Origin of the sequence: Wenzhouxiangella sp. AB-CW3 (assembly GCF_014725735.1) — a bacterium.
Classification (GTDB): domain Bacteria; phylum Pseudomonadota; class Gammaproteobacteria; order Xanthomonadales; family Wenzhouxiangellaceae; genus Wenzhouxiangella.
Genome location: NZ_CP061368.1, coordinates 1353794 through 1411464, shown reverse-complemented (window position 1 = coordinate 1411464; position 57671 = coordinate 1353794). Strand labels below are relative to the sequence as shown.

51 protein-coding genes, 1 other RNA gene and 2 pseudogenes (3 of these 54 only partly in view) are annotated in these 57671 nt (G+C 62.3%); 24 read left to right on the top strand and 30 right to left on the bottom strand.

Going from position 1 to position 57671, the window contains the following annotated elements; translation table 11 throughout:
- Nucleotides 1-7: a transfer-messenger RNA gene (gene ssrA, locus IC757_RS06125) on the top strand (it extends 350 nt beyond the left edge of the window).
- Nucleotides 1-422 (top strand): annotated as a pseudogene (locus IC757_RS16985) (Arm DNA-binding domain-containing protein); its annotated part reaches 34 nt to the left of the window's first position; the annotation flags it as partial. The gene ssrA and the pseudogene IC757_RS16985, both read left to right, overlap by 41 nt.
- 33 nt (nucleotides 423-455) lie before the next feature.
- A complete protein-coding gene (locus IC757_RS06120; protein ID WP_223846279.1) occupies nucleotides 456-1388 on the top strand; it encodes a tyrosine-type recombinase/integrase in 933 nt (310 codons plus the stop codon).
- 788 nt (nucleotides 1389-2176) lie between these two features.
- On the opposite strand, the gene IC757_RS06115 is transcribed toward IC757_RS06120, so the two are convergent.
- The 7 genes from IC757_RS06115 to IC757_RS06085 are packed head-to-tail and all read right to left on the bottom strand — an operon-like array spanning nucleotide 2177 to nucleotide 13746.
- Nucleotides 2177-3184, bottom strand: coding sequence for an Abi family protein (locus IC757_RS06115; protein WP_190976475.1), 1008 nt, complete (start codon nucleotides 3182-3184; stop codon nucleotides 2177-2179).
- A 12-nt stretch (nucleotides 3185-3196) separates the two neighbouring features.
- On the bottom strand, nucleotides 3197-5959 hold the full coding sequence (locus IC757_RS06110; RefSeq protein ID WP_190976474.1) for a DEAD/DEAH box helicase: 2763 nt from the start codon (nucleotides 5957-5959) through the stop codon (nucleotides 3197-3199).
- 13 nt (nucleotides 5960-5972) lie between these two features.
- Complete coding sequence (locus tag IC757_RS06105) at nucleotides 5973-6494, bottom strand: hypothetical protein (RefSeq protein WP_190976473.1); 522 nt, start codon at nucleotides 6492-6494, stop codon at nucleotides 5973-5975.
- Nucleotides 6494-9784, bottom strand: a complete 3291-nt coding sequence (locus tag IC757_RS06100) for a hypothetical protein (protein ID WP_223846278.1) — start codon at nucleotides 9782-9784, stop codon at nucleotides 6494-6496. The genes IC757_RS06105 and IC757_RS06100 overlap by 1 nt, the downstream gene beginning before the upstream one ends.
- 1 nt (nucleotide 9785) lies before the next feature.
- Nucleotides 9786-10781 (bottom strand): hypothetical protein, encoded by a 996-nt coding sequence (locus IC757_RS06095; protein WP_190976472.1) that lies wholly within the window; start codon nucleotides 10779-10781, stop codon nucleotides 9786-9788.
- The gene (locus IC757_RS06090) at nucleotides 10778-13552 is read right to left on the bottom strand and encodes a DUF499 domain-containing protein (RefSeq protein ID WP_223846277.1); all 2775 of its coding nucleotides are present in this window, start codon (nucleotides 13550-13552) and stop codon (nucleotides 10778-10780) included. The genes IC757_RS06095 and IC757_RS06090 overlap by 4 nt, the downstream gene beginning before the upstream one ends.
- Complete coding sequence (locus IC757_RS06085) at nucleotides 13549-13746, bottom strand: hypothetical protein (RefSeq protein ID WP_190976471.1); 198 nt, start codon at nucleotides 13744-13746, stop codon at nucleotides 13549-13551. Before IC757_RS06085 ends, IC757_RS06090 begins: the two co-directional genes overlap by 4 nt.
- Before the next feature lie 98 nt (nucleotides 13747-13844).
- Between IC757_RS06085 and IC757_RS06080 the strand changes: the two genes are divergently transcribed.
- From IC757_RS06080 to IC757_RS06050, 7 genes are all read left to right on the top strand, one after another.
- Nucleotides 13845-15065, top strand: a complete 1221-nt coding sequence (locus IC757_RS06080; RefSeq protein ID WP_190976470.1) for a hypothetical protein — start codon at nucleotides 13845-13847, stop codon at nucleotides 15063-15065.
- Nucleotides 15062-15829 carry a hypothetical protein gene (locus IC757_RS06075; protein WP_190976469.1) on the top strand — a complete coding sequence of 256 codons (768 nt, stop codon included), beginning with the start codon at nucleotides 15062-15064 and terminating at the stop codon, nucleotides 15827-15829. The genes IC757_RS06080 and IC757_RS06075 overlap by 4 nt, the downstream gene beginning before the upstream one ends.
- 145 nt (nucleotides 15830-15974) lie before the next feature.
- Nucleotides 15975-16172, top strand: a complete 198-nt coding sequence (locus IC757_RS06070; RefSeq protein WP_026321097.1) for a helix-turn-helix transcriptional regulator — start codon at nucleotides 15975-15977, stop codon at nucleotides 16170-16172.
- 195 nt (nucleotides 16173-16367) lie between these two features.
- Complete coding sequence (locus IC757_RS06065) at nucleotides 16368-17255, top strand: toprim domain-containing protein (protein WP_190976468.1); 888 nt, start codon at nucleotides 16368-16370, stop codon at nucleotides 17253-17255.
- The gene (locus IC757_RS06060; protein ID WP_190976467.1) at nucleotides 17252-18775 is read left to right on the top strand and encodes a YfjI family protein; all 1524 of its coding nucleotides are present in this window, start codon (nucleotides 17252-17254) and stop codon (nucleotides 18773-18775) included. The genes IC757_RS06065 and IC757_RS06060 overlap by 4 nt, the downstream gene beginning before the upstream one ends.
- Nucleotides 18772-19422: a hypothetical protein gene (locus IC757_RS06055; RefSeq protein ID WP_190976466.1), complete on the top strand. Its 651-nt coding sequence runs from the start codon at nucleotides 18772-18774 to the stop codon at nucleotides 19420-19422. Before IC757_RS06060 ends, IC757_RS06055 begins: the two co-directional genes overlap by 4 nt.
- 46 nt (nucleotides 19423-19468) lie before the next feature.
- On the top strand, nucleotides 19469-20062 hold the full coding sequence (locus IC757_RS06050) for a hypothetical protein (protein WP_223846276.1): 594 nt from the start codon (nucleotides 19469-19471) through the stop codon (nucleotides 20060-20062).
- Nucleotides 20063-20246: 184 nt separating this feature from the next.
- Here the strand turns inward: IC757_RS06050 and IC757_RS06045 are convergent, their stop codons facing one another.
- Nucleotides 20247-21191, bottom strand: a complete 945-nt coding sequence (locus IC757_RS06045) for a GGDEF domain-containing protein (protein ID WP_190976465.1) — start codon at nucleotides 21189-21191, stop codon at nucleotides 20247-20249.
- A 159-nt stretch (nucleotides 21192-21350) separates the two neighbouring features.
- On the opposite strand from IC757_RS06045, the gene IC757_RS06040 reads away from it, so the two are divergent.
- Both IC757_RS06040 and IC757_RS06035 read left to right on the top strand, forming a co-directional pair.
- Entirely contained in the window at nucleotides 21351-21869 is a 519-nt protein-coding gene (locus IC757_RS06040) for an acyloxyacyl hydrolase (protein WP_190976464.1), read from the top strand.
- A 10-nt stretch (nucleotides 21870-21879) separates the two neighbouring features.
- Nucleotides 21880-22527: a class I SAM-dependent methyltransferase gene (locus IC757_RS06035; RefSeq protein ID WP_223846275.1), complete on the top strand. Its 648-nt coding sequence runs from the start codon at nucleotides 21880-21882 to the stop codon at nucleotides 22525-22527.
- Nucleotides 22528-22682: 155 nt separating this feature from the next.
- Here IC757_RS06035 and IC757_RS06030 read toward each other — a convergent pair whose 3' ends face one another.
- From IC757_RS06030 to IC757_RS06015, 4 genes are all read right to left on the bottom strand, one after another.
- Nucleotides 22683-24299, bottom strand: coding sequence for a BCCT family transporter (locus IC757_RS06030; RefSeq protein WP_190976462.1), 1617 nt, complete (start codon nucleotides 24297-24299; stop codon nucleotides 22683-22685).
- A 47-nt stretch (nucleotides 24300-24346) separates the two neighbouring features.
- Nucleotides 24347-24688, bottom strand: coding sequence for a YhcB family protein (locus tag IC757_RS06025; RefSeq protein ID WP_190976461.1), 342 nt, complete (start codon nucleotides 24686-24688; stop codon nucleotides 24347-24349).
- 390 nt (nucleotides 24689-25078) lie between these two features.
- Nucleotides 25079-26617, bottom strand: coding sequence for a bifunctional GNAT family N-acetyltransferase/carbon-nitrogen hydrolase family protein (locus IC757_RS06020; protein WP_190976460.1), 1539 nt, complete (start codon nucleotides 26615-26617; stop codon nucleotides 25079-25081).
- Between the two features lie 101 nt (nucleotides 26618-26718).
- Nucleotides 26719-28371 carry an amidohydrolase gene (locus IC757_RS06015; RefSeq protein ID WP_190976459.1) on the bottom strand — a complete coding sequence of 551 codons (1653 nt, stop codon included), beginning with the start codon at nucleotides 28369-28371 and terminating at the stop codon, nucleotides 26719-26721.
- A 140-nt stretch (nucleotides 28372-28511) separates the two neighbouring features.
- Here IC757_RS06015 and IC757_RS06010 point away from each other — a divergent pair, with 140 nt between their 5' ends.
- The 6 genes and pseudogenes from IC757_RS06010 (at nucleotide 28512) to IC757_RS05985 (ending at nucleotide 34422) form a co-directional block, all read left to right on the top strand.
- Nucleotides 28512-29318 carry a UDP-2,3-diacylglucosamine diphosphatase gene (locus tag IC757_RS06010; protein ID WP_223846274.1) on the top strand — a complete coding sequence of 269 codons (807 nt, stop codon included), beginning with the start codon at nucleotides 28512-28514 and terminating at the stop codon, nucleotides 29316-29318.
- A pseudogene (locus IC757_RS06005) lies at nucleotides 29315-30172 on the top strand (glycosyltransferase family 4 protein); the annotation flags it as partial. The gene IC757_RS06010 and the pseudogene IC757_RS06005, both read left to right, overlap by 4 nt.
- 202 nt (nucleotides 30173-30374) lie before the next feature.
- Complete coding sequence (gene xseA, locus IC757_RS06000) at nucleotides 30375-31742, top strand: exodeoxyribonuclease VII large subunit (protein WP_190976457.1); 1368 nt, start codon at nucleotides 30375-30377, stop codon at nucleotides 31740-31742.
- Nucleotides 31739-32323 carry an IMPACT family protein gene (locus IC757_RS05995; RefSeq protein WP_190976456.1) on the top strand — a complete coding sequence of 195 codons (585 nt, stop codon included), beginning with the start codon at nucleotides 31739-31741 and terminating at the stop codon, nucleotides 32321-32323. The genes xseA and IC757_RS05995 overlap by 4 nt, the downstream gene beginning before the upstream one ends.
- A 144-nt stretch (nucleotides 32324-32467) precedes the next feature.
- Entirely contained in the window at nucleotides 32468-32932 is a 465-nt protein-coding gene (locus IC757_RS05990) for a DUF2489 domain-containing protein (protein ID WP_190976455.1), read from the top strand.
- Nucleotides 32933-32940: 8 nt separating this feature from the next.
- A complete protein-coding gene (locus IC757_RS05985; RefSeq protein ID WP_190976454.1) occupies nucleotides 32941-34422 on the top strand; it encodes a flavin-containing monooxygenase in 1482 nt (493 codons plus the stop codon).
- 20 nt (nucleotides 34423-34442) lie between these two features.
- Here the strand turns inward: IC757_RS05985 and IC757_RS05980 are convergent, their stop codons facing one another.
- The 6 genes from IC757_RS05980 to IC757_RS05955 all read right to left on the bottom strand — a co-directional run bounded on the left by IC757_RS05980 (nucleotide 34443) and on the right by IC757_RS05955 (nucleotide 41347).
- Nucleotides 34443-35471, bottom strand: a complete 1029-nt coding sequence (locus IC757_RS05980) for a GGDEF domain-containing protein (RefSeq protein WP_190976453.1) — start codon at nucleotides 35469-35471, stop codon at nucleotides 34443-34445.
- A gap of 52 nt (nucleotides 35472-35523) precedes the next feature.
- Nucleotides 35524-36471: an isopenicillin N synthase family dioxygenase gene (locus IC757_RS05975; protein WP_190976452.1), complete on the bottom strand. Its 948-nt coding sequence runs from the start codon at nucleotides 36469-36471 to the stop codon at nucleotides 35524-35526.
- On the bottom strand, nucleotides 36468-37820 hold the full coding sequence (gene glmM, locus IC757_RS05970) for a phosphoglucosamine mutase (RefSeq protein WP_190976451.1): 1353 nt from the start codon (nucleotides 37818-37820) through the stop codon (nucleotides 36468-36470). The genes IC757_RS05975 and glmM overlap by 4 nt, the downstream gene beginning before the upstream one ends.
- 43 nt (nucleotides 37821-37863) lie before the next feature.
- Nucleotides 37864-38709, bottom strand: a complete 846-nt coding sequence (folP, locus tag IC757_RS05965) for a dihydropteroate synthase (RefSeq protein ID WP_190976450.1) — start codon at nucleotides 38707-38709, stop codon at nucleotides 37864-37866.
- Nucleotides 38710-38757: 48 nt separating this feature from the next.
- Nucleotides 38758-40674 carry an ATP-dependent zinc metalloprotease FtsH gene (gene ftsH, locus IC757_RS05960; RefSeq protein WP_317977054.1) on the bottom strand — a complete coding sequence of 639 codons (1917 nt, stop codon included), beginning with the start codon at nucleotides 40672-40674 and terminating at the stop codon, nucleotides 38758-38760.
- A gap of 70 nt (nucleotides 40675-40744) precedes the next feature.
- Nucleotides 40745-41347: an RlmE family RNA methyltransferase gene (locus tag IC757_RS05955; RefSeq protein WP_190976449.1), complete on the bottom strand. Its 603-nt coding sequence runs from the start codon at nucleotides 41345-41347 to the stop codon at nucleotides 40745-40747.
- A gap of 707 nt (nucleotides 41348-42054) precedes the next feature.
- Here IC757_RS05955 and yhbY point away from each other — a divergent pair.
- Together yhbY and IC757_RS05945 are read left to right on the top strand one after the other, a co-directional pair.
- Complete coding sequence (gene yhbY, locus IC757_RS05950; RefSeq protein WP_190976448.1) at nucleotides 42055-42348, top strand: ribosome assembly RNA-binding protein YhbY; 294 nt, start codon at nucleotides 42055-42057, stop codon at nucleotides 42346-42348.
- Nucleotides 42349-42351: 3 nt separating this feature from the next.
- Complete coding sequence (locus IC757_RS05945; RefSeq protein WP_190976447.1) at nucleotides 42352-42723, top strand: Mth938-like domain-containing protein; 372 nt, start codon at nucleotides 42352-42354, stop codon at nucleotides 42721-42723.
- A 30-nt stretch (nucleotides 42724-42753) separates the two neighbouring features.
- Here IC757_RS05945 and IC757_RS05940 read toward each other — a convergent pair whose 3' ends face one another.
- The 4 genes from IC757_RS05940 to surE are packed head-to-tail and all read right to left on the bottom strand — an operon-like array spanning nucleotide 42754 to nucleotide 45614.
- On the bottom strand, nucleotides 42754-43587 hold the full coding sequence (locus tag IC757_RS05940; RefSeq protein WP_223846273.1) for a peptidoglycan DD-metalloendopeptidase family protein: 834 nt from the start codon (nucleotides 43585-43587) through the stop codon (nucleotides 42754-42756).
- A complete protein-coding gene (locus tag IC757_RS05935) occupies nucleotides 43584-44129 on the bottom strand; it encodes a YqaA family protein (protein WP_190976954.1) in 546 nt (181 codons plus the stop codon). Before IC757_RS05935 ends, IC757_RS05940 begins: the two co-directional genes overlap by 4 nt.
- A gap of 52 nt (nucleotides 44130-44181) precedes the next feature.
- Nucleotides 44182-44835 carry a protein-L-isoaspartate(D-aspartate) O-methyltransferase gene (locus IC757_RS05930; RefSeq protein ID WP_411913471.1) on the bottom strand — a complete coding sequence of 218 codons (654 nt, stop codon included), beginning with the start codon at nucleotides 44833-44835 and terminating at the stop codon, nucleotides 44182-44184.
- Complete coding sequence (surE, locus tag IC757_RS05925) at nucleotides 44835-45614, bottom strand: 5'/3'-nucleotidase SurE (protein WP_190976445.1); 780 nt, start codon at nucleotides 45612-45614, stop codon at nucleotides 44835-44837. The genes IC757_RS05930 and surE overlap by 1 nt, the downstream gene beginning before the upstream one ends.
- Nucleotides 45615-45687: 73 nt before the next feature.
- On the opposite strand from surE, the gene IC757_RS05920 reads away from it, so the two are divergent.
- Together IC757_RS05920 and IC757_RS05915 are read left to right on the top strand one after the other, a co-directional pair.
- A complete protein-coding gene (locus tag IC757_RS05920) occupies nucleotides 45688-46221 on the top strand; it encodes a Smr/MutS family protein (RefSeq protein WP_190976444.1) in 534 nt (177 codons plus the stop codon).
- A complete protein-coding gene (locus IC757_RS05915; protein WP_190976443.1) occupies nucleotides 46218-46565 on the top strand; it encodes a DUF3301 domain-containing protein in 348 nt (115 codons plus the stop codon). The genes IC757_RS05920 and IC757_RS05915 overlap by 4 nt, the downstream gene beginning before the upstream one ends.
- 6 nt (nucleotides 46566-46571) lie before the next feature.
- Here the strand turns inward: IC757_RS05915 and IC757_RS05910 are convergent, their stop codons facing one another.
- The 5 genes from IC757_RS05910 to petA are packed head-to-tail and all read right to left on the bottom strand — an operon-like array spanning nucleotide 46572 to nucleotide 50261.
- Nucleotides 46572-46985 (bottom strand): ClpXP protease specificity-enhancing factor, encoded by a 414-nt coding sequence (locus IC757_RS05910; protein WP_190976442.1) that lies wholly within the window; start codon nucleotides 46983-46985, stop codon nucleotides 46572-46574.
- Nucleotides 46986-46989: 4 nt separating this feature from the next.
- Nucleotides 46990-47613, bottom strand: coding sequence for a glutathione S-transferase N-terminal domain-containing protein (locus tag IC757_RS05905; protein ID WP_223846272.1), 624 nt, complete (start codon nucleotides 47611-47613; stop codon nucleotides 46990-46992).
- A 46-nt stretch (nucleotides 47614-47659) separates the two neighbouring features.
- Nucleotides 47660-48397 (bottom strand): cytochrome c1, encoded by a 738-nt coding sequence (locus tag IC757_RS05900; protein ID WP_223846271.1) that lies wholly within the window; start codon nucleotides 48395-48397, stop codon nucleotides 47660-47662.
- Nucleotides 48398-49636: a cytochrome b gene (locus IC757_RS05895; protein ID WP_190976441.1), complete on the bottom strand. Its 1239-nt coding sequence runs from the start codon at nucleotides 49634-49636 to the stop codon at nucleotides 48398-48400.
- Between the two features lies 1 nt (nucleotide 49637).
- Nucleotides 49638-50261, bottom strand: a complete 624-nt coding sequence (petA, locus tag IC757_RS05890) for a ubiquinol-cytochrome c reductase iron-sulfur subunit (RefSeq protein WP_190976440.1) — start codon at nucleotides 50259-50261, stop codon at nucleotides 49638-49640.
- 304 nt (nucleotides 50262-50565) lie between these two features.
- Here petA and IC757_RS05885 point away from each other — a divergent pair, with 304 nt between their 5' ends.
- Complete coding sequence (locus IC757_RS05885) at nucleotides 50566-51660, top strand: S1C family serine protease (RefSeq protein WP_190976439.1); 1095 nt, start codon at nucleotides 50566-50568, stop codon at nucleotides 51658-51660.
- Between the two features lie 50 nt (nucleotides 51661-51710).
- Nucleotides 51711-52280: a dCTP deaminase gene (dcd, locus tag IC757_RS05880; RefSeq protein WP_190976438.1), complete on the top strand. Its 570-nt coding sequence runs from the start codon at nucleotides 51711-51713 to the stop codon at nucleotides 52278-52280.
- A gap of 12 nt (nucleotides 52281-52292) precedes the next feature.
- Here the strand turns inward: dcd and aceK are convergent, their stop codons facing one another.
- The 3 genes from aceK to IC757_RS05865 all read right to left on the bottom strand — a co-directional run.
- A complete protein-coding gene (aceK, locus tag IC757_RS05875; RefSeq protein ID WP_190976437.1) occupies nucleotides 52293-54023 on the bottom strand; it encodes a bifunctional isocitrate dehydrogenase kinase/phosphatase in 1731 nt (576 codons plus the stop codon).
- Nucleotides 54024-54185: 162 nt separating this feature from the next.
- Complete coding sequence (locus tag IC757_RS05870; RefSeq protein ID WP_190976436.1) at nucleotides 54186-55661, bottom strand: hypothetical protein; 1476 nt, start codon at nucleotides 55659-55661, stop codon at nucleotides 54186-54188.
- A 211-nt stretch (nucleotides 55662-55872) separates the two neighbouring features.
- On the bottom strand, nucleotides 55873-57671 hold the 3' portion of the coding sequence (locus tag IC757_RS05865; RefSeq protein WP_190976435.1) for a hypothetical protein. 1420 nt of this gene lie beyond the right edge of the window; the window shows 1799 of its 3219 coding nt (coding positions 1421-3219); its start codon lies off the right edge, out of view; the stop codon is at nucleotides 55873-55875.

Genomic DNA, 57671 nt, shown 5'->3' with positions numbered 1-57671 from the left:
TCCACCAATTCAACATCCAGCACCATCCAACGAAGTCCTCAAGCCCGCGTAACAGCGGGCTTTTTCTTTGCCCTGTCGTCCAGCAAGGGGCAACGGGATTCGTTGACATCCGGGGGCAACTGGGGGCAACATTCGGGGCAAGTGAGTTGCCCCCGCAGGGAGTTGCCCCCATGCCGCTGACCGACACCGCCATCCGTAACGCCAAACCCGCCGAGAAGGCCCGCAAGCTGTTCGACGGTGGCGGGCTGTATCTGGAAGTCTCCCCGTCCGGGGGCAAGTGGTGGCGGCTGAAGTACCGCTACGGGGGCAAGGAGAAGCGGCTGTCGCTTGGCGTCTAACCCGATGTTTCCCTGAAGGACGCCCGCGAGCGCCGCGACGAGGCGCGCAAGCTGCTGGCCAATGACATCGACCCCAGCGAACACCGCCAGGCGCAGAAGGCCGCGAAGGAAGACCGGGTGGCGAACAGCTTCGAAGTGGTGGCACGGGAGTGGCACGCCAAGCACCTGCCCTCCTGGACCGACAAGCACGCCGAGACCATCATCCGCCGGCTGGAGCTGAATGTGTTCCCCTGGCTCGGCGGCAAGCCCATCGCCGACATCACCGCCCCGCAGCTCCTGCAAGTCATCCGGCGGATTGAGGAACGGGGCGCGCTGGAAACCGCCCATCGCGTGCTCGGCTGCTGCGGCCAGGTTTTCCGCTACGCGGTCGCCACCGTTCGCGCGGAGCGCGACCCCTCCGGCGATCTGCGCGGCGCCCTGCCGCCGGTCAAGAGCCGGCACTTCGCCGCCGTCACCGAACCGGACCAAATCGCCGCCGTGCTGCGGGCCATCGACGGCTACGAAGGCACCCTCCCGGTACGCTGCGCCCTGCGCCTCGCGCCGCTGGTGTTCGTGCGCCCCGGCGAGCTGCGCAAGGCGGAGTGGGCGGATATCGACCTGGACGCCGCCGAATGGCGCTACACCGTCACCAAGACCAACACCCCGCATATCGTGCCCCTGTCGCGCCAAGCCGTGGCCATCCTGCGCGAGCTGCAACCGCTGACCGGACGCGGACGCTACGTTTTCCCAAGCGCCCGGAGCGCAAGCCGCCCGATGAGCGACAACGCCGTGCTGGCCGCCATGCGGCGCATGGGCATCGGCAAGGACGAAATGAGCGGCCACGGCTTCCGGGCCATGGCACGCACCATCCTGGATGAAGTGCTGGGCTTCCGGCCCGACTACATCGAGCACCAGCTTGCCCACACCGTGCGCGACCCGAACGGACGCGCCTATAACCGCACCGCGCATCTGCCCGAGCGCCGCAAGATGATGCAGGCATGGGCGGACTACCTGGACAAGCTGAAGGCCGGCGCGAAGGTGATCCCCCTCCACGAGAACCGCAGCGCCTGACCGCTTTCAGGGAGCCCCTCCGGGGCGGATGGGCAGCGGGGCGCGAGCATGGGGAGCGGAAGCCGCGCAGCGGCTGAAGCCCCACGCGCAGCGACCCGCTGGGCGGGCGGGGGAAGAACAAGCGGAGGCAATTGATACATAATGCAACATGCGGGCGCAAGCCGGACTGCACGGAGCGAAGCGGAGTGCTGCGCATAATTTCGAGCATTATGTTCCATTGCCGACCACCGACCCTGGCTGGGTAGGCCGCACCGGACCTTTACCGAAGCCGCAGGCAATTGGGGGCGGGAAAGCGCAGCGCCGTGCGGGGGCGCGGCAGGCTGGGCGCAAGCCGAGCCTGCCAGTGGCCCCGCGCAAGCGGCAACGAAGGGGACCCAGGCCGGCCGAAGCCGCCGAGCCGGTTGCGAAGCATCCGGCGGCGCTTGAGCCCGGCACGGCGTAGCCCGCTGCGGAGCCGCAAGCCCTTGGCCCCGTCTTCCGGGGCGAAGGGCGCCGTGGCGGAGCGCGGGCGGTAACGAAGGGGCCAGAGCTCGAACGAAGCCACGGAGCCAGTCTGCCGGAGCTTGCGGAGGCAGTCTGGCGGCCCTGACGCTGGCACGGCGCAGCCCGGCGCGGCGCTTGCCGGCGAAGCATGCAAGCGGCGTGACGGGCGGTCCAGACAGGTTCTGCCGACGGGATCGAACTTGATTTTGCGACGCAACGGGCCTAGTATTGACTCAACACGGCCCCTTTCGGTTGAACCGCTCCGGCGGGGATACTGCTAAGGGGTTTTTTATTGGCTGGCGAAGCTACCAATCGTGCTCCCAGCCATCGGGCGCGCCCATCCCCGCCAGGTTCAAGCTCAGGTGATCCAGATCGGGAAAGGTCTGCAGGTGCGCCTTCACGCGCTCAGGCCAGCTCGAGCTCGGGTTCACCACCTGCAGCAAATGCCGCGCAATGCGCAGCAGCAGGTAGCATCGGGCGCGGAGGTGGGAATCATCCTCGAACGGCCCCACCCAGGTGACCTCCCCCATCGACGGCAGTTTCGGCTGATCCACGATATTCCGGTTCCACAGCCGACTGTGGTGCGCACAAACATTGCGCAGGTAGTTCAGGCTTCGCAGCCAGGTCGCGAACGTGCGGCCATTATGGACGCCATACTTCGCCGAGATCGCATCCTGCTCCGCTTCCCGCATCCCGGCGTAGAGACGCGACATTGTTCCGAAGTCCCAAACCTCGCACGCCACCCAGATAATCAGCGGCAAACCGTACTTGGTCTTGTTGTGGCGAACGAACTCTTCCTTGGATTCATTGATCAGGCGAGCATGCCTGCCAAGCCATTCGTGATGCCGGGTCACGCCTTTGCCGTTATTCAGGTCCCGGCTGAAACTGTCATGGAACAGCTCCGGGCGCAGGTAAGCAACAGGATCGATCTCGCCAAGGGTGTGGGAAATATCGACCCTCAGAGCAATCTCGATCCGCTCCAGCGCATCCATGGCCAGAAGCCGTAGCTTCTTGTCGAAGACATAGAGCTTGACGGCGTCTTCAAAACGGGCTCCCGGCCGAAACTGGTCCAGGGCGAGGGTCACGACTTTCCGCTGCTTCTTGGCTGGCTTCCGGCCCTGCTGATCCAGGTACATGAAAGGACCGGACCGCTCCCGGAAGGGATACCAGTAGCCGCTGAGCCGGTAGTAGCCAATTCGCTGCAAATAATCCAGCGCCCTGGACCGATCCGTAACGGCCAACCCACGCGAAATCAGCAGGTCCAGTTGCTCCTCGTAGCTTTTCCAGGGCTTGGCGAATTCCTCCCGAGACATTCCGCGGCCACCTCAGTCCATTTCAATCCAGGCCAGCATTTCCGTCGCGTAGCCTTTGTCCGGATTCGCGATCCCACGATGACCCAGCTCACGCTGCAACATGGGCTCGATGTGCTCATGAAGCAGGGCGGCTCGTTCGGCAGGCTGAAACTGCGGTCGTCCAGCCGGCGCCTGGAAATAATCACGGTACTGTTTTTCAACGCTCGGAACGCGCTTACCCGATCGGTCAACCGCGATAGGAACCAGGTGGGAGCCCGCATCTTGCCGGCCTCCGAAGGAATGCACCAACCAGAGGCTGAGCGCAATCGGCTGCTCGGCACCAACCGCAGCAGCAGCGCCCAGCGACAGTGGTTTTGCTGAGCGCCAACGACTCAGAAGCCGATCAACGAGCGGGTGGTCAATGCCGATGAGCTCCAACTGCTCTTGCTGCTGCGCAAGATCACGGTCCAGCGTGCAGACCCTCGGCGCCGAATTCGCATGCTCTGTGATTTCGAAGCGAAGCTCGTCGATCGTTCGAAAGCTTCCCCCACTGTATTCCACAGCCGATCGCACGAATTCCATGATCCGCGCTTTGCTCTCATCAATGTTCGCCAGCGGCTTGTAGTCTTCGAGACTGAATCGATCCAGGTCTTGGAAAAGCTCGAACACTACCTTGCGTGCCTCCCTGGCATTGCTCATCGCCGCTTCCAGCTCCTGGCGCGTGCGTTTTAGTTCGGGATCGGAGAGCGCTTCACGGTAAAGCTGGTCATAGCTCAAGCGATCGGAAAGCTGGCCAAGAATCTGGCCGCGCAAATCCTCGGCAACATTGCCTTGTTCATCTACCTTGCCCAGGGTGCGTGCAATCTCCTGTAGCTTGTCGGTCAGCATGAGGAAGATGCGACCCTCGATGGTGTCAGAGAGCACCAGGTTATAGACCTGAGCGGTATCCTTCTGTCCGTAGCGATGGATGCGCCCGATTCGCTGCTCGACATCCATCGGATTCCAGGGCAGGTCAAAATTGAACAGCACGCGGCTGAATTGCAGATTGATGCCCTCGCGGCCCGCCGCGGTACAAATTAACACCCGCGGACCATCGGGCTTACGGAAACGTCTTTCTGCGGCCAGTTTCGTGCCGTGGTCGCCGCCACGCAGCACCACCACGCCTTGCCCTGGATAAGCGGCGTCAATCTCTCTTCCCAACAGGTCCACTGTCGCCAGGTAGGTCGCGAATATGACCACCTTCTCGCCAGGATTCTGTTCCCACAAGGCACCAAGCCCGCGCAGCAGCTTGTCGACTTTGGTCTCCCGTTCCTGCGGGAATACCTTGAGCAAGTCAGCGATACGCAGCCTTTCTTCTGGCAGCGACAGTTCCACCGCCTCCGTCGCGGCCTCCTCACCTTCCGCAGTCACCGTTTCTGAGGACTCGGACGATGCCACCGCCGCCAAGCGATCCTCATCCAGCTTGCGAATCAAGCGGAGCTTGAGGTCAGCGAGAACACGATCCACCTCACCACGGCCTACGGCATCATCAGCCAGGCCGGTATTCTGATGGATCAACTGACGCGCTTCCTCCATGAGCGCCTGGTGGCCGTCGATGTCCAGCGCCTCATTCTTCAGGATGGCCTCGTGAATGGTCAGCGCCAACTGGCGGCGCAGCAAGGTGCTGCGAACAGCGGCGAAGCTGGAAGCCGCAATCTTCTGGAAAATGGTCATCACGAACCCCAGGGCGCGGCCTTGGTTGCCCTGCTGCTTCGCGAGATCAAACCCGTCGATCAGGTATTCGCGCAGCTTGGCGTAAAAGAGCTTCTCCGCTGCATTCATGGTGAAGGATTCGGTGTGGACCCAGCGCCGCGTGAATAGCGGCGAACCGTCCGCTGTACAGGCATCGGCTTTGGTGCGCCGATAGACCACCTCGTTGAGGCGGTGGCGCTCGGCCACCATCTCCTCAGGGCTCTTGAATAGTGTCGGATTGAGCAACTGGATCAGCATCCAGAAACGGAAATGATCCCCTTGGTGCGGTGTAGCCGAGAGCAAGATCAGATCTCGGGCATGATCGCGCAGCGCTTCAGCCAGTTTGTAGTTTTCGGTCTTTCGCACCTTGCGGCCATTCCGGTAGGCCGACAGGTGGTGAGCCTCATCGAACACCACCAGGTCCCAGGGCGGTGCCTCCTTCAATCGGTTGATCCGCGCCCGGCGCTTCAAGGTGTCCACACTGGCGATCAGGCGATTGTGCTTGGCGAAGGCATTGCTGCGACGATCGGTGACATCGCCCTCCGAGCCGAACACCTCGAAATCCAGGTTGAAGACCTCGTTCAGCTCCCGATGCCAGTTGTTGACCAGCCCTGCCGGCACCACCATCAAGGCCCGCTCCAGTTCTCCGCGACTGGCCAGCTCGCGCAGAATCAGGGCGGTTTCGATGGTCTTGCCCAGGCCCACCTCATCGGCGACCAGAAAACGCCGGGGCGCAGCCGTTGCGACCTGATGCGTCAACACCACCTGGTGCGGCAGCAGGTCGATGCGGGCCGATGTCAGCGCCGCTGCGTTCTCCATCAGCGGCAATGCATGCGCCTCCACATGCAGCCAGGCATCGCGCAGGCGCTGCGCTCCGCCATCCACATGAGCAATGATCTGCTCGGCCCGACTGGTAACAGGACGCAGCGATTCACCGAAGACCTGCCGCTCACCGCTCGGGAAGAAGGCGCGCACATAGCCGTTGGCGGTGAGCTGCACCACCACCCCTTCGCCAAACTCGGCATGCAGGACCCGCTGGCCCGGTTGGAAGCTGGGCTCGGTCATGGCTCGCACCTCCCTAACTGATCCGCGGGTGGTGCAGGCCCGCCCAGTGCTTGCCATCGTAATCGGCGTTCGGATCGTCCGTATTGAGCAGACGCTCGACCTCATTTTCGGCACCGGAGAAGAGCAACCGGCCGATGGGCAGGCCCTCCGGTCCCGAATGCCGATGGCGCCAGTAATAAGCCTCGCTCGCCCCTTTCATGCTGATGCGGTTACGACCGCTCGGCATCCAGAAAATCAAGCCGGCCTGCCCCTGATAATAATCCTGGAACGACAGCAAGCCCTCTTTCAGGTCGGTTTCGAGCCAGCCCCTGGCATCCTCGCCAGCCAGCACATCCAGGCAACCCTCCAGGCCCGCCACCACCAGCGCGTCACCGTCCGCGGCAGGTAGATCATCCGGCCAGGCATCGGCCATGGCGAAGAACTGACGCAGTGACACCACCTCGTCAGGCGCATTCAGTCCCGCGAGCACCTCGGCGTCCCACAGCAGCGCGATACCGCGACGCGGCCAGCCTTGATTGAAGCGTGTCCTAACCATCAGTCCTCCTCCTCGCCCAGGCGTTCAAACAGGTTGAGCTGCTTCACCTTGTCCTGATTGCGCGACGCCCAGGCCTGATAGAGCGATGCGGCGGTGGTGGCCGCGTTGCGGGTAGGCGAATCAGCGCCGCGGGTCTTGAACCAGGTCAGGATCGCACCCAGGGCCGGATGGGGCTTGAAATTGTCGTTGTTCAAGGTCTCGCTGGCGTTGATGCCGCTGCCCTCGAAACAGGCGCCGATCAGGAACATGGCCTGCTCGTAATCGCTCTGCATCCCCCGTCGATGCCGGCCAACCCAGCTCTGGGCCAACTCCAGCGGAGGGGTCAGATGAAAGATCTTTTTCTCCTCATAAACCCAGCCCCGGCTCGCAAAATCCGAAGGCCCAATGCCCGTTCCACGCAGGAATTTCTGCAACTGGTCTCGCGGTAGTTGATTGATGCCATCGAACAGACGCAGCAACATACGCGTGAAGGGCTCGGCGTTATGGGGCGGCGGCTCCTTGATGCCGCCGGCTTCCTCGTCCAGTAACTGGTTGATGCCCAGCAAGGCCTCCAGCACCGTCATCGGCGTGTCCTGGTCCTTGTAGACCTGGCCGTAGTGGCGGGAGAAATACTCCAGCGCCTTGCCGCGCCGAATCACCTGTACATCGGCTTCCGGCAGCCCTTCTTCCTGGTGGTGCTCCAGCAGGTCTTGCAGATCACGCACATCGCGCAGCACCTGCCGGCGCAGCTTGGCCCAGGAAATCGGCTTGGGATTCTCGATCCGCTTTCGGCAGACATGAATGATGTCGTATTCGATCTTGCGGGAGCCGAACTCGCCCGAGCCCTTGGTTTCATCGCTGCGGATGGGATAGGTAGCCTCCAGGTAGAACCCGGCATCGAACAGCGATTCGAGCACGGACACCCAGGGTGCATCTTCACTGTGATGGAAGGTAAAGCTCAGCAGCCCGCCCGGCTTGAGAACCCGACCCGCCTCACGCCAGCATTCGGTGAGCAGGCGCTGGTAAAAACGATCGGCGTTCTCCAGGCCCGTTTCTTCATCCCGCCCCGGGTGCCTAGCACGATTCGCTACTGCTTCCAGCGTCTTGGGGGTGTACTCCGGCTCAAAATATTCAGGGTAGCGATCCTTCAGCGCCAGGCGCAGCCAGACATAGAAGAAGTCAGAAAGCTCCGAATAATGCAGCAGACCACCGAAGGGCGGGTCAGTCACAACCAAGTCGTGACTACCTGTTTCTAGCATGCTGAGCTCAGTGGACGAGGCGCAGAAAACCTCTACGCCTTGTACCGGGTCGCCACACTCCACCTTCTCACTGTTACCGGTAACGTAATCCGATAGCTTCTCCTGGTGTGTTGAAAGCCTGTAATTGTGCACAAGCTCCCAAGGCTCAACACGCCACTTATGAGCTTTGCGGAGCACTTCAATTGTGGAGGACCACGGGCCATATCCCATCGGCGGGAATACCCCAACTTCTACAACATTATTCTTGGGATGAAAATTGCTGTTGGAAAGGGCAGGGGCCAGCTTATCTAGCTTCTTATGCCAGAACGAGAACATATTTTGGTTGCGTAGAAAATTCTGAAACGCACCCATAACAAAGTCTCGAACGGCATCCGAATGCTCGCCGCCTGTGTTGATCGCCTTCAGGAGCTGACATAGAACCAGCAACTGTCTGGGGTTGAACATTTTCCACCAATGGGTATAACCATAGTTTTTGCGCAGATCACTATTGGCAATGACAGTCATAAACCCATAGGGAACCTCACTACGCGGCCAATAGTCCGACAAGTCTGAATCTTTCCGTCCCTCCCACTCCTTGTAAGCCGTATCAAAGGCTTTCGAGTCACAACCATCAATAAAGAAACGGCCACCGTAGACCTGACTTTCTGCATCGCAATTTGGGCAATAACCTTGATGGCCATAGAAGGCGACAGGCGCAGTTTTCTCTGTAGCTTTAACTGTTCTCAGCACATCCTGAACCGTGCCGCAGGCACCGCAGGCATAGTTGCTGCGCTTGGGAACCGTGCCCCCTTCGTTTCCGGTCAGGATGACGGTGCCGGTATCCGGGCAGGTGATGGATTCGGGCAGCTTGCCGCGCACCTCGATCAGCTTGCAGGTCTGCGCCCGGGCCTCATTCCAGCGCACGGTCGCGTCCACCGGGTCCTCAACGCTGCCACCGTACAGCCGCCCCTGCTCGTCCCGGGAGGCCTCGCCCTCCAGCCACTGGGGATGCACCAGCAGTGACAGCTCCACCTTCTTGCGCTTGCCCTTACCCAGCTTACCGAATGTCTCGGTCTTGCCGCAGCAAGGGCAGTCGGCACGTTCCGGCTCGCCGCTGTATTGGTTGAGGCTGGCGACAGCGAAGGGACGTTCCGTATCCACGACCACGAGCGAAACGGCGGGCGCCATGCGCGCATCCCGTTCTTCCAGATCGTACTGTTCACCGCAATGGGAGCAGGTGCGGGACCAAGCCTTCACAGACAGGGTTTTCACCGCCATGACAGGGCTGGTCATGATCGGCGTGCGGTGACCGCACCCCGTCACCTGGCAGGGGCCGTGCTTGGCCCAGAAACTGTAGATGATCTCCGGGCCGTGGTAGCGGTAATCCTTGCGCGCCTGCGGCGACAATGTCAGGGGATCGAAGTCCTCGCCCATGATCTCGCCGGTGCTGACGCGGGTCCACTGCCCCTTGTGGCCGCGCGGGCATTCGCAGGCGTAGAAGGGCATGATCTGGGGTTTGACTTCGGCCTCGATCTCCGCCAGCAAAGCTTCGACCTCGCCCTTGTCCACCCGGGCCAGCTCGTTCTTGACCACGAACCATGCCACCGGGTTGAGCTCGTTGCCCACCATCTGCATGCCGAGCCGGGAACCTTCCACGACGGTGGTGCCACCGCCCATGAAGATGTCGGCCACCTTCAATTGCTCGAAGGCGCCTTTTCTCTGGTGGTTACCGTAATAGCAGTCCCAGACCAGCTTGGCGGCTTCGGCCGGGTCATCCGGCGCCTTGATGGCGGAGGCCAGCAACATGGAGCGAAACACGCTGCTACGGCGGCGTGCCCACCACTTGGACATCTGGTAGATGGGCTTGCCGGCGTTCCCCTCAATGGCGGCGATCTGATTGATCGGGATAATCGGGAAATCGACTTCGATGCAGGTGGGCGGCCGGTCGGGATCCGAGAAGTCGACGGTCTCACACTCCCAGGTCTTGCCTGCGCCGACCGCCTTGGACACTTCTTCGGCCAGCCAGTCCGCCTTGTTCATACCTCTGGCTTTCCAGGGCTTGTCGTCCGCCATATTATTTCTTCCTGCTGAGTTCGATAAACGGCACGACGACCTCCAGTACACTCAGTCCGCCGTGGGTGAGGGTGGGATAGCCACCCTGGCTTTTCCATTTCCGCCGGCCGTTGACATAGAGATGCCGCCCGTGGGTGCTTTCGATGGCCAGATCAATCGGCGGCACCCAGGCGCCGGCCGGATCATTGCCGGGAATGGCCCGACCGCTCTTGTAGCGCCCCTTCAGGTAGTCCGACTGCTCGGCATTGCTGTCGATGAACTGCCCGCTGGCGGCATAGCCGTGATCGGCGGTGATGATGAGACGGCGCCCGGTGGCCAGCCGCTCGACCAATGACCAGAAGGCATCCCCGCTGAGGTGTTCCTCCACCTCCTCGGTCAGTGTTTGCAGTCCCTTGCCCGGGTCGTCGTGATCGTGCAGGCGATGATCCGGCCAGTGGTGCCAGAACACCCAGTCCGGTTCGGCGCCGATCAGCGCCGCGCAGTCTGCCCAGGCAATGTCCACCGACTCCGTGCGGGCACCGGGGAAGGCATGGCTGCCCCCCGCCCCGTTATTGCCGAGGGCAGAGCGCTGACCAAAACCCAGGGCCTTGGCGAAAGGCGTGGTATCCGCCGGCAGCTCGGCTCCGGTGGGGCAGGCCTGATGCACGATAAACCCTCGCTCTTCCGCCTGGTGCAGAATCCAGGGCGCCTCGCGCATAGAGAGGGCATCCAGAACCAGGACCGCTCTACCGGGCGAATGCTTGCTCCACCAGCCAGCCAACTCCTGTGATGTGCGTGGAACGACTTCCTCGAAGTGTGACCACAGATCCCAGCCCGCTGTCGCCAGATAGAGATCCACATCCGCCAGGCTGCGGTCACGCTTCAGCACCTCCGCGACGGCTTGCCCCGGAGCAAGGCTTTGCGAGCACAGTTCCCAGGCATGTTCGAAAACGGCCGCCCAGGCATCGTTCGGCTCGGCATTCTGAAGCGTCTGCACCAGTTGGAGCGGCAAAGTCATTGCGGATCCTCCTTCTCCAGGTCCAGCGCGTAGGTCATACCGTCCGGCAGTTTGCGGATCAGTTCCTGAAGTTGTGCCCCGGTTAACTGATCCACCCGCAAGGTCAGCCCGCGAAGCTGCGTGCCGGTGCCGATACCCCACTGCTCGACCTTGCCCAGCAGATTCAATGACGACGTTGCCGGTGCGGAGTGCGGCGTAAAGGCCCCACCGCCGCCAAAGATACCGCCAGGGCTTGGCTGACCGGGTGCGCCTGGCGCACCGGGCGTGCCCGGCTGGGGTGGCTCGGCGACACCGCCAGGCTCGCCAGTCGGCTGACCCGGAGGCGCCGTTCCACCGGGTGGCACCGGCTGGCCGGCGCCTGGTTGGGTGACCCCGCCGGTGGCCGGCACGTTCTGCGGGAGCAGGACATGCGTTTCTTCCAGGTGCTTGCCCGTGCCGAGCTTGCCGCGCATGCGCTTGAACGCGGCTTCCTCATCCTCACCGTCGTGGGCCTGAAGGTATTCCATTCCTCGCAGATTGATCGCGATCTCACCACGGGCGCACAGGCGCACAATGCGTTCCTTGACGAGCGTTTCGCCAAGCCAGGGAATGCAGTCCTCGCCGCCCGGGCGGGGCTCTCTCAGCTCCCGCAGCAGTTTGCTGATGGGTTCGTTGTTCGGTGCTGCCGCAAGGATGAACGCATCGAAGTCTTCAGGTATGAAGAGGTTCTCTCGGATGCTCTTGTCGATGGCATCAGGAATTCTGGCGCCTTCGGCCTTGTGGCTCTCGATGGCAAAGCGACAGTTCTGGGGTTTCTGGAAGTTCCAGTTCGAAATGATGGCGAAGCGATCGAAGCGGGACTTGAGGATGTCGCGCAGCTCCTTCTGGTATTTGGTCTGCAGCCGTCCGTACTCCGGATTTTCCTTCTTCCAGCGCTCAGCCAGGTAGACACAGCGTGCCAATACGAGAAGGTCACGGTCCAGGAACAGGTTGCTGGATCCGTCTCTGGGCAGGAGGAAACGCACCACATTGCGGTTGGTTTGCAGGTTATCCCGCAGCCATTCACCCAGTGCCGCCTCTGTGTCGGCCGGTGATTCAGGCAGCACAACGATCGGGATACGGTTACACCAGTTCGCTGGCGCTTCACTGTCGTCCAGCTTTTCCCATGGATTGCTCTTCCACGCCTGGGGCAGGACGATCACCCGATAGGGCAACTCCACATCGCCGCCACCTTCCAGAACATAGCGGACCTCTTTCGCGAGGTGCCAGCGGTCTTCGTCATCCTGAAAAAGCTTGTCATTGCGCGCGCTGGCAATGAGCTTGGCCTGCGGGTTCTCTTCCTCCCTGAAGATGAACCGATTGCCGTCTTCGTGGATGTTGAAGCTGTTTTCCACGATGGTGGTCAGCTCAACCTGGAAGGCATTGTCATCCACCGGCTGATCGCGGGTCACATCGACATGAAGCGTGTCTCGGTCAGCGCCTGCCTGATTGACCTCTGCCAGGGAACGCAGCCATAAGGCCCCGATGATCTCTTCAAGGTGGGGCAGCTTGTGGCCGCTTCCGGCGATGGCGTCGCTGACCGCTTCGAGGTTGCGTAACGCCTTGTCACGGAGCTTGGCGTGATGCTGGTTGGCCACCGAGTCGAGTAGTGCCGTGATCCCGCTGTGCTCATCATCAAGGCGGAAATCCGCGGCCGTCAGAATCGGCTGCTTATCCCCATTGTGCTTGAACAGGTCCGCGAGAATTCGGATCAGGTCGCGCGTACCCTGAGCACTGGTGGCGATTAACACCTGATCTTCCAGCAGGTCCATGAGGTGTGGCGCATACGGCCAGGCCTCAATGAATTCCGCGCGAATCCTCTCCTGCTCCGCAGGGGCAATATTCTTGAGCCGGAAGTACTCGTTGACGTGGGTTTCAACCAACTCCTGAATGGCTGAGGCATCCACCTGAATGCGATTTTCGAACAAGCGGTGCAGCAGGAGCCGCAAACGGTCGGTCTTGGCCGAAGGACCCTTAAAATCGACGATGACGGGATTCACCCGTTGAATCTGCTGGAAGGCATCGGTGTTACCGTTCCTTACGGAAACCACCAGCACCAGGTACTCCGGGTACTCCATGGCAATCTCCGAAAGCACCTGAATGAAATTGAAGGCCCAGGTGCGCCACGGATACTGCTTTGTATTGGTCAGGCCGTCATACCAGGTCTGGAATTCGTCCAGAATCAACGCCGTTGGCGTGTGCTTGAACAGCTCCAGCAGTATTTCGTCGCTTGGCACATCGGGTTTCTTTTCGCCGAGCGCCTCCCATTTTCCACGACAGTAATTACCGTTCGGATGGTTATCGAAGACAAGATCCCATAAAAACTTGTAGCGCTGCCGGTGCAGGCTTTCACTGATGACGTGCATGCCACCACGCAAGGGAATCTCACCGATCTTGTCGTCACCCAGCGTGTGCGACCAGTTATTCAACCAGTCCTTCGTCGCCGAATGATCGGTAAACGCATGGTAGAGAACCCCCATCAAATGTGATTTGCCCTGCCCCCGTTCGCCTTTCAGCGTGACTGGACGACCCTGATCAGGGCCAACAGCTTCAATGGCCTTCAGCAGATCGTGGGATGGGTAGGTGATGCGCAGAAAATCGGACGCTGACACCTGCGTGGCGCCGGTGTTGTTCTTGTTAGTCAGCTCAATGGCCGTGCCTTTAAGGCGGCGGCCCTTGAATTCGTCGCGCAGGCTTAGTCCAAGCATGACAGTCTCCGGAAGTGTTCTGTTTTTCCCCACGATGGCGCTCATTTTTTCTTTTCTGCATCACTCTTGGCCGCATTGCGCGTAGGAATGGCGATGCCGTGTTGTTCGCAGTAGCCAAGAATGAGCACCTCCACCATGTTGGCAATGGATCGGTGCTCGCGGGCGGCAGCGGTACGGAGTGCCTCCTTCACGGCTGGATCAATTCGGAAGGTCACGGTCGCAGTCTTGGTGGTGGCCATCAGGGTCCTTCGCGGGGTGGCTGCAAATGTACTGTAATGTACTGCATTGTCCCGTATAATCCAAGGAGATTCCGGGCAAAACGGCTGGGGAGGGAGGCATGGCCCGACACTACTCAACCACGAGCTTCTTCCGGCAGGTCCCGAACGCCCTGCTGGCGCGCTATTTCACGGAACGGGGCCTGTTCGGCGACCTGGGTTTCTCCACCCTGAAGGAGACCAAGCCGGACGCGCTGTTCGAGGCTTGGCTGGCGCTGCCCGAGGACCAGCGCAAGCCGATGGACGCGGAGTTCCAGGACATCTTCGAGCTGAGCTGCGAGAAGGGCTTCCGGGCCATCATCGACGAGGCGAGCTGGCAGATGCAGGACGATCCCGAGGCCCTGACCGAGTTCATTGAGACCCTGTCAGACCTGCCCAACCACTACCACCGCGCCATGATCACCTACCTGGACCATCCCGAGTGCTGGAAGGGGGCTACCCGCTTCTACCATGCTGACACGCTGCCGTACTGGCGCAAGCGCAAGAACATGGGGCACCGACCTGCCGCGGTTGACGACGGCAGCATCCGGCAACTGGCGGCCCAGATCCGCAACTATTTCCATCGTACCAAGGGCCGGGGCAACAACTGCATCGTGGAGCGCTTCCGCCGGGGCGAGCTGGATTACTTCTTCGCCTACCCGGAAGACTATTCCCAGCAGAGTATCGAATGGGTTGACGGTGAGTTCGACCGCCGGCCGCACAACCCAGCCTTCGAGGTGATCTTCGTCTACTCGCAGAAGGAAGGGACGCTAGACCTGAACTTTCGCGGCCCCCGCAAGGCCGTAGAGCCACTTCAGGGCATGTTCGCCACCACCATTCTGAAGCTGGACGAACTGCCGCCCGATCCGAAGGACGAGCGGGTCTACAACCTGGACCTGCTCGGCAAACGGGTCTTCGATTTCACCTATGACGCGGGCAGCGGCATCGAGGATGTCGTCGTTCGCAAACTCCGGCTGTCGTCGCGGGCCAAGAAGGGCGAGCGCATCACCCTGGAGGCGGACACCTCCCGCAATCCCAATGCCGTCTATGACCTGCTGGACCGGCTCGGCAAGTCCCTGCCGATGCACCTGTACAACGTCACACAAGTGGAGATCGCGGCGTCCGTCGTCACCGACCCGGACAAGCCGCCCAGGACGGTGCCCATCCGCCTCACCTATCCCAACTCCTGCTCCCTCAAGTACGACGAAGTGGGCATCAAGCTGCGCGAGATGCTGGAAGCCTCCGGCATCGAGCCCAAGGAGCCGGCGGAGGCTGAACAGGCCGAGGAAGCCTCTGAGGCATGATGCCGCAGGCCGTGCTTATCGAACTGCTCGACCGGATCGCCGCGTCACACGGCGCGCCGGTACTCATCGGTGCCGATGAGCTGGCGGACTGGCCGGCCGAGGCGGTCACGGCGTTGCAGTCGCAAGGCGTAATCACAAGGGCGCGTCCTGCGGTCAGTGCGGTCTGCCCCGGCTGCGAGCGCGAATGCGTCATGCCGGTGTACACGCTGACTGGCGCGGGACATGTTGCGGGCGCCTTCATCGTCTGCGACAAGCGCAGCGACATCAACCGCGTACCCGTCCCGGTCGATCGGCTCGAACAATGGCAGGTGTCCGGCGAGTCGATCGCGGGAATGCTGGCCGGGCTGCTCGGCCTCCACCGCTCGGGGCGAGACGACACATCCGGTGGCCGGTGGGAGGTTGGCCTGCTCAAGGGTGCCAAACATTCCAGCCATGTGGTGATGCGGGCCGGCAACGGGCTCACCCTGGAGCTGGCCGGTCATTCCGTTGCGTTGGCGGAGGTGCTCGCGCTGGACAACGGCACACTCAGCGTGGACAGGCGCGCCTTGACCCGGCTGGTGGATCAACCTGTCGCGGGCGCTGGCGACGTGGAATCGGCCGCGCAGCGCCGGGAGCGGCTCAAGAAGCGCGTGCAGGCGTTGAAGGCGAAAGGCGTTCGGGCATTTCTGAAGACCGTCGCCGAGGAAGAAGGCATCTCCGTTTCACGCCTGAAACAGCTTCTGAAGGACGATACGGCTCCGGCCAAATCCCCGCTCAACTGGTAGACCCTATCCGGGGGCTATCCTGCCCGAAGCCAAGAACCCAGTAAGTACGCGGCCTCCCGGCCGCTGCAACGAGACAGCTTGAAGGACAGCCCCCTGGCTCGTTCGCAATGGCGTCATGTTCAACAACACCCAACGAGGTGCCAACATGACGCATACCATCCTTCGACTTCCCGCCGTGAAGGCCCGTACCGGCCTTTCCCGTTCCACGATCTATCTGCGCATTGCGGAAGGCAGTTTCCCTAAGCCCGTATCCCTCGGCGGCCGTGCCGTCGGCTGGATCGAGGCGGAAGTGAATGACTGGCTGAAACAGCAGATCGAGACCAGCCGCCAGGCTGCGCGGTAAGGGAGGGCGGAACGATGACTACAAACAAGAAGGGCCGCGCTGGCGGGCACCAGGCGACCCCTGAGACTTCTGAAAGCACCTGCAATTCTACCGGCATCGCTTCCCGCGTGAAAGCGGCCATCGTGACGCTGGCGGTATGGGGCTGGTTCCCCCTCGGGCTGGCGGACCGGATCAACCGCATGGGAGGGCCACACAATGACTGATGCGCTCCTCCAATTCCGCGATGCGATCCGCTCCACGGGGCTGGAACCTCCGGACGTGATCGAGCCGGGCAGGCTGCACCGCTTTCCCGGCGCCGGCAAAGGGCCGAGTAACCGGGCCGGCTGGTGCCTGCTGTTCGATGACGGGCTGGGCGGCTGCTTCGGCGACTGGTCCTCGGGGCTCTCTCGCACCTGGTTCTCCAGGCAGGGCTGGCCAGACTCGCCGCAGGCGCAGGTTGCGCTCTCGCGCCAAATCCAGGCGGCGAGATTGCAAGCCGAACGCTCGCGGCGAGACCGGTATAGAGAGGCGGCCAATCGGGCACGCAGGATCTGGGACGCGGCGCCCGCCGCGCCGAGACACCATGCGTATCTGGTCGCGAAGGGCATCGCGCCGCATAACGCCCGGCTTCATCACGGGTGCCTGATACTGCCGGTGACGAGCTTCGCAGGCACGATCAGCAGCCTGCAATTCATCGCGCCCAACGGGCGCAAGCGACTGCTCTCGGGGGGCCGCAAGCGCGGCTGCTTCATTGCCGTTGCCGGCGATGAGGAACAGGCCCGGCGCGTCATCATCTGCGAGGGCTGGGCGACCGGCTGCACGCTCGCCGAGGACTACCCTGCCGCCCTGGTGCTGGCCGCCATTGACGCGGGCAATCTGGAACCCGTCGCCGTGGCCGCGCGCCGCCGCTGGCCTTCCACCGAAATCGTGATCGCCGGTGACGATGACCGGCGCACGCCGGGCAATCCCGGCGTCACCAAGGCGAAGGCCGCCGCCATTGCATCCGACGCACTGCTGGCCCAGCCGCAGTGGCCGGCGGACGCACCGGAGACTTTGACCGACTTCAACGATCTAGCCCGGTGGCTGGGGGGAGGTGGGGCATGAGCGCCGACCTGCTGAAATCCGCCGCACCGCCACCGGAAGACTGGCCGGCGCTGGTCCCGCTGGACGCGCCCAACCTGCCCCGCCTTGATCTGGCGCACCTGCCGGGCTGGGCCGGGGACTATGCCCGCGCCTTGGCCACCGATACCGAGACACCGCCGGAGCTGGCCGCCGGGATGATTCTGGTGACCTGCGCCACGGCGACGGCGCGTCGCCTGCGGGTGATGGTGAAGCCCGGCTACTTCGAGCCCTGCAACCTGTGGGCGGTAGTGGCCCTGCCGCCTGGCAATCGCAAGAGCGCCGTGCAATCCGCCGCCACTGCGCCGCTGGTGGCGTGGGAGCGCGATCAGTCCGAGATCATGGAACCGGAGATCAAGCGCATCACCAGCGAGCGCAAGACCCAGGAAGCGCGGGCCAAGGAGACGCGCAGCAAGGCCGCCAGGGAGAAAAACGCCAACAAGGCCAAGGAACTGGCGGCGGAAGCGGCCGACCTGGAAGCCGATCTGCCGGACATTCCCATGCAGCCGCAAATCTGGACCTCGGACGCCACACCGGAACGGCTGGGCAGCCTGCTGGCCGAGCATGGCGAGTGCATGGCCTGGCTGTCGTCGGAAGGCGGCGTGTTCGATCTGCTGCAAGGCCGCTATTCCAACGGCATTCCCAATCTGGACCTGGTGCTGAAGGCGCACAGCGGCGATCCGGAGCGGGTGGACCGGGGCTCGCGCCCGGCGGTCTACCTGCGCAGCCCGCGCCTGAGCATCGGCCTGAGCCCCCAGCCGGATGTGCTGCGGGGACTGGCGGCCAAGCCGGGTTTTCGCGGCCGTGGCCTGCTGGGCCGGTTTCTCTACCTGCTGCCACCGTCGCCGCTGGGTTTTCGTGCGCTGCAATCCGATCCGGTGCCGGAAGGCGTGCGCGATGCCTACACGACCGGCATCCGCGCCATGCTGGACTGGGAACCGGCCATGGACGAACACGGCACCGAGCGCCCCCACCTGCTGCGCCTGAGTCCAGAAGCCCATGCCGAATGGCATGCCTTCGCCAAGGCCGTCGAGGTGCAGATGCAGCCCGGCCGGGAGCTGGAGCACTTCACCGACTGGGCGGGCAAGGCACCGGGCGCCGCCGCACGACTTGCCGGCGCGCTGCACGGGATCAGGCATGCCCACGGCAGGCCGTGGGAAGCGGCCATCACGGCGGAAACGATGAACGACGCCCTGGAGATCATGGCCGTCATCACCCGCCACAGCCTGGCCGCGCTGGACATGATGGGAGCGGACCCCACCATCGCCGCCGCCCGGTTGGTCTGGGACTGGATCGAGCGCGGACGGCTGGCACGGTTCACCGTGCGCGAAGCCTTCAATGCCCTGCGCGGCACCTTCCCCCGCGTCTCGAAGCTGCGCGACGCTCTGGATGCGCTGGAAGAGCGCGGTTACGTGGAAGTGATCGAACCGCCGCGAGACGGCCCCGGCCGGCCACCGTCGCCCACGGTGCGGGTACGCCCAGAGATCGCGAGGGCGTGGCGATGAGCTGGCGGGAAACACTGGGTGTTGCCGAAGCGGCCGGTGAGTCCCATGCGCACAATCCGCACAATGCGCAGAAAACCGCCATGCAGGACAATTCTGCGGATAGTGCGGATTCTGCGTCGGCGGATGCCGAGGAAACGGCTTCCAGGCTGCTGGAGGCGCTGTCTGATGCCTGCCGTGGCCTGCCCATCACACCGGCGGCGGTGCGGGACGCCTTGGCACTGGAAGACATCGAGGACTGGCGCAAGGGCGAGATCACCCGAGACACCCTGGCCGCCTTTGCCCGATCACTGGTGCAGCGCCGGGAGATGGAACGGGGGAAACGCCCCACCCACTACACCGAACGGGCCACCTGTAAGCATTGTGGTCCGATCTGGCTCTGGTTTTCCGGCGAGGTGCTGGGCTGTCCCTGGTGCTGGAACCGTGTGGCCGACCGGCCGATACCACGCCCGGATGCCGTCCACTGCCAGGACTGCGCCCACTTCCAGCGCACCGATCATTCGCATCTTGGCCACTGCGCCAAGGGCGAGCCGGAAGCCATCGCGGGGCTGTGGGACACCGACCGCCGTTATTGCGAGCGGTATCTGCCGCACTCCGAACCCGGCGACGACGACGGATCGGCCGATGATGAATCCCTGACAAAAAGGTGAACTTGCCAAATGATTTCGGAAAAATCCGGAGGTGAATGTGGGCGGCATGGGTAGCGGCCGGCGCTGGCACTTCGGCGTCAGTGACACCACAGACGATTACCGATCCATCGACGTGCGCCGCTGGCGGCGGGATGGCCCGCTCGAACCGCACCAGTCCTTCGGCTGGCAATGGTCACGCCACGGCGAGGTGGTTGCTTCCATCCAGGTGCGGACCGAACCCGACCGGGTCATCCTCACCTACCGCCACCGCAGCGGCGGCAGTGACTGGCAGGACGAAAGCTACCCCGTCTGTCTGGACTGGACGACGTGCCATCTCGGCGGCCAGCGCCCCTGGTTCCTCTGCCCAGCACGCGGCTGCGGCCGGCGGGTCGCCATCCTCTACGGCGGCGCCATCTTCGCCTGCCGTCACTGCTACCGGCTGGCCTACCCCAGCCAGCGGGAAACCGATGGCGACCGGGCGGCACGCCGCGCCGACCGGATACGCGAGCGGCTCGGCTGGGAGCCTGGTATCCTCAACGGCAACGGCCTCAAGCCCAAGGGCATGCACTGGCGGACCTTCGAAAGACTCACCGCCGAGCACGATGCCTACGTCGAGAAATCACTGGCCGGCATGGCGCAGCAGTTCGGCATCAAACTGTAGGGACACCCGGCGGGCATGGGGGCAACTATGGGGGCATGTTGCCAATTCCGATTCTACTGTTTCTTTTTAAGTCAATTGTTTACGAAGGCTATTCGGTAGCCGCCGCCTCCACCAGGATCCCCGATGAAAATGCCGGCTTTTGAGCCGGCTTTTTTCTTGCTCGGTTTCAGCCAAACGCTTGGCGTCAGTCCAGTACCGCATATCGACAGGCGTCACGGCCTGAGTTCTTGATCTCGTACATCAGATCGTCAGCTTGCTGGATCGCCTCATCAACCGATTCCGGAACACGTCGGAAGGTCGCCACGCCGACAGAGAAGGTGATTGGCCAACTACTCTCCCGCATGGCCTGACCCAGTCGCTGCAACACTCGATCGATCACCTTGCTGGCCGCATCCCGGTCGGTTTCGGGTAGTACGATCACGAACTCGTCGCCACCCGCCCTGGCCAGCAGATCCGTGCCCCTCAGAGACGTCCTTATGGTGTCGGCAACCTTGCGCAGGGCCCTGTCCCCGGCCGAGTGCCCACCATGACTGTTGACTGTCTTGAAGTTATCCAGATCAACATAAGCCACTGATGTCGCAGTACCTTTCCGCTTCATGCGCTCGATAACCTGCTCCATCAGCAGCCCCAGGTGCCGCGTATTGGCCGCGCCTGTCAGGGGGTCGGTAAGCGCCAGTTCCTTTTCGCGCGCCAGCGCCTCACACAACTGTCGTTCCTTCTCCTTGTGGCGGGTTCGGTCACGCATGACACAAACCACCCGCGTTCCCTCTGCCAACTCAACGGGACTAAGCATGATGTCGATCGGAAAAGTGCTTCCATCCAGACGCTGGGCGATCAGATCGCCACCTGCCCCCATTTCACGCCGCTGCAGATGCCGCCAGAATCGGCTCATGTGACCCATGTGGGCATGGCGCTTTGCCACGGGCAGCAGCGCGTTGACCGACCTGTTTTCCAGGCCTTTCTCCCCGGCCGCGAAAAATTCCTGGGCCAGGTGATTGGCACGCTCGATATATCCGTCCTGATCGACCAGCATGGCCGCATCCGGCATGGTTTCCATGAAGCCCGCGTAGAGATCCATGCCAGGCAAGCTCGGCTCGTCGGTCACGTCATGAGCCGGTCCGACTTCCACACTCCATCCTGCTTTTCTCCATCCATATGCGGAATATTAGCGCATTACGTTATTCAGGGATACACTCGATAATCCGGCGATACACGGTATAGGTTGCCTAAAGAACCTCTGGAATAACCCGGATCGGCAGCATGACTCTGAAGCCGCTATACTCGAATCATGTTGAGAGTCGTGTGGATTGTCCTGCTACTGGCGCTGGGAGCGGCGCCAATGACCGCCACGGCCAGTTCGCTATGGCTGGCACCCGGGGTCACCGGCGAGGGTGGAATGACCGCCAATGTCGGCCTGGGTATGGATTGGGACCGGCGGTGGTTTGAAACCGATACCGGCTACCTGGGTGGTTACTGGCACGCCGGCTATACCTGGTGGGAAGGGGGACGGAAAGGTGATGCAGCGCACACCGTGTCGGTCTCGCCGGTGTTTGTCTATACCTTCAATGCCCGGAACTGGCGGCCTTTCATCGAAATAGGCATCGGTACGGCACTGTTTTCCCGGCAGAGTGTCGGTGACAAGAACCTGGGTTCATCGGCCCATTTCGAAGATCGCTTCGGGGCCGGGCTGTGGATCGGAGAGCGCGACCGCCTGGTGCTGCGGGTGATCCATTATTCCAACGCCGGCCTGTCACGTCCCAACCCGGGCATCGAGTCCTGGTCACTGGTCTGGGGCCGATCCTTCTGAAGTCTTGCCGGTGAAATGCCCTGTCTGTCGACAAGACTCGACCGAGCAATGGCTTACTGTCGATACCCGCCCCTACTGGCGTTGCAGCGACTGCCAGGCTCGCTTTCTGGACCCCGACCACTTGCCTGACCGCCGCATCGAGAAAGCGGAGTACGACCAGCACCAGAATGATCCGGGGGATCCGGGATACCGGCAGTTTCTACAACAATTGCTTACCCCTCTGCTGGAACGAATTGGCCCGGGTTCCCGCGGGCTGGATTATGGCTGTGGCCCCGGTCCTGCGCTGGCCTACATGCTGGAAGAAGCGGGTCATACCATGTCGCTGTTTGATCCAATCTATGCCCCCGACCCCGGTGTGCTCGATACCACCTACGACTTTGTGACCTGCACCGAGGTCGTTGAACACTTCCACGATCCGGCAACGGAGTTCCGGCAACTGGACCGCCTGCTCAAGCCCGGAGGGTGGCTGGGGGTCATGACTCGATTCCAGACCGACGATGATCGTTTCGCCGGCTGGCACTACCGCCGGGATCCCACCCACGTGGTGTTCTACCGGCCAGAAACGTTCGAGTGGCTGGGGCGGCACCTGGGCTGGGAGGCGGAATGCCTGCCGCCGCAGGTGGTGATGGCTCGGAAGAAGGTGAAAGGTGAAAGGTGAAAGGTGAAAGGTGAAAGGTGAAAGGTGAAAGGTGAAAGGTGAAAGGTGAAAGGTGAAAGGTGAAAGGTGAAAGGTGAAAGGTGAAAGGTGAAAGGTGAATGGGTGGTCGGGTGCGCCGGAAGTCCGAGATCTGTGGTCTGACTTCTGACCTCTGGCTACCGTCCCTCGTGCTCCTGCTCCCCGGACGGTTCCTCGCCCAGGTGATCGTGCTGCTCGAGCAAACGTTCCAGCCGCTGGCGGGTGACGGCTTCGTGCAGCTCGATCTGGCGATGCTCGTTCTGCAACGACCGTAGAAGCGAGATGGCCATGAACACCATCAACAGCATGAAGGGAAAGGCAGCGAGAATAGAAATCGTCTGCAGGGCGACCAGACCGCCGCTCATGAGCAGGACGGCGGCGACCAGCACCTGCACCACGCCCCAGCTCAACCTGGCCCAGCGTGCCGGCTCCAGTACTCCCTGCGTGGTGAACATGCCGAGCACAAATGTGGCGGAATTGGCTGATGTCACCACGAAAAGGCAGATCAGCGCCAACATCACCATGCTGACCACGGCCGTGAATGGAAGCTGCTCCAGAGTCACGAACAGGCCGGAACTCATCTCACTGGAAACGGCCTCGCCAATTGCCACGCCCTCAAACAATTCCTGATACAGGGCCGTTCCACCGAAAGTGGCGAACCAGATAACGCTCAACAGCACCGGCATGCCGATCACCCCGAGCACGAACTCGCGAATTGTGCGCCCGCGCGAAATGCGGGCAATGAAACTGCCCACAAACGGTGCCCAAGACAGCCCCCAGGCCCAGTAAAACAGCGTCCAGCGCTCAACCCAGTCGTCTTCGGTATAAGGCGCCATCATCAGCCCCATACCGATGACATTGCTGATGTAATCGCCGATCGCATTGGTCATGACTGCGGTGATGAAATCGGTGGGGCCAAAAAAGAACACGAACAGCAACACGCCACCGGCAAGCAGCATGTTGGCGTCGGAGACATACCGAATGCCGCTTTCCAGGGGCGCAAGCGAGCACAGAAGGAAGACGATGGTAATGCCGCCGAGAATCGCCAGCTGCTGTTCCACGCCGAAGCCGATGCCGGCTACCGACCCCAGGCCGCTGTTAATCTGGATGACACCCAGGCCCATGGTGGTCGCCACGCCAAAAATGGTCGACACCACGGCCAGGATATTGATCCCCTTGCCGATCGGACCGTCGACGCGATCGCCGAGTGTGTGACGGAACGTCTCGCTGATCAGGCCGGGCCGTTGCTGGCGAAAGCGCACGTAGGCAATCGCCAGACCAACCACGGCAAAATTGGCCCACTGGTGAAACCCCCAGTGAAACAGCGAATACTGCATGGCCTGCCGGGCGGCCTGCGGCGAACCCGCCTCGGCATCCCCGAACGGCGGCGCCGTGAAGTGGCTCATGGGTTCGGCAATGGCCCAGAAGACCAGCCCGACGCCCATGCCGGCCGAAAAGATCATGCCCAGCCAGGCGGGATAGGAAAACTCCGGCGCCTCCCCATCGGCACCCAGGCGAATGCGGCCGAAACTGCTAATGGCCACGCCGGCGCAGAACACCAGAAAGCCGGTCGTCGCGAACAGGTAGAGCCAGCCAAAGTGCCGGGTGGTAAACCCCAGCGCCCGATCGGCGATCAGCGCCAGTTCGTCGGGTCGTGCGGCCCCGTAGGCCACGAACAGCCCGAGGAGCGCCAGCGAGATGAAAAACACCCAGCCCGGGCGATTGCGCCGGGGCGGTTCGACTGCATCGCTCACGGGCTGGTCAGACGTCTGTGCTGATCCACATCAAAACGGACGTGGCCTCAAGCGCCCTCGCCATCGCGCGAACCGATGTGCTTGAGCCGCACCTCGCGGTCACTGACCCGCGGCATGCGCTCACGCACCGCATCCTGATCGACCAGCTTGTCCGCCCCCTCGCTGAGGTGATCGAACACCGCCTTGTAGCTGTCAGTCAGCTGATTGATCAGCTCGGCAGTCTGCACGAAATGCTCATTGACCTCCTCACGAAAGCGCTCGTTCTCCTTCTTGAGCTCGGCAACCGAGCCCTCTCCTCCCCCGCGCTGGCGCAGCCAGATCCAGGCACCCACCGCACCCAGCACCAGGCCGATGATCAATGCAATGATTCCGGTCCAGACCATATCCATGAGTCACAATCTCGCAAAGCCGTGCCAGGCTTTATGGTAGCAGTCGTAGTGGGGAAGTTGGAGGATAGTGTGAAGTGTGAAGTGTGAAGGGGCGGGCTTGCGGTTGGTTTAGTCGGGGCGGCGGTTCCGGGGCTTCGGAGGGGGGAGGTGGTGTTAGGTGTTAGGTGGCGGGCTTGGAGCCGAGGGGGTAGAAGTTCCTTTTTAACAGGCACTTGCGGCCTGATCCTGATGTTTAAATTCATCATTTGCCGCCATCCTTTCTAACGCACCACGCGAAACGCCAGGCACACTACCCCCAAAGGCTCGGCAGAGGCAAAAACACCAAGCAGCCACCACTCCAATCCAACGCCCGCCACTTAACACTTAACACTTAACACTTAACAATTTTCCTTACTTCCACTTCAACTCATACAAATCCAGTCGGCGATCCTTGAGGTTGCGGACTGAGCCGTGGGAGCGGATCTCTCTCAGGTTGTCGAGGTCGAGGTCGGCGATCAGCATGGTTTCGGTGTTGGCCGTGGCTTCGTGGGCGATGGCGTCGTGGGGGAAGGCGAAATCGGACGGGGTGAATACGGCCGCTTGAGAGTACTGCATGTCCATGTTGTCGACCCTGGGCAGGTTGCCTACCGAGCCGGTGATGACCACGTAGCACTCGTTTTCGATGGCCCGCGCCTGGGCGCAGCGGCGCACACGCAGGTAGGCATTCTTGGTATCGACCCAGTAGGGCACGAAAAGGATGTTCATACCCTCTTCGGCCAGCAGACGCGGCAGTTCGGGAAATTCCACGTCGTAGCAGATCAGGATGCCGACCTTGCCGACGTCGGTTTCGAAGATCTTGACCTTGTCTCCACCCTTCAGCCCCCAGTAACTGACCTCGTCGGGCGTGACGTGTACCTTGTACTGGCGATCCCAGGTGCCATCGCGCCTGAGCAGGTAGCAGACGTTGCGCAGCCGCTCACCGTCGTACTCGGGCATGGAGCCGGCAATGATATTGATGTTGTAGGACACCGCAAACTGCTGCATGCGGTCGCGGATGGCATCGGTGTAGTCGGCCAGCTGGCGCACGGCCTCGGCCGGCCCCTCGTCGTTGTAGCTCGCCATCAGCGGGCCGTTGAAGAATTCCGGGAACAGCACCACGTCGGCCTGGTAGCCCGACACGGCATCGACGAAATACTCGATCTGGGTGTAGAGATCATCGAGTGAGCGGGTCGGGCGCATCTGCCACTGCACCGCCCCGACGCGCACATCGGACGGACGGCCACCAATCATGCCGGGGGTGTCTTCCTCGAAATGGATATTGATCCATTCCAGCAAGGTGGCATAGCCCGCCGACTGCTCGTCGTCGGGCAGGTAGCCGCGGACAATCCGCCGTACCTGAAAGTCATTGGCCAACTGGAAAGTGAGAATAGGGTCAACCAGCTCGCTGGCCTTGACCTTGGCCACGTACTGCGCCGCGGTCATTTCATCGGCGTGCCTGTGATAGCCGGGTATGCGCCCGCCAACGACGATGCTGCGCAGGTTGAGGTTCTCGCACAGTTCCTTGCGTGCATCGTACAGGCGTCGGCCCAGCCGCAGCGCGCGATAGTCCGGATGGACGAACACATCGACCCCGTAAAGCACATCGCCCTTTGGATCATGCGTGGTGAGGTAGCCGTTGCCGACGATATCCCAGTATTTGTGGTCCTGACCCCAGCGGCTGTACTTGACCATCAGTGAAATGGCCGCGGCCACCACCTTGCCATTATCCTCGATGCAGATCTGTCCCTCGGGAAAGCGTGCGATCTGCGACTCGAACTGCTCGCGCGTCCAGGCACCGTCCAGACCGGGATACACGGCCTCCATGATCTCGGCCACGTCATCGTAATCGTCCGGCTGCGACTGCCGCAGAATCAGGCGATGCGATTCGGTATTACCTTCGGACTGGGTCATTTCCGTATCTCGTTGAGTAGCTTTGAACCATCAAGAATCAACACGAAGTGCACAAAGCAAGGCAGCTGGAGTGAGCCTTGTGCCCTTCGTGTGATCAACTCTTACTCGACGAAAACTACATCTCCACCGACCACGGTCTTCAGCACTTCGATCTCGGACAGATCCGCGGGATCGACCTTGTAGGGATCGGCATTGATCACGATGAAGTCGGCGAACTTGCCGACCTCAAGACTGCCGGTGTCGGCTTCGGCAAAGCCGGCATAGGCTGCATCGATGGTAAGGCCGCGCAAGGCCTCGTAGACGCTCAGACGCTGGCCCGGCAGCCAGCCACCCTCGGGGTTGCCATCCAGGTCCTGGCGGGTAACCGCGGCATGAATGCCCAGCCAGGGGTTGACTGGCTCGACCGGAAAATCCGAACCCAGCGCCAGGTGAACATCGGCATCCAGCACCCGCTGCCAGGCATAGGCGCCATCGAGCCGTTCACTGCCGACACGATCCTCGGCCCAGCGCATGTCGGAGGTCGCATGAATGGGCTGCATGCTGGCGATGATGCCGTGCTCGGCCATGCGGGGAATATCCTCGACCGCGATGATCTGCACATGCTCGATACGGTGGCGCCCCGCATTGTCCGGATGATCGGGACCCACCGCGGCCAGGGCGTCGATGACCTGGCGATTGGCGGCATCGCCAATGGCGTGAATACCAAGTTGCAATCCGCAGCCAATGACCCGATCGACCAGTTCGCGCAATTCTTCATCAGAATGGAACAGCAGACCGCTGTTGCCGGCATCGTCGCTGTAGTCAGCCAGCATGGCCGCGCCACGACTGCCCAGCGCGCCATCGGTGTAGAGCTTGACGCCCCGGGCGTTCAGCCGATCTCCAGCGAACGGATCGTTGTCACACAGCCAGTCCAGCATGTCGGCATCACCGTCGGCCAGGGCATGAATGCGCACGCTCAGATCTCCCGCTTCGTCGCGCTGGCGAAATTGCGTGAAGTCGGCCAGCGAGGTGCCGGCATCATGCACACCGGTCAGACCGTAGCGGGCGATCTCGTCGAGCGCCAGGTCGAGTGCCATTTCGCGCTCCTCGCCGGAGGGCTCGGGGATGGCATCGGCGATGAAAGGCATGGCCGTGTCGATCAGAATGCCGGTCGGCTGTCCGTCATCATCGCGGTGAATGGCCCCGCCCTGCGGGTGCCAGTCGCCGGACAGGTCCTCGCTGGCATGATCCAGCGCCGCGGAATTGGCCCAGGCGGCATGACCATCAATGCGCACAAGGTAGACCGGGCGCTCCGGGAAGGCCTCATCCAGATCGGCCGCGGCAGGAAACTCGCGCCCTTCCCAGCGCGTCTGATCCCAGCCCCGGCCGGTCAGCCAGGCACCTTCGGGCAGGTTCTCGGCGTGTGCCTGCAATCGCTCGATGACCTCATCGACACTGTCGGCACCGACCAGGTCGGCCTGCAGACGCGCCAGGCCCAGCCCCATGACGTGACCATGCGCATCGATCAGACCAGGCAACACCACGCGACCGTCAAGATCAGTGGGCTCAAGATCAGGATGCGCTTCGTTCAACCCTTCTGCAGTCCCCAGGTAGACAATCCGCCCGCTGTCATCCCAGGCCATGGCTTCAGCACCGGGGTTGTCGGCATCGAGCGTGTGAATGCTGGCATTAACGATGGCACCACCGCCCGCCTGTGCAGACCCTGCGGCGAGGCAGAAAATGGCCGAAACGCAGATATTCGCTGTCCTTCCCATGAAATCGTCCGACTGTGAGTGATCTCTTCAGTCTCCACGGCTGTCACCGTTTCGTCAAGAGACGGACATGCCACTGCAATGTATCGATTCCACCATGGCACCAGTCCAACAGGGAATTGACGATGCCGGTCAAGACGACGATGCCATACAAGCGCCATGTGCGTACCATCTGGATTTCCGACATTCACCTCGGCTTTCCCGGATGCAGTGCCGACCACTTGCTGCATTTCATACGAGAAATGCGCTGCGAAACCCTTTACCTGGTCGGAGATATCGTCGACTTCTGGTATCTCAAGAAAAAGCGGTACTGGCCGCAAAGCCACACCAACGTCGTGCGCTCCCTGCTGGGCAAGGCCAAGCATGATACGCGCGTGGTCTTCGTGCCCGGCAATCACGACGAAGTGATGCGCCAGTACTGCGGGATGACCATTGGCAACATCGAAGTGATCAACGAGGTCGTTCACGAAACCGTGGACGGACGCCGCTTTCTGATCATGCATGGCGACCAGTTCGATGCAGCCGTCATCAGCTCGCCCCTGCTCGGCCTGATCGGATCGAAGCTTTATGACAACCTGCTCCGGCTCAACCGGCTGGTGAACTGGGTGAGAACCAAAATGGGCAAGGACTACTGGTCGCTGGCCGCTTTTCTCAAGCATCGCGTGAAGAATGCGGTCAAGTTCATTTCCAACTTTGAGCAGGCTGTCGTCCGGGAAGCGAGGGCGAACAAGGTCGACGGGCTGATCTGCGGCCATATCCATCGTCCCGAGATCGCCATGGACGACGGCGTGATCTACCTCAACTGTGGCGACTGGGTGGAAAGCTGCACCGCGCTGGTGGAAAACTACGACGGCAGCATCGATCTGATTCGCGCCAGCGATGTGCAGGAAATCATGAAAACCCTGCCCGCCGCCCGCCCCATGCAGGAAGTCGAGGTTCGGGCAGCATGAAGATCCTGCTGGTCACGGATGCATGGGCGCCACAGGTCAACGGTGTGGTACGCAGCCTCGAAAACACTCGTGACACGCTGATGAAACTGGGTCATCAGGTGGAGGTGCTTTCACCCTCTGGTACCACGGTGCCCTGCCCCGGGTATAGCGAGATTCGACTGACCATTCGGCCCGACCGGTCAGTCAGGGCGGCATTTGAAAAGGGCCCTTTCGACGCCATACACATTGCAACTGAAGGCCCCGTGGGACTCGCCGCCCGCCACTGGTGCGTGCGCCATGAACTGGCCTTCACCAGCTCCTATCACACCCGCTTCCCCGAGTATTTGCGCATGCGTGCGCCGGTACCGCTTCGGTTCAGCTACGCCTATCTGCGCTGGTTTCATGGCGCCGCCACGCGCACCCTGGTGCGAACACCCACACAGAAAAGATTGCTGTCCGAGCGGGGTTTCACCGGCCTCGAAGTATGGCCCGGTGGTGTGGATACCCTGCTGTTTCGCCCACGCGAGCAGGATGCGCTGGACCTGCCACGTCCGATCAGCCTTTACATGGGTCGCGTTTCGTTAGAAAAGAATATCGAAAGCTATCTTGACCTGGATCTGCCGGGATCCAGGGTAGTCATTGGTGGTGGCCCCGCGTTGGAGCGTCTGCAGAAGAAGTATCCCGATGTTCACTTCATGGGCTATCGCCATGGCGAGGAACTGGCGGCCATGCTGGCATCAGCCGATGTTTTCGTATTCCCGAGCCGAACCGATACCCTCGGGCTGGTCATTCTTGAAGCCATGGCCTGCGGCGTGCCCGTAGCAGCGTACCCAGTGCCCGGCCCGCAGGACCTGATTACCGACGGCGGCAACGGCGCGCTGGACGAAGACCTGCGCCGGGCCGTGTTTCGAGCGCTGTCGATTGACCGGGACACCTGCATCGAGTTCTCCAGTCGTTTTCCTGGACTCACAGTACGCAACGTTTTCTGGCCCTGCTCCAGCCACTGGAGACTGACGACACCGGCAACGGCTTACAGGACACCACCAGCAACGGTGACGCCCGGTATAATCCGGACCCATGTCAACCGTCGCTCCCGGCCCGGAAGCCCAGGTCTATCGCCCTTCCGAACTGAACCGCGAGGTTCGGCTTCATATCGAGGCGGGTTTTCCGCGCCTGTGGCTGGCCGGAGAGATCTCCAATCTTGCCCGGCCACCGTCCGGACACCTGTATTTCACCATCAAGGACGCACGCGCACAGGTTCGCTGTGCGCTGTTTCGTGGCAACGCAGCCGGGGTGTCGTTTCGTCCGGAAAACGGCCAGGAGGTGCTGGTTCGAGGGCGGCTGGGGCTGTATGAACCACGGGGTGACTATCAACTGATTGCCGATGCCATGCTTGAAGGCGGCGCCGGTGCGCTCAGCCAGGCGTTCGAAGCCCTGAAAAAGAAACTCAAGGCCGAGGGGCTGTTCGATGAAACGCACAAGAAACCCCTGCCGAAATGGCCCCGGCGCATCAGCGTGGTGACTTCGCCATCGGGAGCCGCCATCCGCGACATCCTTCAGACCCTGAATCAGCGCTGGCCAGAAGCCCGGGTGCGCATCTATCCCAGCCAGGTCCAGGGGGAAACGGCTCCGGCCGAGCTGATTCGCGCCCTGGCCGCCGCCGATCGCCATGGCTATGGCGATGTCATCATCCTGGCTCGCGGCGGCGGATCGCTCGAGGACCTGTGGGCCTTCAATGACGAGCAATTGGCGCGTGTCATCCATGACCTGAAAACGCCGGTCGTCAGCGGTATTGGTCACGAAACCGACTTCACCATCGCCGATTTCGTGGCCGACCTGCGCGCTCCCACGCCAACGGCCGCGGCCGTGGCCGCCACCCCGGACGGACCGGCGCTGCGACTGCAGCTCGGACGGCTGGATCAGCAATTGCGGCGCGGCATGGACCAGTCGCTGCAGCAACGCATGCAGGCACTGGACCTGGCCGATCGGCGACTGGGCCGCCAGCACCCCGAGCGTCGCCTGGACGAACTCTCTCGGCGCCATCGGGATCTGACCCGGCGGGTAGAGGTGGCCATAAGCCGCCAGATTGCCTCGCAGACACGCCTGCTGGCCGCCTGCCAGTCACGCCTGTCCGCCTGTCACCCGAGGCGCCAGATCGAGCGTGCCGGACAGGAAGCCGGCGGGCTGAAACTGCGGCTGCAGCGCGCAATGGAACACCGTATCGAAGCAGCAGGTCAGCGTCTCGGCGGCACCCTGCGCGCACTCAACGCAGTCAGCCCGCTGGCCGTTCTGGAGCGCGGCTATGCCGTGGTTCGGGATCCCGACGGTCGAGCCCTGACCCGGGCAGAGCAGTTTGGAAAAGGCAGCCCCATCAACATTCTGATGGATACATTTGAAGTCGATGCTGAAGTCGTGTCCAGCCCACGGGAGAGTCGCCTGAAATGAGCCGCACCCTGACCGGAGAAGTTGTTCACGAAATCGAGGTCAAGCGCAGTCGATTCATCGCCCGCGCCGCGCCGGTAGCCAACGAAGACGAGGCCCGGGCCTTCCTGGAGCGCATCGGCGACCCGGGTGCCACGCACAACTGTTGGGCGTTTAAGGCCGGCGACCAGTATCGCTTCGACGACGATGGCGAACCGGGCGGCACGGCCGGCATGCCCATCCTGCAGGCCATCGAGGGCCAGGATTTCGACCGGGTCATGGTGGTGGTCACCCGCTACTTCGGCGGCACCAAGCTGGGCACGGGCGGGCTGGCGCGCGCCTACGGCGCCAGTGCGGCCGAAGCTCTCAGGAGTGCCGACAGTAGCCCGCTGGTACAGAAAATCCGCCTACGCGTCTCCCTGCCCTTCGACTGCATCAACGCCGCCCACCAGGCCCTGGAAACGCATACCGCCGAAAAGCTCGACGAAACCTTCGACAGCAACGGCGTCACCCTGGTCGTAACCCTGCCAACCAACCACCGCCAGGCTTTCACCAACCAACTACGCGACCTAACCCGCGGCCAGGCCCGCATAGCCCGCATCTAAAAACCCACCACCCCCTTAACACCTAACACCTAACACCTAACACCTAACACCTAACACCTAACACCTAACACCTAACACTTCACACTTCACACTTCACACTTAACCCTCCACACCTCACTCACCCCACCACGTTACCCTGCCCCCATGACTACAACCCTCTGGATACTCCTCGCCCTCGGCCTGCTCATCATCCTCGCGCTTGCCGCCTACGCTGGCTTTCTCTGGTGGCAGGTCTACGACCGAGGTCGCAAGCAGCGCCGGGAGGTCGATGCACACAACGGAAAACTGTTCGAAAGCATCAAGCTCATCTCCATGGCCATGCAACAGGAGCAGTGTGAATTGTCGGAGGGCAGCATCCGCCTGACTGTATTGCTTGATCATCTCGTGCTGCCGGACAACCCCGACTTTTCCAAGCGCTACCCGGCGATTCATGACATGCACGAGCGCATCAAACACATGCCCACCCACGATGCCCGCAAGGCGTTTCCGCCCCAGATCATCGAACAGATGGACGAAGAGCGCGAGGGCTACGAGGTGGAGATGGAAGACGACATTCAGGCCGATGTTCGCCATTTGCTGAACTGGGTACGCGAAGCCCAGAAAACCTGACAACCGTGATGAACCAGCAGCGCCGCGACGAACTCGATGTGGCCATCATCGGCGCCGGCTTCAGCGGTGTAGGTGCGGCCATCCTGCTTGGCCGGCGTGGTCGCGAGAATTTCAGGGTCTTCGATAAGTGCGGCGGAGTAGGCGGTACCTGGTGGGTCAATCGCTACCCGGGTTGTGCCTGTGATGTGCCCTCGCACCTGTACTCCTTCTCCTTTGCACCCAACCCGGACTGGACCCGCCGCTTTGCTCCCAGGGTCGAGATTCAGGCGTATCTCGAGAATCTGGTGCGACAGCATCGTCTTGAAAGCCGAATCGAGCTGGGCACCGAAATCGTGCGGGCGAACTGGAACGAGCAGGAGCGACGCTGGCACCTGAGCGATGCTACGGGCCGCGTATGTCGTGCTCGCATCCTGGTGCCCGCCCTGGGCGGCCTTTCACGCCCACACTGGCCGGACATACCCGGTCTCGGAGGCTTCGCGGGCAAGGTCGTGCACACCCAGCAGTGGCCGGAAGACCTTGATCTGACCCATCGCCGGGTAGCGGTGATTGGCACCGGGGCCTCGGCCGTTCAACTGATTCCGCACGTCGCCCGTCAGGCGAAACAACTCGACATCTACCAACGCACGCCCAACTGGATCATTCCAAGGCCCGACCGGGCCATTGGACCGCGCCGGCGTGCGCTCTATCGGCGTCTTCCCTGGCTGCAGAAACTGGTCCGCTTCGGTGTCTGGGCCATCTCGGAGACCCGCGTACCCGCCTTCCTGTGGAGCAATCGCCTGGCGGCCGGACACCGCTTGCTGGCCGACTGGCATCGCAGACGCCAGATCGATGATCCCGAACTGGCCCGGGCCATGCGCCCGGATTACGACATCGGCTGCAAGCGCGTCTTGCTGGCCAGCGACTTCTACCCGGTACTCAATCAGGACCATGTCGAGCTGATCAACCGCGGCATCTCCCGTATCGAATCCGACGCCATCGTCGACTCCGATGGACGCCGCAGGGTCATCGATGCCCTGATCCTTGCAACCGGTTTCAAGGCCACCGCACCGGTTCCCGAGGGACTGATCATCGGCTGCAACGGGCAGGATCTGGCGGCTGATTGGCAGGCCGGGCCGGAGGCCTACAAGGGCACCACCGTATCCGGCTTTCCCAACCTGTTCATGCTGCTCGGGCCCAACACGGCGCTGGGGCACAACTCGGTGATCATGATGATCGAGTCGCAGCTTCGCTACCTGGGTGCGGCACTGGACGAGATGGACCGGCACCGCAGCGACCGGATCGAGGTCAAGGCATCAGCCCAGGCGGCGTGGAACGCCATGCTGGAGCGTCGACTGGCCGGCTCGGTCTGGAACGCCGGCGGCTGTTCAAGCTGGTATCTGCATCCGGTTACGCGGCGCAATGCCACGATCTGGCCCGGTTTCACGCTGGGTTTCAGAAAACGGCTGGCCCGTTTCGATGCCGAAGCCTATGAACAACAGGGTCCGCTCTGAGGCCTTCGGCAAAGACATTGTCAATGCTTCTGCACCACCCGGTTCTTGCCCGCACGCTTGGCCTCGTACAGGGCCTGATCGGCGCGCCGAAAAACTGATTCGGCATCGTCGCCATCCTGGAATTCGCTGACCCCACAGCTCAGCGACAGTTCGATGGGCGCACCCGAGTCGGATTGGAACGCAGTCTCGCCAAATGCCTCGCGAATTCGTTCCCCGATCTCGGCGGCCTGCTCGGCCGAGGTCTCGGGCAGGATGATGATGAATTCCTCACCGCCCCAGCGCCCCACCAGGTCGGTATCGCGTGTCATTTCAGTGGCCAGCCGCGCCAGCTCCTTGAGCACCCGATCGCCGCTGAGGTGGCCATGGTTGTCATTGACCACCTTGAAGTCGTCAATGTCGAGCATGATCAGGGCAATCGGACTGCCGTAGCGATTGGCGCGCCTGACTTCCTGCTCCAGCTTCTCGTCGACGCGAATGCGATTGAACACGCCGGTCAGCCGGTCGCGGATGGCCATGTGCTCGAGCTTGCGATACGCCGTGGTCAGGTCGCGGGTCTTGCTGGCGACCATCTCGTCCACCACCTCAGAGATCTCCTCGATCTCCTTGAGCGGGTAGGGCTCTTCCTCACCGTGCAGATCAGTGGGGTAGGACACGTGCACATGGCAGATCCTGAAATCGCCGTCATCGGTTTCCCGGGCGACCAGGCTGTGCCGCAGGTTTCTGAGGTTGACGCGGTGAGCATTGATATCCAGAGTCAAATCCAGGCAGACCTGACACAGCACCACGTCGGGGGAGACGGCATGGAAGCTGCGATCCCGGGTGCGGTAATCGATTCGCTCGGGGAAGCTCTGAAGGTCGCCGATCACCACCCCACGCAACTTCTCCGGACTATTGCCCTCCTCGCCACGGCCGGTTCCATACCCCACCGCCTCGGGATGATAAGTCGCCAGGGCGGCGTCGAGATCGCGGGCACCAAAATAGACTTCCAGGTGATGGTCGTGCCATCGCCTGAGCCGCGCGTATCGCTCGCCACTGGTTAATTGATACATTCTTCCCTCCCCTGGCTTAGAGCCGCCCAACAGACTAACCGGGAATGAGGGCTCACAGCAAACGAATCTCCTTCAGGCGCTGCCTCAGATAGTCGTTTGCCGTGATCGGTTCCGGGTAGCGATCCGGTTGCCCCGCACCTGCACAGCCCGGCAGGGTCCGGATCACGAAGTCCGGATTGGGGTGCAGAAAAAACGGGATTGAATAGCGCGACTGCCCGGCGGCCGCCCCTGGCGGGTTGACCACCCGGTGCGTGGTCGATGGATAGACATGATTGGTCAGGCGCTGCAGCATGTCGCCCACGTTGACGATAATGGTGCCCGGCAGCGTGGTCACAGGCACCCAGGTGCCCTTGCGGTTAAGGATTTCAAGTCCCTGTTCACGGGAGCCCACCAGCAGGGTGATCAGATTGATGTCTTCGTGCTCCGCGGCGCGCACGGCACCCTCCGGCGCCTGCCCGATGGGCGGATAGTGCAACGGGCGCAGAATGGAGTTGCCGTACCTGGTCTTGTCCGAGAACCAGTCACGGTCCAGCCCGAGATCCAGGGCGGCCGCCGACAGCAAGCGGTTGCCCAGTCGCTCCAGCGCCCGGTACATGGCCAGGGCCGCCGTGCGAAAATCCGGCACCTCGTCAGGCCAGATATTGGGGTGGAGTACTCCCGGGTACGGATTGTCGTCGTTGAGCTCACGCCCCACGTGCCAGAACTCCTTGAGGTCGGGCACGTTGTGCGACCGCGCCTGCTCGATGCCAAAGCCGGTGTAGCCACGCGCACCGCCACTGCCCGGCTGGTGATACTTCCGCTTGACACGTTGCGGCAGCGCGAAGAATGCGCGGAATACCGAGTAAGCCTGCTCGATCAGGGCATCGTCAATGTCATGATCAGTGATCCCGACGAATCCGAATTCGCGCCAGGCCCGGCCCAGATCGCGCGCAAAACTGCCGTCCTGGCTTTTGAAGGCCTTGAGCGACAGCACTGGAATGCCCGTTGCATGGGCGCTCATTCCGCCAGCGAGTCGCGCACGACATCGGCCAGCTCGCGGGCGAGATGATCGACCTGGCCACCGTCCATACCTTCGACCGTAACCCGCACCACCGGCTCGGTTCCGGAGGGTCGCAGGATGACTCGGCCATCGCCGGCCAGCTCCGATTCAACGCGCTTTACCGCATCCTCGATGGCCGGACTGGCGGTCAGCTCCGCCCGACGCTGGCTGGCAATGGGAACGTTGATCATGACCTGGGGGCACTTGACCATTCCGGCAGCCAGTTCGGCAAGGGAACGACCGCTGCGGGCCAGTACTTCCAGCACCTGCAGCGCGCTGACAATGCCGCAACCGGTGGTTGCCCGATCCAGGCACAGGATGTGGCCGGATGATTCACCCCCCAGCACCCAGCCACGCTCGGTCAGCCACTGGTGTACGTGGCGATCGCCCACCGGGCTGCGAACAAAGGGGATGCCGGATTCGCGAAAGGCCTGCTCCAGGCCGAAATTGCTCATCACCGTGCCAACCACGCCGCCTTCCAGGCCGCCGTTGGCCCGCCTGGCATCGGCCAGAACAAACAGAATCTGATCGCCGTCGATCAGGTTGCCCTGGGCATCGGCCATGATCACCCGGTCGCCGTCTCCGTCGAAGGCCACGCCCACATCCGCGCGCTCGGCACGCACCATTCGGGCCAGGTTGTCCGGATGCGTCGAGCCACATTCGCGATTGATGTTGAGTCCGTCTGGCTGGTCGAAGATGGTAATCACCTCCGCACCAAGCTCACGAAACACATCCGGCGCAATACGGTATGTAGCCCCATTGGCGCAATCGACCACGATCCTGAGATCATCGAGTCGGGTACCCCAGGTCACCGTACCCTTGCAGTACTCCACGTAGCGGCCGATGGCATCGTCAATGCGGGTCGCCTTGCCCAGCCGGTGCGGCTCGACATGCGTCATGGACTCGTCGAGCTTGCGCTCGATGGCTTCCTGCAGCTCGTCGTCCAGCTTTTCCCCGTGGCCCGAGAAGAACTTGATGCCATTGTCTTCAAAGGGATTGTGCGAGGCCGAGATCACCACGCCGGACACCGCGTGCAGACTGCGGGTCAGGTGTGCCACCGCGGGCGTCGGCATGGGACCAAGCAGCAACACATCCACGCCGGCGGCAGAAAAACCCGCCTCCAGGGCCGATTCGAAGAGGTAGCCCGAAATACGAGTATCCTTGCCGATCACCACGGCAACATCCTCACCGAAGGTTTCGGTCAACACGCTACCGGCCGCCCAGCCCAGCCTGAGCACGAAGTCGGCAGTGATTGGCGGTTCGCCGACGCGTCCGCGAATGCCGTCAGTTCCAAAGTATCTAGCAGCCATGGCGGTATTCTAAGGGATGCGCACCGCCCCGCGGCAGTCGGGCTCAGTCTTCGATAGCGGTCGTGGCACGCCAGACAGCCAGGGCATCGACCATCTCGGCCACATCGTGCACGCGAACAATGGCTGCCCCCTTCTGCACCGCCAGCAGGTGGGCGGCGACCGATGCGGCCACCCGATCGGCCGGGTTGTCGCGACCACACAGCGTGCCCAGCATCGACTTGCGCGACATGCCGGCCAGCACCGGGTGGCCCAGGGCCACCAGTTCATCGAGTCGGCGCAATAATTCGAAGTTGTGGGCCAGGGTCTTGCCGAACCCGAAGCCCGGATCGAGCACGATGCGGTCCTTGTCCATGCCGGCCGCGCGACAGGCCGCTACGCGTTCGCCAAGGAAATCCGCGATGTCACCCACCACGTCGCTGTATCGGGGGTCGTGCTGCATGGTGCGTGGCTCGCCGAGCATGTGCATGATGCAGACCGGCACGTCCATGCCGGCGACGGCCTCGATGGCTCCTTCGGCACGCAAACCGTTGACGTCGTTGACCATGGCCGCCCCGGCAGCCACCGCCGCGCGCATGACATCAGGCTTGGAGGTGTCGATGGAAACCGGCACATCAGTGGCCGACACGATGCCTTCTATGACCGGCAGGACCCGCTCAAGCTCGTCGTTCTGGTCGACCGGATCGGCCCCTGGTCGGGTTGACTCACCGCCCACATCGAGCAAGTCGGCACCCTGCCCGGCCAGCGCGAGCGCATGCGAAACGGCACGGGCCGGGTCAAGAAACAGACCGCCGTCGGAAAAGGAATCGGGGGTGACGTTGACCACCCCCATGACCAGCGGCCGCTGGTGAGCGGCCGCCTCTTTCAGGCGTTGCTGCAGATTCCTTGCCATCAATCCGATGGGTGACCGCCGATATTCAGGATGTCAGAGCAAAAGTCGTCAACCGGTTGCCGGCTGACCATCCGGCGCCTGATCATCGTCACCCGCACCGGAATCGGAATCCGGCGCTCCGGAATCGTCCCAGCCTTCGGGCGGATCGGGCTCATGGCCGTCCATGATCTGGTCGATCTGCTTCGCGTCGATGGTCTCGTAGCGCATCAGCGCCTCGGCCATCAGGTGCAGCTTGTCCATGTTCGTCTGTAGGATTTCCCTGCACCGCTCGTAGGCCCGATCGATGATCTGACGCACTTCCTTGTCCATCTGCCGATGGGTTTCGTCGGAAATATGCTTGTGCTGGGTCACCGAGCGACCAAGAAAGACCTCATCTTCGTTCTCGTCGTAGGACAAGGGCCCCATGACATCCGACAGCCCCCACTTCGCGACCATGTTGCGGGCAATCTGGGTGGCCCGCTCGATATCGTTGGAGGCCCCGGTGGTGACCTTGTCTTTGCCATAGATCAGCTCCTCGGCCACCCGTCCGCCGAACAGGCTGGCGAGCTGACTCTCCAGCTCGGTCTTGTTCTGGCTGTACTTGTCCTGCTCGGGCAGGAACATGGTCATGCCCAGCGCACGTCCGCGAGGAATGATCGTCACCTTGTAGACCGGATCGTGCTCGGGCACGATGCGACCGACAATGGCATGACCCGCCTCGTGGTAGGCAGTCAGACGCTTGTCTTCCTCGTCCATGACCATGGACTTGCGCTCGGCGCCCATCATGATCTTGTCCTTGGCCTGCTCGAAGTGCTGGTGGGTGACCGTCTTCGAGTTCTGGCGCGCCGCAAACAGAGCGGCCTCGTTGACCAGGTTGGCCAGATCGGCGCCTGAGAAACCGGGCGTGCCCCGTGCGATCAGGCGGGCATTGACATTCTCGTCGCACGGCACCTTGCGCATGTGCACATTGAGAATATGCTCGCGCCCCTTGAGGTCGGGCAGCGGAACAACCACCTGGCGGTCGAAGCGACCCGGTCGCAGCAGGGCCGGATCGAGCACGTCGGGGCGGTTGGTCGCGGCAATCAGGATGATGCCCTCGCTGCCCTCAAAGCCATCCATTTCCACCAGCAACTGGTTGAGGGTCTGCTCACGCTCGTCATGACCACCACCCAGACCGGCACCACGATGACGACCAACGGCATCGAGCTCGTCGATGAAAATGATGCACGGGGCATGTTTCTTGGCGGTTTCGAACATGTCGCGAACGCGCGAGGCACCGACACCGACGAACATCTCGACGAAGTCCGAGCCGGAGATGGAGAAAAACGGCACCTGTGCCTCGCCGGCGATGGCCCGGGCCAGCAGGGTCTTGCCGGTTCCCGGCGGGCCGACCATGAGAATGCCCTTGGGAATGTGTCCGCCCAGACGCTGGAATTTGCCGGGGTCGCGCAGGAAATCGACCAGTTCGGTCACTTCGTCCTTGGCTTCGTCGCAACCGGCGACATCACTGAAGGTGACCTTGACCTGATCCTCGCCCTGCAACTTTGCGCGAGACTTGCCGAAACTCATCGCCCCGCCGCGTCCGCCGGCGCCGCCCTGCATCTGGCGCATGAAATAGACCCAGAGGCCCACCAGCACGAGTACCGGCAGCAGGCTGATCAGGATATCGAGCACCAGCGACCGACCCTCCGGCGGCTTGGCGTCAATGGCGACATTGTGATCGAGCAGATCCTTGATCAGCCCGTCATCACGCGGCGCGGTTACCAGAAAGTCACGCCCATCCAGCGTCTGGCCGGTGATGGTCTTGCCACCCTGGCCTTCCTGGATCACCACTTCCTCGATGTTGCCGCTGCGGACCTGCTCCAGGAACACCGAGTAGATCATCTCGCGCGGCTCGGGGTCGGTCTGTGAGTAGTGATTGAACACACTCATCAGCACCACCGCGATGATGATCCACATTAGAAGATTCTTGGCAAAATCACTCAAAACATTACTCCGGGGTCGGGTCTTGTGGCCACCTGACCCATTCTATCGCATGTGTAATCAACGGATACTCTCAGCCCTTGCGGTCTCTTGCCACCAGGTAGACTTCGCGGCTTTCCGGGCGCGAGGCACGGGGCTTGCGCACCTTCACGCTGCCAAAGGCCTGACGCAGCTCCTTGAGAAACGCGTCAAACCCTTCACCCTGAAAGACTTTGACCACGAAGACCCCTGAAATATCCAGCCACTCGACGGCAAAGGCCATGGCCAGCTCCGCCAGGTACATGCTGCGCGCCTGGTCGGCCGGCCCGATACCGGAGATATTGGGCGCCATGTCCGACAGCACAAGGTCTACTCGCGCGCCGTTCAGTGCCGTTTCCAGGGCCTCGAGCGGCTCGTCCTCACGAAAATCGCCCTCGATGAAGGTCACTCCCTCAAGAGGCTCCATGGGCAGGATATCCAGGGCAATGACGATGCCGCCAGACCCGACCCGTTCGCGCGCCACCTGCGACCAGCTACCGGGGGCCGCACCCAGATCCACGACCCGCTGGCCGGGGCGAAACAGGCGGTCCTTGTCATCAAGCTCGGCAAGCTTGAACGCCGCCCGCGCGCGGTAGCCTCGCTCGCGGGCTTGTTTGACGTAGGGGTCTGATTCCTGGCGTTTTTTCCAGTTGGACATTTGGAGCGGAAGACGGAAGACGGAAGACGGGAGATGGAAGATGGGGAACGGGACAATGCTACCACCAATACCCACCCGCTCAGCTGCCGATCTCTTCAGCCCTCCGGCCGCCTCTCACCGCGCCACGCCCCCAACGGGTCCCCCTGATAACCCTGCCTCGTCGCCCCGGACAGCGCGCCGCGATGATCCGGGGCCTCGCACCCATCAGCAGGCACAACGTTGAACCTGATCGCCAAGCCGTGCAGATTCCCAACCTGCGGGGTCCCGGATATCGCCTGCGGCGATTCCGGGACGACAGACCAAAACCACCCCACCCGCCACACTTCCCACTTCCCACTTCCCACTTCCCACTTCCCACTTCCCACTTCCCACTTCCCACTTCCCACTTCCCACTTCCCACTTCCCACTTCCCACTTCCCACTTCCCACTTCCCACTTCCCACTTCCCACTTCCCACTTCCCACTTCCCACTTCCCACTTCCCACTTCACACTTCACACTTCACACTTCACACTTCACACTTCACACTTCACACTTCACACTTCACACTTCACACTTCACACCTAACACCTAACACCTAACACCTAACACCTAACACCTAACACCTAACACCCAACACCCAACACCCAACACCCAACACCCAACACCCCACCCTTCCCTCCCCCCCACCCTGCGATACAATGATGGCTCCATCAGCAGACACCACCCCATGCCCCTGACCACTTCGCAAAAAAAGTATCTCCGCGGCCTGACTCATGACCTCAAACCGGTCGTGATGATCGCTGACAAGGGACTGAGCGATAACGTGCTGGCCGAGATCGAGCAGGCGCTGGATCACCATGAACTCATCAAGATCAAGCTGCGTGGCGATCGGGAACAGCGCGGCGAGTGGATTGCGCGGCTGATCGCCTCCACCGGGGCGGAAAAGGTGCACAGCATCGGCCAGGTGGTCTGTCTTTACCGGCGCCACCCAAAGAAACCGGTGATCGCCCTGCCCCGCTGACCAGTGGAACTGACCGAGCACCGCCAGGGCAATCATCATGTCATTCGCGAGGTGACCGACCAGGGCGTGCGCATCGACCAGGCCATCTACCACGCCAGCCTGGTGGTGGGTGCTCGCTTTCTGGAAACCGACTGGCCGGTCTGCTCCCTGGACGATCTCGATGAGGACAGGCTGTCGGTTCTGCTCGGGCCACAACCCGAGTTGGTGGTCGTCGGCATTGGCCGAACCCACCAGGTGCCGCCAATCGAGCTCCAGATGCGCTTTGTCGAACAGGGCATTGGCTTTGAGTGCATGACGCTGCCGGCCGCGGCCCGCACGTTCAATGTGCTGATGAGCGAGAACCGGCGCGCGCTGGCGGCATTGATCATGGCCTGACCGGCGACAGGCTGGTGGCGAGTATTCAGACTATCTCTGCGGCAGGTAGGACAGGGGGTCGACCGGTTGGCCATCGCGCCGGATCTCAAAGTGCAGCAACTCTTCGTCGCGTTCGTTCAGACCCATCTCGGCAATCTGCTCGCCACGCGACACCTGATCACCCTCCTCGACCAGCCGACTGCGGTTGTAGCCATAGGCCGACAGCAGGGTGTCGGAGTGTTTGATGATGATCAGCTCGCCGTAACCGATCAGCGCCGTGCCACTGTAGACCACCTCGCCCGCGCCGGCGGCCAGCACGGGTTCGCCAGCCTGTCCACCAATTCCGATGCCCCGACGGGTCGCACTGGCGTCAAAGGGCCGCTGTACTGTCCCGGATGCCGGCCACTGCCATTCCACGCCACCGACCGTGCGGGTGCTGGATGATGCCGAAGGTGCCGGTGCGCGCGTCGTCTCGCGGGCGGGTTCAGGGCGATCCGGCGTTGCGGTTTCGCTGTCCTGTTCGGCTTCGGGCTCCGGATCGGCCTGCGCTACGGCCGGCCGTCCGGGTTCGGCGCTGGGCCTGGCTGCCGGCGGTGCGGTCATGCGCAGCTCCTGGCCCGGACGAATTGTGTAGGGCGCATCGATATCGTTCCATTCGGCCACGGCGCGCCAGTCGAGGCCGAAGCGAAAGGCGAGGGAATACAGCGTGTCGCCACGCCGCACCTCGTAGACGGGTGGCGGCGCAGTGACCACCCGCTCTTCCTGGGCAGGTGGCGACGGCGGCTCTGCACCACGACTTCGATCTTCCACGGGCGCCGGGGCCCAGGGGGCGCAACCCGCCAGGACAGTCGCGATCAGCAGCACGACAGGGAAACGAAGTTTCACCACAGCCACCACAGCAGCAAGGCAACGGCAGTCAGGCCCACGAACACCCAGCCGAGTATGTCGATCCAGTCGCGAAGATACTCGGCCGCACGTTCTCCGCCAGCGTATATCACCCCGGCGACCATGTAAAAACGCGCGCCCCTGCCAATCGTGGCGGCAATCAGGAAACCGAATACAGGCATGCCCAGGGCGCCGGCGGCAATGGTGATCACCTTGAAGGGTATGGGCGAGAAGCCGGCCAGAATAACGAACCAGACCCCGAAGCGCTGGAAGGCGTCGACGGCGGCATCATAGGCATCCATGTAACCGGCCCGCTCGATCAGCGGCATGACGGCCTCGATGGCCAGAAACCCGATCAGGTACCCGATCAGCCCGCCGATGACCGAGGCCAGCGTAGTCAGAAAGGCCAGTTGCCAGGCCGCCTTTCGCTCGGCCAGCACCATCGGGGCAAGCATGACATCGGGGGGCACCGGAAAGAAGGTGGCCTCGGTCAGGCTCAGGGTAAACAGGTAGCGCCGGGCGTGTCGATGCCGGGACCACATGAGCACCCGATCGTAGAGTGCACGAAACACCTCAGCAGCCTTCCCCGCTCACTTATTCCAGTCCCGTTCTCAGTGGCACGAAGGTGACGGCACCCAACACCTCACGCTCATAGCCGTCCTGCCGTCGCGTCACCCGCACCAGTTGCTGATGAGTTCCGGCAGTCTCGGGAGCCACCAGCACACCCCCCTCGGCGAGCTGCTCGAACAACTGCTCCGGGATATCGCCGCCGGCAGTGACCATGATGGCGTCGAATGGAGCCTGGCTGGGCCAGCCTTCGTTGCCGTCGGCATGACGGGTATAGATGTTGTGCAAGCCCAGGCGATGAAAACGCTGGCGGGCGCTGCGCTGCAGTTCGCCGATCCGCTCGGTGGTGAACACCTTGTCGGCAAGCCGGGACAGAATCGCAGCCTGGTAGCCCGAACCCGTTCCAACTTCCAGTACCTTGCCCAGCCTGCCCTCTCGCAGCACCGCCGCTGTCATCATCGCCACGACGTAGGGCTGGGATATGGTCTGACCTCTGCCGATGGGCAGGGCCGTATCCTCGTAGGCCCGTGACGACAAGGCCTCGTCGACAAACAGGTGACGCGGCACCGCGGCCATCGCATCAAGCACCCGTTCATCCTGAATGCCCTTGTCGCGCAGGCGCTTGATCAGGCGCCTGCGTGTGGTTTCGGAGGTCATGCCTATGCCACTGGGAGCCATCATCACCGGTCAGCTTTCGATCCGAGGTTGAGCTGCTCAATCCAGTGACTGACCTGGTCCAGTGCCTGGTAGCGAGTCAGGTCGACGTGGATGGGCGTGACCGAAACATGGTGCTTGCGAACGGCATGGAAATCGGTGCCCGGCCCGTTGTCCTCTTCGCCACCGGCCGGGCCGATCCAGTAGAAGCTGCGCCCGCGCGGGTCCTCGAGAGGGATCACGTCTTCGGAGCGGTGACGATGACCCAGGCGGGTGGTCTCAAACCCCTGAATCTCGTCCCAGGGCACGTCGGGCACGTTGACGTTGAGTATGGTGTCGGCCGGCAAGGGCTCGTCCTTGAGACGGGCCATCAGCAGGCAGGCCGCTTCGGCAGCGGTTTCATAGTGGCGCGGCCCGCCGTTGGAATGAACCAGTGACACGGCCATTGCCGGCAGGCCGAGGAAACGCCCCTCCATGGCCGCTGCCACCGTGCCCGAGTAGAGCACGTCATCGCCCAGGTTGGCGCCTGCGTTGATCCCCGAGACCACCATGTCGGGCTCGTCCTCGAGCAGCCCGGTTATGGCGATGTGCACGCAGTCGGTGGGCGTTCCATACACCCTGTACGTGCGATCATCACGCTGATCGACGCGAATCGGGCGGTCCAGGGTCAGCGAATTGCTGGCCCCGGAGCGGTCACGGTCGGGGGCGACCACGGTCACACGTTCGCTGTGATCGAGCAGCCGCTCCGACAACAGGCGGATTCCGGGCGCATAAAGCCCGTCGTCATTGGCAACTAGAATATGCATGCTTGAACTGGACTGGGTAAAACGTAACTATAAAGGAAGTCGGGTCGTCGGACGCAGCTGAACGCAGGATGCCATGAACAATTCAGACAAGGATTTCGAGCTGTTTCGCGAGTCTGTCGGATCAGTGCGACGGGTCAGGAGCGACCGGGTGCAGAGCCGGCCTCCCGCACCGCGTGCCCAGCCGCGCCAGCGCCAGCAGGACGAGCGGGCCGTAATGGACGATCTCGCCTCCGCCCCCATCGATTTCAGTGCCGTCGAGACCGGCGAGGAAATCAGCTACCTGCGGCCGGGGCTGCAGAAGCGTGTTCTGACCCGTCTGCGGCGTGGACACTGGCGAGTCCAGGATCAGATCGACCTGCACCAGATGAACCTGGAGGCAGCCGGCCGCACCATTCGGGAGTTCCTGGCCCACGCCGAGCGCGAGGGCTTTTCCTGCGTCAAGATCATTCACGGCAAGGGGCTGCGCTCGGGGCCGGATGGCCCGCAGATCAAGCGCCTTGCGGCGCGTCTGCTAAGCCGCCACAGCCGCGTTGCCGCTTTTGCTTCGGCCCCGCCGCATGATGGCGGCACGGGGGCCGTTCACGTGCTGCTGAGCACACGTCGATGAACGGCATGGAAGAAACCCTGGCCATCCTGCTGCTGTTGGGGGCAGCCGCGCTGTACTGGGCATCGGCGGTCAACGCCCGCGACCGGGCCCGGGGACATGCGCGGACTTTTTGTCGAAGCCAGCACTGGCAACTGCTCGATCAGACCGTTACCCTGGCCGGGCTGTGGCCGACGCGTTCGAAGCGGGGACTGCAATGGCGTCGTCGCTACCGCTTCGACTTCAGCCCCGACGGGGGTCAGCGGCGCGGCGGCGAGCTGACCATGATCGGTACGCGGCTGATCGCCATCTGGGCCGAGCGCGAAGATGGCGGCCGCGTGATCGAGGAAGGAGAAGAAACCCGGTAGCCTTGCTTACTTGATGACTTTCAGGTTGGGCTTGCCGCGCGGGCCCGGCGACGGTGAACGGGCCTCTGTAGACTCGTCCCCCTCTTTGCCCGAGGGGCCACCGGGATCCTCGCCATCCGGGGGAAACATCATCCCGCGGCCATTCTCCCGGGCATAGATGGCCTCGACAGCCTCGACCGGCACGGTCACTGCCTGCGACACGCCGCCGAAACGGGCAACGAACGTCACCAGTTCAGCATCGATCAGCAAGTCTCGCACTGCCGATGGATTGACATTGAGAATCACCCGGCCATCTTCGACGGCCGATTCCGGCACCTCGACACCGGGTTGCTGGGCATCGACCAGCAGATGTGGCGTCAGACCGCTGTCGACAATCCATTCATACAGCGCCCGCAGCAGGTAGGGTCGGCTTGACAGCATGCGCTCACTCCCCTTCGCGCAGGATTCGCTCGACCTCGGTCAGGCTGCGCTTGAACGAGTCGCGCGCGAACATGCGTTCCATGTACTTGATCGCGTTGGGGGCCTGGCGCGCCGTCAGATCGATATCGTAGGCCGGCAGGCGCCAGAGCAACGGCACCAGAGCACAATCGGCCAGCGAAAGCTCATCGCTGAGCAGGAAAGGCTTGACACCAAAAAGGTCATCGGACGAGATGATCCCCTCGCGCAGCTGCTTGCGCGCGGCGGCAACCTTCTTCTCGCCACCAGAGGTTTCGATAATGCGCGCCGCATCGATCCAGTCGCGGAACATGCGGTACATGGCCAGCCGGAGATAGGCACGCGATACCGGGTCGACCGGCATCAGCGGCGGGTGCGGATAACGCTCGTCCAGGTACTCGGTCACCACCCAGGTGCCATACAGCGTCAGGTCTCTGTCGACCAGTGTCGGCGTCTCGCCGTAAGGGTTGAGCTCAGCCAGGTCGGCCGTGGCGGCACGATCCTGCTCGACATGGATGATCTCGACGTTGATCCCCTTTTCGGCCAGGACGACGCGCACACGATGACAGTCGATGCAGTTCTCCGAGGAATACAGGGCCATCATGTTAGTCATACTCCGGCTAGGTGGTCTGGCGCCTTCAGGCTGGCGGACACAGCACTCACTTGACGTCCTTCCAGTATTCCTTGTATAGGAGATACGCCAGGAAGGTCAGCAATCCGAGAAACAGCAGCACCCAGATCCCCAGCCGCTCACGCTGAAGCGCGGCCGGTTCGGCGACGTACTCCATGAACGTGGTCAGATCCAGCATGGCCTTGTCGAAATCCCGGGGCGACATGCGGCCTTCCTGATCCAGTTCCAGGCTGACCACGCGGGTCCGCTCCTGGCCCTCATCGTCGGTGTAGGTCTCGGTCACGGCGCGCTGGATGCCCTGCAGATCCCACAGCACATGCGGCATGGCCGGATTTTCCAGCACCGTGTTGTTCCAGCCGTCGTCTGTCAGGTAGTAGCCACGCAGAAAGCTGTAGATCCAGTCGCTGCCGCGCGAACGGGCGGTCAGGCTCAGATCCGGCGGCGTCACGCCGAACCAGTCCTCGGCATCGCTGGCATCCATGGCCGTGAGCATGTAGTCGCCGGCCTCGCCATCGCCCATGATCAGGAACTCTTCTACCTGTTCCTCGGTAAGGCCGAGATCGTCAGCCAGTCGCTGGTAGCGCATGAACTGGACAGAATGACAACCCATGCAGTAGTTCACGAACAGGCTGGCACCGCGCTGCAACGCCGCCTTGTCATGGACATTGGTGTTGGCGTGATCGAGATCACCACCCTTACCCGTCGCCGGGTTGGCAACGGCCATGGCAATCAGCACCAGAACAATCTGAAAGTGTCGATAACTCATTTACTTGGTCACTCGCTCGGGTACGGGTTTGGTGGGCTCGAAGCGCGTCCAGATCGGCATCAGAATGAAGAACGCGAAGTACAGGAAGGTCCACAGCCTCAGCTCCAGGGTACTGGAATCCTGAGACAGCCCCAGCATGCCCAGCCTGATGAATGCCACGGCGAAGATGGCCAGCGCCAGCTTCGACATCCAGCTGCGGTAGCGCAGCGACTTGACCGGGCTGCGATCAAGCCACGGCACCAGGTACAGGATCATGACCGCCGCACCCATCAGCATCACGCCCATGAGCTTGTCGGGCACGGCCTGGAGAATGGCGTAGAACGGCGTGAAGTACCAGACCGGCGGAATGTGGTCCGGCGTCACCAGCGGGTCGGCCTCGATGAAGTTGTCAGGCTTGAGGAAGTAGCCACCGAATTCCGGCAGGAAGAAGATGATGAACGCCGCGATGATCAGGAAGAAGGCCGCGCCGAAGATGTCCTTGACCGTGTAGTAAGGATGGAACGGAATGCCATCGATCGGACGGCCCTGGGCATCCTTCTTTTCCTTGATCTCGACGCCATCGGGGTTGTTCGAACCCACCTCATGCAGCGCGGCAAGGTGCAAGACGACCAGCAGCAGCAGCACCATGGGCAGCGCCACGACGTGCAGCGCGAAGAAACGGTTGAGCGTGGCGTCAGCGACCATGTAATCGCCGCGAATCCACTCGACCAGTCCGTCCCCGATCCACGGCACGGCGCCGAACAGCGAAATGATCACCTGGGCACCCCAGTAGGACATCTGGCCCCAGGGCAGCACGTAGCCCATGAAGGACTCGGCCATCAGCACCAGGTAGATGGTGACACCGAGGATCCAGACCAGCTCGCGGGGCTTCTGGTACGAGCCGTACATCAGGGCTCGGAACATGTGCAGGTAGACCACCACGAAAAACAGCGACGCGCCGGTCGAGTGCATGTAGCGAATCAGCCAACCCCACTCGACATCGCGCATGATGTATTCAACCGAGGCGAAGGCCAGCTCCGCGTCGGGCTTGTAGTGCATGGTCAGGAAAATGCCGGTCACGATCTGGTTGACCAGTACCAGCAAGGACAGCGACCCGAAGAAGTACCACAGATTGAAGTTCTTCGGGGCGTAGTACTCGCTCAAGTGCTTCTTGTAGAACTCGCTGATATTGGAGCGATCGTCAATCCACTGACCGACGGCATTGATGTGCTTGTTGATCGAACTGGCGGGCTTTGCCATGTCAGGCTGCTCCTTCTTCCGGGTCTTCGCCGATGAGGACGTGATCGTCGTCGATGAATCGGTATGGTGGCACCACCAGGTTCAGTACCGCCGGCACCCCGCGAAACACGCGTCCGGCCAGATCGAAGGTCGAACGGTGGCAGGGGCAGAAGAACCCGCCGCGCCAGTTCTCGTCGAACGGCTGGGCTCCGACTTCCGGCAACACCTGGGGCACGCAGCCCAGGTGGGTGCAATGGATATTGGCCACCAGGACTTCCGGTCGGATCGAGCGATGGAAGTTGCGGGCATACTCGGGCTGCTGCTCTGCACTTGAGTCCGGGTCGCGGAGCTGATCGGCCAGGGCCTGAAGATCCTCGAGCATACGCTCGGTGCGGCGCATCACGCCGATGGTCTGGCCACGCCACTGGACTCGCAGCAACTGCCCCGGCTCCAGGTTGCCGATAAAGACCTCGACCGGCGCCCCGATGATCCGCGCCCGGGCACTGGGCTGCAGCGAGGAGACAAACGGCCAGACCGCGGCACCGACGCCTGCGGCACCGACCACCCCGGTGGTCCACGCCAGCAAACGGCGCCGACCCGGATTCTCGGGCGGCTGGATGGACGAAAGCGAATCACTTTCCGACATGAAGCACTCCAGAACTAGGTTTCTTTAGGGGGCAGCTCGGCATGCTGAAAGGCCGATGCTCCCGGGATTGCGTCCCGCCTGTACCCGACCGCTGGTTCCCGATCGGGAGCAAGCGGCGTCACGCGAAACGGACTCAAGAACAATCAGCCCGCTATTTTAGCGAAAAATTAAGCTGTTTCTCAATCGTCCATGGTACTTTATGCGAGAAATATTCCACGCATGCCGTATCACAGGCGGATTTGGCCGTCATCCCCGACACAAGAACTCGGCGCCAGGGCGGGGCCGCTGAACTTTGCATCGATACATGACCAGAGTCCTTCAATTTGCCTTGCAGTTCACCATCCTGGGTCTGGCCGTGGCCTTTGTGCTGGTCTGGTTTCGGCCTGAACTGCTGCCGGCACTGGACGCTACGGGCAATCGCGCGCCGGATTCCTACGCCGAAGCGGTCAACCGAACGGCGCCGGCGGTAGTCAGCGTCTATACCCGTACGCTGGTCAGCGAGCCGCTGGGCATGGAGTTCTCCGACCCACTGTTTTCCGCACTCTACCGCGACCGCATGGTCACCCGCCCCCGCCAAGGCCTGGGCTCGGGCGTGATCATTTCCAGTGACGGACTGATTCTGACCACGATGCACGTCATTTCCAACGTCGACGACATCCTCGTGGCCCTGTGGGACGGGCGCATCGCCGAAGCGCGCGTGGTCGGTGCCGATCCCGGTACCGACCTGGCGCTGCTGGAGGTGAGCATGAACGACCTGCCGGTGGCCACGCTGTCTGAAAATTCAGGGCTGCGCACCGGCGACGTGGTCCTGGCCATCGGCAATGCCTATGGGCTGAGCCATACGGTCACGCAGGGCATCATCAGCGCCACCGGCCGTGCCCACCTCGACCTTGGCGGCCATGAAGACTTCATCCAGACTGACGCGGCCATCAATGCCGGCAATTCCGGCGGCGCCCTGATCAACGCCAGCGGCGAAGTCGTGGGCATCAACAGCGCCTCATTGGGCCAGGAAACCGGGGCCCAGGGTATCAGTTTTGCCATTCCAGCCCCGGTTGCCCGTCGCGTGGCCAGCCAGATCATCGAGTACGGACAGGTCAAGCGCGGCTGGCTGGGTGCTGACCTGGCCGACGTCACGCTCAACCTGACCGGACAGGACGCCACCCGGCCCGGCGCCCGCATCACCCAGATCCACCAGGGCGGACCCGCCTGGCGAGCCGGACTGCAACCCGGCGACATCCTGGTCCAGGCCAATGAGCAGTCGGTCGCCAGCGCGCGCGCTCTGACCCAGCGCCTGGCCAACCTGGAGCCCGGTCGGGAAGTCGAGTTCGAGATCATTCGTGGCAATCAGCTGTTCACCACCAGCGTGACCCTGATTCAGCAGCCGCCCCTGCGCAGCTGAACAGCGGGTAGAATTCACCACTTTGCAGAAATCGACTGTTCGGGGTTGTCATGAGCATCAAGTCTGATCGCTGGATCCGCCACATGGCCGAAAAGCACGGCATGATCGAGCCGTTCGAGCCCGGCCAGGTCCGGCAGAACGCCGCCGGCGAGAAACTCGTATCCCATGGCACCTCGAGCTACGGCTACGATGGCCGCTGTGCCGATGAGTTCAAGATCTTCACCAACATCAACACCGCCATCGTCGACCCCAAGCATTTCGACGACAAGAGCTTTGTCGACTTCAAGGGCGATGTCTGCATCATCCCGCCCAACTCCTTTGCCCTTGCCCGCACGGTGGAATACTTCCGCATTCCCCGCAATGTGCTGACCATCTGCCTGGGCAAGTCGACCTACGCACGCTGCGGGATCATCGTTAACGTCACTCCGCTGGAACCGGAATGGGAAGGCCATGTGACGCTGGAGTTTTCCAACACCACGCCACTGCCGGCCAAGGTCTACGCCAACGAGGGTGTGGCCCAGTTCCTGTTCCTGGAATCCGACGAAGCCTGCGAGACCTCCTACGCCGACCGAGCCGGCAAGTACATGGGGCAGCGCGGCGTCACCCTGCCCAGAGCCTGAGGTTTCGGTCAGTCAGCCACGCAGGCGGGCTTCATCGGTGTAGGGCGGCACATCCAGCGATTCTCCCGAACGGATGCGTGACTGCACCTGAAGCCACCAGTCGGCGTCGAACAGTTCGCCGTGGGCATCGCGCAGCACCTCGAGCAATGCCGGCTTCAGGGCGAGAAACCTGGGAAACTCCTCGGGAAAGACGTCATTGTCATCCACATGGAACCAGGTTTCATCGCTGTAGAGATCGAAATCGTTGGTCGCCTTGGGCATGTGACGGAAGTTGCAGTCGGTCAGCAGGGTCAGCTCGTCATAGTCGTAGAACACCACCCGGCCCGATCGGGTCACGCCGAAGTTTTTGGGCAGCAGGTCGCCGGCAAAGATATTGGAGCGGGCCAGATCCTTGAGTGCCTGGCCCATGTCGGTCACGGCATGATGCGCCGCTGCTTCGTCCACCTCCTTGAGATACAGGTCCAGCGGCCGTACCCGCCGCTCGACAAAGCTGTGACGGATCACGACGGTGTCGTCATCAATCCGTACTATGCGTTGACATTCCGACATGAGCTCATCGAGCAGTTCGGAGGAAAACTGGTCGCGCGGAAAGCGCAGGTCCTTGAACTCCTGCACATCGAGCAATCGCCCGACCCGGTCGTGTCGGTGAACCAGGTGGTAGCGCTCGATGACCTCGTGGCGGCGAATGGTCTTGACCGGAGCAAACCGGTCACGCAGCAGCTTGAAAACCAGCGGATAGGACGGCAGGGTAAACACGGCCATGACCATGCCGCGCTGACCCTCGGCCTCGACCATCGTTTCCTCCGGACGCACCAGCAATTGGCGCACAAAGGCGCGGTAGCGCTCGGTCTTGCCCTGCTTGGCACGGCCCAGCACGGTGTAGAGCTCATCGATGGGCTTGTCGGGCAACAGCGTGCGCAAAAACACCACGGCATCGCCGACCGTGGGCAGATCGGCCAGAAAATAGCTGAACGTATACCCGAACAGGATCGACACCTGCAGGCGTCGGACCAGCAGCGCATCGACGCGTACCTGGCTGTCCTCCTGGACCAGGGCAATCACGCAGGGCAGATAACGCTCGCGCCCGAATGCCCGCCCGACCAGGTAGGCGCGCCCTTCACGATAAAACACCGTCTCGAGCAGCTCGATGCTGGTGATCGCCGACTCGCCAACGGCAAGCAACTCCGAGCGCAGGCGCTCGGCAAGACGTTCGCCGTCCCCTGCCGAATCGGCATACGGTATGGAAAACTCGTAGTCGCGCAGAACACGCCGGAACGTATCGCCCAGATCACCGCCCACGGCGTAGGTGTGGCGTGAGACCGGATGAGTGATCCGGTCGGTAGGCTGGATATCCAGCGCCACGAACTCGATGGCCGGATCGACACCCCGGGTCTTGAACAGCCGTCGGCTGGTGGTATTGAAGAAAGTCTTGTAGAGCTCGGCATCGAGGCGATCGTCGATGGCCTTTGCAAAGGCCTTGTGGATCTCCTTCCAGATCGAGCGGGACCACAACCGGTTGGCCAGGCTCTCCTCGAGCCGGCCGATGACCTCGTCGACACTCTGGTCGTAAAGCGCCATACGCGCGACCACGTCCGAGCGCATGCCGACCCGGTCACCGGCCTCGAAGCGGCGCTTGCCGCGCCGCGACAGGTCGGAAAAGCTGGCGTTGTAATCGTCGAAACCGGTCAACAACAGATCGGTTGCCCGCCGGATCAATGAGCCGCTGGAATCGGACTGCGCCATGGGTTGCGCCCGGTTTATTGAATCCAGGGCTCATTTTAGCCCGGATCGCTCCTTGCTCCGTGTACTGCGAAAAGGCCAGGAGACGCAGTGTGAGCCGCTTTCACACAGCCCACCGGGGCCGGGAGCAACCGGTCAGAAACAGAGCACAAGCCCCTGTTCCGATCACTGCTCGTAGCGATCATGGAACATGCGGTCGTTGACCTGCACATAGACGGTATCACCATCATGGACCAGCACATAGGCGTTCGGATTGCTGGTGACAATCTGATCGAACTCCCCAACAATGCCTTCGGCTGCCGTCAATATCGGATAAAGGCCGTCGAGGGGCTCTCGGCCGTAGTTGCCCGGCAGAACGGTGAAAGCCACACTGCCGCCCTCGATGGTCACCGCACCGCTTACCTCGACGAGATCAACGACCGGGCCCGGCGCGAGCTCGATGGCCAGCACGGCATTCTCGCCGTGGACATAGTCACCGCCTATGCTAAGCGCGGCCGACTGGCCGGGGCTGGCCACCAGGGTGCCTTCATTGGTCACATCGCCTAACTGCCCACTGGCGCCGAAAACCCCAGCCTCCTCGATGAGCAGGCTGCCGCTGTAGTTGACCGGCTGACCGGAAAACAGCGTGGCGCCGTTCTCTGCACGGATCAGACCGCTGGCATTCGTGCCGACCGGGCCTTCGATGGGAAACGGCATGTCCAGCGAACCGGTGTGGTTGAACACCAGCGTTCCGGCACCGCCGTTGAACAGAACCCCGCCAAACAGATCCATCTGGCCGGGAGCTTCTGGCGACTCGCCAGCGGGCCCGCCAACGACCACCTCGCCTTCCGATCCCGGATTGGCGCCAATCACCAACCGGTAGTTCGCCGGAGATCCGCTGCCCGTCAGATGCAACATGGCGCCATCGACCAATCGCAGGTGGCCGCTGCTGCTGTTGCCCACATGCAGACGAGTTCCGGAGAGCAGGGACCCGGCACCGGTCAACAGGACTTCGCCATGGCTGTTCGCTGCCTGCGCCACAGTGGAGGTTGTGCCGAACAGCACCTGGCCGCCGTCACTGATGGTCATCTGGCCTGAGCCGACATGCCCAAGCCAGAAATTCCCGCCACCAAAATCCATGCTCGACCCGGTGCCACTGACGACAACACTTCCGCTGCCCGAGGCCTGCCAACCAATGCTGATAGTGCCGCTTCCAGGACCGATCCACTGGCCACCGTCCAGAATCTCTAGTTCACCGGCGCCAGAGTTTCCAATAGCAGAGTTCGATGAGTCCACCTCCCAACTCGAACCCGCTCCGCGGATGATCACGCTACCATCGCCTCCCGCCTGGCTGCCCACGACGCCTGAACCATGGGTATGCAGGCTGCCGCCGTTGACAATCGACAATTCACCGCTGGCGTTGTGACCGACGCTGAAGCTGTTGCCGGTCTCTGCCGCGTTACCATCGATCAAAGTCGGGTTGGGGTTGGTGGTATTGATACGAACCTGACTGGTTCCCGAGTTCGGTACACCGCCGTCCCAGTTGTCGGAATCGAACCAGTCCTCCGACTCGTTGCCGATCCACAGGTGCTGGCCGAAGGCGTTGCCACTTGCCCCCAACAGGCCGGCGGTGGCCATGACTACCAAGACTGTCTTTCTCATTGCACTTCTCCCGTCGCGTTCAAGGTTGATCCTGGTCCGTGAAACACAGTCTTGTCGGGGTCAGTCCACCCGGCATGACGAAACCATGACTTTGGCGTGATTTTGTCCTTCCATTGGAGGATCGGTCGGCAGGCGCGGCGGGAGTAGCGCCCAGGCCAGGATCAACTTGCCTACGCACGCGCCAGGCTGACCTGCCGACCGAATGCGTTGGCTACCGGAGAATCGGATCGAACTCAAATCGGTCTGTGAAGATCACATCTCCCAGTGCATCACAGATGACCTGGACGTCGTTGACGTCGTCGCCGTCGACGGTGCCACTGCCATTACTCACCGTGCAAGACTGGCCGTCAGGCTGCTGACTGACGCTGACCTCGTAGGTGAATCCGTCCGGCACTGGCGTATCGAACTGGAACGAGAAAGTCCCGGCCTGGGTGATATCCAGATCGTCGCCACCGTTGTTCTGCAGCACCAGGGGATTCATTCCGTTGCCGGCCAGGTTGTTAACGACGCCGCCGATGGTGTAGCGGGGTGGTCCGCCGAAGGGTTCGGAAACTTCACTGGAATTGCCCAGGTTGTCGGTGGCAACGGCCACGAACCAGGACTCTGCCTCCGGCGTCTGGGTGCCGGGCACCGGCGTCAGACTGACCTCGACGAACTCCTGTGCGTCGGCCTGCTCGTAAACCACGGTGCCAATCCAACCCATCAGCAATCCGGAACCGGCGGGGTCGCTCCTGTAGACATCAACTACAATCGGGTAGGCCGAGTTACCAGGTGCTGAATCGACGCGAAAGCGGATCTCCACGTTTCCGGCATCCGGATTGAACCCGGATGCCAATTCGTCGAATTCGGGATAATTCTGCAGGTTGTTCGGGCCGGTGTCGGCATCCCCGGGATCCTGATCGCGCCCGCCCGGCCCCAGATCAATTCCCTTGTCATGGCGGCGTTGCAGAACGCGGCGGATGCTGTTGCCGGCGCCGGCATCCGGATCAAAGGCAATGGCACTACCCTCATTGCCGTAAAAGTCGAGAGAACCCAGGCTGGGGTCTACCGAGCTCTGCATGACCACATCGGATACCCCTTGGCCAATCAATATGCCGTGGCCACCATTGCCCCGAATACTGTTGACACCAATCTCGACGTCCGGCCCCGCCGATCTGACGGATATACCGTGCCCCGCATTGCCGCGGATGATGTTTTGACTGATTTCGGCAGAGAGCCCGATACGAACATTCTGCGGCGATTCCAGAATGATCAGTCCGGCCTCGCCACCGTTGGGGACCGTCAGGCCTGCAGGAGTGCTGCCAATGTAGTTATTGATGACTTGAGCGTTGTCACTGCCGACCCGGACTCCGCCCCCGCTACCGTTGAAGCCGAATACGTTGGGCATGCTATCTGACGTGGACGGATCAACACCGACCATCGTGCCGGATCCGGTGGTGTAGAGGCCATACAGGGTATTGCCGATATCATCGCCGTCGGGAGTGACGCCGACCCAATTGTTGCCAACCACCGCGAACGGCGAACTACTGTTGATGCGAATGCCGCGTGTGCTGTGGCCGATCCAGTTGCCGATGACCCGGACACTGCTCGAGCCATTGCCGAGCAGAATGCCATGCGTGGCAATCGGGTAGGCCTGGAGGACCTCATCGATGCCAAGCCGGTTGTCGAAGATGTCGTGAGTCCCCTCGAAAACACGGATACCTCTGTCCATGCCGCCAATATAGTTGAAGCTCCCGATCTGGTGATCCGCTCCCGACACCCGGATGCCGATGGCATCGGACCCGAAGCCTCCGTCAAGCATCGGCTCGGTGCCGATGCGATTGTCGGCCACCGAGACATCCGCCGAGCCCGGCATCAGGCGAATGCCTGAAAGTGTGGCATGACCGACGCGGTTACCCGTACCGATGGTACCGATCTGGTGCTGACTGCCCGAGGCCTGGATACCATGAGTGACCGGCGCCGGCGCGCCGCCCGGCGTGACCCCAACGAGATTCCCCTCGACTCTGGAGA

Bases quoted from the DNA above. Each gene is read 5' to 3' on its own strand.
- IC757_RS06115 (WP_190976475.1), bottom strand. From the start codon at position 3,184: ATGTCTCGGGAGGAATTCGCCAAGCCCTGGAAAAGCTACGAGGAGCAA.
- IC757_RS06110 (WP_190976474.1), bottom strand. From the start codon at position 5,959: ATGACCGAGCCCAGCTTCCAACCGGGCCAGCGGGTCCTGCATGCCGAG.
- IC757_RS06105 (WP_190976473.1), bottom strand. From the start codon at position 6,494: ATGGTTAGGACACGCTTCAATCAAGGCTGGCCGCGTCGCGGTATCGCG.
- IC757_RS06100 (WP_223846278.1), bottom strand. From the start codon at position 9,784: ATGGCGGACGACAAGCCCTGGAAAGCCAGAGGTATGAACAAGGCGGAC.
- IC757_RS06095 (WP_190976472.1), bottom strand. From the start codon at position 10,781: ATGACTTTGCCGCTCCAACTGGTGCAGACGCTTCAGAATGCCGAGCCG.
- IC757_RS06090 (WP_223846277.1), bottom strand. From the start codon at position 13,552: ATGAGCGCCATCGTGGGGAAAAACAGAACACTTCCGGAGACTGTCATG.
- IC757_RS06085 (WP_190976471.1), bottom strand. From the start codon at position 13,746: ATGGCCACCACCAAGACTGCGACCGTGACCTTCCGAATTGATCCAGCC.
- IC757_RS06080 (WP_190976470.1), top strand. From the start codon at position 13,845: ATGGCCCGACACTACTCAACCACGAGCTTCTTCCGGCAGGTCCCGAAC.
- IC757_RS06075 (WP_190976469.1), top strand. From the start codon at position 15,062: ATGATGCCGCAGGCCGTGCTTATCGAACTGCTCGACCGGATCGCCGCG.
- IC757_RS06070 (WP_026321097.1), top strand. From the start codon at position 15,975: ATGACGCATACCATCCTTCGACTTCCCGCCGTGAAGGCCCGTACCGGC.
- IC757_RS06065 (WP_190976468.1), top strand. From the start codon at position 16,368: ATGACTGATGCGCTCCTCCAATTCCGCGATGCGATCCGCTCCACGGGG.
- IC757_RS06060 (WP_190976467.1), top strand. From the start codon at position 17,252: ATGAGCGCCGACCTGCTGAAATCCGCCGCACCGCCACCGGAAGACTGG.
- IC757_RS06055 (WP_190976466.1), top strand. From the start codon at position 18,772: ATGAGCTGGCGGGAAACACTGGGTGTTGCCGAAGCGGCCGGTGAGTCC.
- IC757_RS06050 (WP_223846276.1), top strand. From the start codon at position 19,469: ATGGGTAGCGGCCGGCGCTGGCACTTCGGCGTCAGTGACACCACAGAC.
- IC757_RS06040 (WP_190976464.1), top strand. From the start codon at position 21,351: ATGTTGAGAGTCGTGTGGATTGTCCTGCTACTGGCGCTGGGAGCGGCG.
- IC757_RS06025 (WP_190976461.1), bottom strand. From the start codon at position 24,688: ATGGATATGGTCTGGACCGGAATCATTGCATTGATCATCGGCCTGGTG.
- IC757_RS06020 (WP_190976460.1), bottom strand. From the start codon at position 26,617: ATGACCCAGTCCGAAGGTAATACCGAATCGCATCGCCTGATTCTGCGG.
- IC757_RS06015 (WP_190976459.1), bottom strand. From the start codon at position 28,371: ATGGGAAGGACAGCGAATATCTGCGTTTCGGCCATTTTCTGCCTCGCC.
- IC757_RS06010 (WP_223846274.1), top strand. From the start codon at position 28,512: ATGCCATACAAGCGCCATGTGCGTACCATCTGGATTTCCGACATTCAC.
- xseA (WP_190976457.1), top strand. From the start codon at position 30,375: ATGTCAACCGTCGCTCCCGGCCCGGAAGCCCAGGTCTATCGCCCTTCC.
- IC757_RS05995 (WP_190976456.1), top strand. From the start codon at position 31,739: ATGAGCCGCACCCTGACCGGAGAAGTTGTTCACGAAATCGAGGTCAAG.
- IC757_RS05990 (WP_190976455.1), top strand. From the start codon at position 32,468: ATGACTACAACCCTCTGGATACTCCTCGCCCTCGGCCTGCTCATCATC.
- IC757_RS05985 (WP_190976454.1), top strand. From the start codon at position 32,941: ATGAACCAGCAGCGCCGCGACGAACTCGATGTGGCCATCATCGGCGCC.
- IC757_RS05980 (WP_190976453.1), bottom strand. From the start codon at position 35,471: ATGTATCAATTAACCAGTGGCGAGCGATACGCGCGGCTCAGGCGATGG.
- IC757_RS05975 (WP_190976452.1), bottom strand. From the start codon at position 36,471: ATGAGCGCCCATGCAACGGGCATTCCAGTGCTGTCGCTCAAGGCCTTC.
- glmM (WP_190976451.1), bottom strand. From the start codon at position 37,820: ATGGCTGCTAGATACTTTGGAACTGACGGCATTCGCGGACGCGTCGGC.
- folP (WP_190976450.1), bottom strand. From the start codon at position 38,709: ATGGCAAGGAATCTGCAGCAACGCCTGAAAGAGGCGGCCGCTCACCAG.
- IC757_RS05955 (WP_190976449.1), bottom strand. From the start codon at position 41,347: ATGTCCAACTGGAAAAAACGCCAGGAATCAGACCCCTACGTCAAACAA.
- yhbY (WP_190976448.1), top strand. From the start codon at position 42,055: ATGCCCCTGACCACTTCGCAAAAAAAGTATCTCCGCGGCCTGACTCAT.
- IC757_RS05935 (WP_190976954.1), bottom strand. From the start codon at position 44,129: ATGTGGTCCCGGCATCGACACGCCCGGCGCTACCTGTTTACCCTGAGC.
- IC757_RS05930 (WP_411913471.1), bottom strand. From the start codon at position 44,835: ATGATGGCTCCCAGTGGCATAGGCATGACCTCCGAAACCACACGCAGG.
- surE (WP_190976445.1), bottom strand. From the start codon at position 45,614: ATGCATATTCTAGTTGCCAATGACGACGGGCTTTATGCGCCCGGAATC.
- IC757_RS05920 (WP_190976444.1), top strand. From the start codon at position 45,688: ATGAACAATTCAGACAAGGATTTCGAGCTGTTTCGCGAGTCTGTCGGA.
- IC757_RS05915 (WP_190976443.1), top strand. From the start codon at position 46,218: ATGAACGGCATGGAAGAAACCCTGGCCATCCTGCTGCTGTTGGGGGCA.
- IC757_RS05910 (WP_190976442.1), bottom strand. From the start codon at position 46,985: ATGCTGTCAAGCCGACCCTACCTGCTGCGGGCGCTGTATGAATGGATT.
- IC757_RS05905 (WP_223846272.1), bottom strand. From the start codon at position 47,613: ATGACTAACATGATGGCCCTGTATTCCTCGGAGAACTGCATCGACTGT.
- IC757_RS05900 (WP_223846271.1), bottom strand. From the start codon at position 48,397: ATGAGTTATCGACACTTTCAGATTGTTCTGGTGCTGATTGCCATGGCC.
- IC757_RS05895 (WP_190976441.1), bottom strand. From the start codon at position 49,636: ATGGCAAAGCCCGCCAGTTCGATCAACAAGCACATCAATGCCGTCGGT.
- petA (WP_190976440.1), bottom strand. From the start codon at position 50,261: ATGTCGGAAAGTGATTCGCTTTCGTCCATCCAGCCGCCCGAGAATCCG.
- IC757_RS05885 (WP_190976439.1), top strand. From the start codon at position 50,566: ATGACCAGAGTCCTTCAATTTGCCTTGCAGTTCACCATCCTGGGTCTG.
- dcd (WP_190976438.1), top strand. From the start codon at position 51,711: ATGAGCATCAAGTCTGATCGCTGGATCCGCCACATGGCCGAAAAGCAC.
- aceK (WP_190976437.1), bottom strand. From the start codon at position 54,023: ATGGCGCAGTCCGATTCCAGCGGCTCATTGATCCGGCGGGCAACCGAT.
- IC757_RS05870 (WP_190976436.1), bottom strand. From the start codon at position 55,661: ATGAGAAAGACAGTCTTGGTAGTCATGGCCACCGCCGGCCTGTTGGGG.